General features: G+C 72.6%; 44 protein-coding genes and 3 pseudogenes (1 of these 47 cut by a window edge). 21 read left to right on the top strand and 26 right to left on the bottom strand.

What is annotated here, in order from left to right; all coding sequences use genetic code 11:
• The 3 genes in view from ACIHFD_RS53960 to ACIHFD_RS53950 are tightly spaced (at most 36 nt apart) and all read right to left on the bottom strand, a layout consistent with a single transcriptional unit that may run on beyond the window.
• Nucleotides 1-93: the start of a hypothetical protein gene (locus tag ACIHFD_RS53960; protein WP_397373540.1), read on the bottom strand. 126 nt of this gene lie to the left of the window's left edge; 93 of the gene's 219 nt are visible here — the first part of the coding sequence; the start codon lies at nt 91-93; the stop codon falls past the left edge of the window.
• A gap of 30 nt (nt 94-123) precedes the next feature.
• Entirely contained in the window at nt 124-2,286 is a 2,163-nt protein-coding gene (locus ACIHFD_RS53955) for a peptidase domain-containing ABC transporter (protein WP_397373539.1), read from the bottom strand.
• Nucleotides 2,287-2,322: 36 nt separating this feature from the next.
• On the bottom strand, nt 2,323-5,598 hold the full coding sequence (locus ACIHFD_RS53950; protein ID WP_397373538.1) for a type 2 lanthipeptide synthetase LanM family protein: 3,276 nt from the start codon (nt 5,596-5,598) through the stop codon (nt 2,323-2,325).
• Between the two features lie 244 nt (nt 5,599-5,842).
• Between ACIHFD_RS53950 and ACIHFD_RS53945 the strand changes: the two genes are divergently transcribed.
• The 3 genes and pseudogenes from ACIHFD_RS53945 to ACIHFD_RS53935 all read left to right on the top strand — a co-directional run.
• Nucleotides 5,843-6,022, top strand: coding sequence for a hypothetical protein (locus ACIHFD_RS53945; protein WP_363969476.1), 180 nt, complete (start codon nt 5,843-5,845; stop codon nt 6,020-6,022).
• 126 nt (nt 6,023-6,148) lie between these two features.
• On the top strand, nt 6,149-8,131 hold the full coding sequence (locus tag ACIHFD_RS53940; RefSeq protein WP_397373537.1) for a hypothetical protein: 1,983 nt from the start codon (nt 6,149-6,151) through the stop codon (nt 8,129-8,131).
• 68 nt (nt 8,132-8,199) lie between these two features.
• A pseudogene (locus ACIHFD_RS53935) lies at nt 8,200-8,436 on the top strand (AAA family ATPase); the annotation flags it as partial.
• Nucleotides 8,437-8,743: 307 nt separating this feature from the next.
• On the opposite strand, the gene ACIHFD_RS53930 reads toward ACIHFD_RS53935, so the two are convergent.
• Nucleotides 8,744-10,240 (bottom strand): hypothetical protein, encoded by a 1,497-nt coding sequence (locus ACIHFD_RS53930; RefSeq protein WP_397373536.1) that lies wholly within the window; start codon nt 10,238-10,240, stop codon nt 8,744-8,746.
• Between the two features lie 244 nt (nt 10,241-10,484).
• On the opposite strand from ACIHFD_RS53930, the gene ACIHFD_RS53925 reads away from it, so the two are divergent.
• Nucleotides 10,485-11,117, top strand: coding sequence for a hypothetical protein (locus tag ACIHFD_RS53925; RefSeq protein ID WP_397373535.1), 633 nt, complete (start codon nt 10,485-10,487; stop codon nt 11,115-11,117).
• On the opposite strand, the gene ACIHFD_RS53920 is transcribed toward ACIHFD_RS53925, so the two are convergent.
• Nucleotides 11,075-13,555 carry a caspase family protein gene (locus ACIHFD_RS53920; protein WP_397373534.1) on the bottom strand — a complete coding sequence of 827 codons (2,481 nt, stop codon included), beginning with the start codon at nt 13,553-13,555 and terminating at the stop codon, nt 11,075-11,077. The two genes, ACIHFD_RS53925 and ACIHFD_RS53920, sit on opposite strands and share 43 nt — an antisense overlap.
• Nucleotides 13,556-14,309: 754 nt before the next feature.
• Nucleotides 14,310-14,432: a hypothetical protein gene (locus tag ACIHFD_RS53915; RefSeq protein ID WP_397373533.1), complete on the bottom strand. Its 123-nt coding sequence runs from the start codon at nt 14,430-14,432 to the stop codon at nt 14,310-14,312.
• Between the two features lie 280 nt (nt 14,433-14,712).
• Between ACIHFD_RS53915 and ACIHFD_RS53910 the strand changes: the two genes are divergently transcribed.
• Both ACIHFD_RS53910 and ACIHFD_RS53905 read left to right on the top strand, forming a co-directional pair.
• Nucleotides 14,713-15,849, top strand: coding sequence for an amidohydrolase family protein (locus ACIHFD_RS53910; protein ID WP_397373532.1), 1,137 nt, complete (start codon nt 14,713-14,715; stop codon nt 15,847-15,849).
• A pseudogene (locus ACIHFD_RS53905) lies at nt 15,846-15,890 on the top strand (hypothetical protein); the annotation flags it as partial. The gene ACIHFD_RS53910 and the pseudogene ACIHFD_RS53905, both read left to right, overlap by 4 nt.
• Nucleotides 15,891-16,263: 373 nt before the next feature.
• Here the strand turns inward: ACIHFD_RS53905 and ACIHFD_RS53900 are convergent.
• Nucleotides 16,264-16,743 carry a hypothetical protein gene (locus ACIHFD_RS53900; protein WP_397373531.1) on the bottom strand — a complete coding sequence of 160 codons (480 nt, stop codon included), beginning with the start codon at nt 16,741-16,743 and terminating at the stop codon, nt 16,264-16,266.
• Nucleotides 16,744-16,828: 85 nt separating this feature from the next.
• On the opposite strand from ACIHFD_RS53900, the gene ACIHFD_RS53895 reads away from it, so the two are divergent.
• Both ACIHFD_RS53895 and ACIHFD_RS53890 read left to right on the top strand, forming a co-directional pair.
• Nucleotides 16,829-19,861 (top strand): CARDB domain-containing protein, encoded by a 3,033-nt coding sequence (locus ACIHFD_RS53895; RefSeq protein WP_397373530.1) that lies wholly within the window; start codon nt 16,829-16,831, stop codon nt 19,859-19,861.
• Between the two features lie 4 nt (nt 19,862-19,865).
• Nucleotides 19,866-20,468: a nitroreductase family protein gene (locus ACIHFD_RS53890; protein ID WP_397373529.1), complete on the top strand. Its 603-nt coding sequence runs from the start codon at nt 19,866-19,868 to the stop codon at nt 20,466-20,468.
• A gap of 24 nt (nt 20,469-20,492) precedes the next feature.
• On the opposite strand, the gene ACIHFD_RS53885 is transcribed toward ACIHFD_RS53890, so the two are convergent.
• Nucleotides 20,493-21,209, bottom strand: coding sequence for a hypothetical protein (locus ACIHFD_RS53885; RefSeq protein ID WP_397373528.1), 717 nt, complete (start codon nt 21,207-21,209; stop codon nt 20,493-20,495).
• 147 nt (nt 21,210-21,356) lie between these two features.
• Nucleotides 21,357-21,812, bottom strand: a complete 456-nt coding sequence (locus tag ACIHFD_RS53880) for a MarR family winged helix-turn-helix transcriptional regulator (RefSeq protein WP_397373527.1) — start codon at nt 21,810-21,812, stop codon at nt 21,357-21,359.
• A 111-nt stretch (nt 21,813-21,923) separates the two neighbouring features.
• Here ACIHFD_RS53880 and ACIHFD_RS53875 point away from each other — a divergent pair, with 111 nt between their 5' ends.
• Nucleotides 21,924-22,778 (top strand): SDR family oxidoreductase, encoded by an 855-nt coding sequence (locus tag ACIHFD_RS53875; protein ID WP_397373526.1) that lies wholly within the window; start codon nt 21,924-21,926, stop codon nt 22,776-22,778.
• 180 nt (nt 22,779-22,958) lie between these two features.
• On the opposite strand, the gene ACIHFD_RS53870 is transcribed toward ACIHFD_RS53875, so the two are convergent.
• The 4 genes from ACIHFD_RS53870 to ACIHFD_RS53855 all read right to left on the bottom strand — a co-directional run bounded on the left by ACIHFD_RS53870 (nt 22,959) and on the right by ACIHFD_RS53855 (nt 25,220).
• Nucleotides 22,959-23,345 (bottom strand): VOC family protein, encoded by a 387-nt coding sequence (locus ACIHFD_RS53870; protein ID WP_397373525.1) that lies wholly within the window; start codon nt 23,343-23,345, stop codon nt 22,959-22,961.
• Complete coding sequence (locus tag ACIHFD_RS53865; protein WP_397373524.1) at nt 23,342-23,629, bottom strand: ArsR/SmtB family transcription factor; 288 nt, start codon at nt 23,627-23,629, stop codon at nt 23,342-23,344. The genes ACIHFD_RS53870 and ACIHFD_RS53865 overlap by 4 nt, the downstream gene beginning before the upstream one ends.
• 98 nt (nt 23,630-23,727) lie before the next feature.
• Nucleotides 23,728-24,684 (bottom strand): TIGR04222 domain-containing membrane protein, encoded by a 957-nt coding sequence (locus ACIHFD_RS53860; protein ID WP_397373523.1) that lies wholly within the window; start codon nt 24,682-24,684, stop codon nt 23,728-23,730.
• A 155-nt stretch (nt 24,685-24,839) separates the two neighbouring features.
• On the bottom strand, nt 24,840-25,220 hold the full coding sequence (locus ACIHFD_RS53855) for a peptidase inhibitor family I36 protein (protein WP_397373522.1): 381 nt from the start codon (nt 25,218-25,220) through the stop codon (nt 24,840-24,842).
• A gap of 162 nt (nt 25,221-25,382) precedes the next feature.
• Between ACIHFD_RS53855 and ACIHFD_RS53850 the strand changes: the two genes are divergently transcribed.
• From ACIHFD_RS53850 to ACIHFD_RS53830, 5 genes are all read left to right on the top strand, one after another.
• Complete coding sequence (locus ACIHFD_RS53850; protein WP_397373521.1) at nt 25,383-25,973, top strand: DUF6282 family protein; 591 nt, start codon at nt 25,383-25,385, stop codon at nt 25,971-25,973.
• Nucleotides 25,970-26,290, top strand: a complete 321-nt coding sequence (locus ACIHFD_RS53845; protein ID WP_397373520.1) for a hypothetical protein — start codon at nt 25,970-25,972, stop codon at nt 26,288-26,290. The genes ACIHFD_RS53850 and ACIHFD_RS53845 overlap by 4 nt, the downstream gene beginning before the upstream one ends.
• Before the next feature lie 117 nt (nt 26,291-26,407).
• Nucleotides 26,408-26,914 (top strand): hypothetical protein, encoded by a 507-nt coding sequence (locus ACIHFD_RS53840; protein WP_397373519.1) that lies wholly within the window; start codon nt 26,408-26,410, stop codon nt 26,912-26,914.
• Between the two features lie 51 nt (nt 26,915-26,965).
• A complete protein-coding gene (locus ACIHFD_RS53835; RefSeq protein ID WP_397373518.1) occupies nt 26,966-28,435 on the top strand; it encodes a hypothetical protein in 1,470 nt (489 codons plus the stop codon).
• A gap of 56 nt (nt 28,436-28,491) precedes the next feature.
• A complete protein-coding gene (locus ACIHFD_RS53830) occupies nt 28,492-28,776 on the top strand; it encodes a protealysin inhibitor emfourin (protein ID WP_397373517.1) in 285 nt (94 codons plus the stop codon).
• Here the strand turns inward: ACIHFD_RS53830 and ACIHFD_RS53825 are convergent.
• On the bottom strand, nt 28,704-31,058 hold the full coding sequence (locus ACIHFD_RS53825; RefSeq protein ID WP_397373516.1) for a LuxR C-terminal-related transcriptional regulator: 2,355 nt from the start codon (nt 31,056-31,058) through the stop codon (nt 28,704-28,706). The two genes, ACIHFD_RS53830 and ACIHFD_RS53825, sit on opposite strands and share 73 nt — an antisense overlap.
• A gap of 135 nt (nt 31,059-31,193) precedes the next feature.
• Between ACIHFD_RS53825 and ACIHFD_RS53820 the strand changes: the two genes are divergently transcribed.
• From ACIHFD_RS53820 to ACIHFD_RS53810, 3 genes are read left to right on the top strand one after another with little or no spacing between them, the layout of a single operon-like run.
• Nucleotides 31,194-32,183: an NAD(P)-dependent alcohol dehydrogenase gene (locus tag ACIHFD_RS53820; RefSeq protein ID WP_397373515.1), complete on the top strand. Its 990-nt coding sequence runs from the start codon at nt 31,194-31,196 to the stop codon at nt 32,181-32,183.
• Nucleotides 32,184-32,218: 35 nt separating this feature from the next.
• The gene (locus ACIHFD_RS53815) at nt 32,219-32,806 is read left to right on the top strand and encodes a TetR/AcrR family transcriptional regulator (RefSeq protein ID WP_397373514.1); all 588 of its coding nucleotides are present in this window, start codon (nt 32,219-32,221) and stop codon (nt 32,804-32,806) included.
• Nucleotides 32,803-34,608: an alpha/beta fold hydrolase gene (locus ACIHFD_RS53810; RefSeq protein ID WP_397373513.1), complete on the top strand. Its 1,806-nt coding sequence runs from the start codon at nt 32,803-32,805 to the stop codon at nt 34,606-34,608. Before ACIHFD_RS53815 ends, ACIHFD_RS53810 begins: the two co-directional genes overlap by 4 nt.
• Before the next feature lie 37 nt (nt 34,609-34,645).
• On the opposite strand, the gene ACIHFD_RS53805 is transcribed toward ACIHFD_RS53810, so the two are convergent.
• The 6 genes and pseudogenes from ACIHFD_RS53805 to ACIHFD_RS53780 all read right to left on the bottom strand — a co-directional run.
• Nucleotides 34,646-36,589, bottom strand: a complete 1,944-nt coding sequence (locus ACIHFD_RS53805; protein WP_397373512.1) for an SWIM zinc finger family protein — start codon at nt 36,587-36,589, stop codon at nt 34,646-34,648.
• Nucleotides 36,586-40,140: a DUF5682 family protein gene (locus ACIHFD_RS53800; RefSeq protein ID WP_397373511.1), complete on the bottom strand. Its 3,555-nt coding sequence runs from the start codon at nt 40,138-40,140 to the stop codon at nt 36,586-36,588. The genes ACIHFD_RS53805 and ACIHFD_RS53800 overlap by 4 nt, the downstream gene beginning before the upstream one ends.
• Nucleotides 40,137-41,267, bottom strand: a complete 1,131-nt coding sequence (locus tag ACIHFD_RS53795; RefSeq protein ID WP_350732152.1) for an AAA family ATPase — start codon at nt 41,265-41,267, stop codon at nt 40,137-40,139. The genes ACIHFD_RS53800 and ACIHFD_RS53795 overlap by 4 nt, the downstream gene beginning before the upstream one ends.
• Before the next feature lie 73 nt (nt 41,268-41,340).
• Entirely contained in the window at nt 41,341-46,161 is a 4,821-nt protein-coding gene (locus ACIHFD_RS53790) for a DNA-binding protein (protein WP_397373510.1), read from the bottom strand.
• Nucleotides 46,158-46,754, bottom strand: coding sequence for a DUF4132 domain-containing protein (locus tag ACIHFD_RS53785; protein WP_397373508.1), 597 nt, complete (start codon nt 46,752-46,754; stop codon nt 46,158-46,160). Before ACIHFD_RS53785 ends, ACIHFD_RS53790 begins: the two co-directional genes overlap by 4 nt.
• Nucleotides 46,755-46,786: 32 nt before the next feature.
• Nucleotides 46,787-46,888, bottom strand: a pseudogene (locus tag ACIHFD_RS53780) (hypothetical protein); the annotation flags it as partial.
• A gap of 344 nt (nt 46,889-47,232) precedes the next feature.
• Here ACIHFD_RS53780 and ACIHFD_RS53775 point away from each other — a divergent pair.
• Entirely contained in the window at nt 47,233-48,090 is an 858-nt protein-coding gene (locus tag ACIHFD_RS53775; RefSeq protein ID WP_397373507.1) for a hypothetical protein, read from the top strand.
• A 19-nt stretch (nt 48,091-48,109) separates the two neighbouring features.
• Nucleotides 48,110-48,946, top strand: a complete 837-nt coding sequence (locus tag ACIHFD_RS53770) for an NAD(P)H-binding protein (protein WP_397373506.1) — start codon at nt 48,110-48,112, stop codon at nt 48,944-48,946.
• Here the strand turns inward: ACIHFD_RS53770 and ACIHFD_RS53765 are convergent.
• The 4 genes from ACIHFD_RS53765 to ACIHFD_RS53750 all read right to left on the bottom strand — a co-directional run bounded on the left by ACIHFD_RS53765 (nt 48,943) and on the right by ACIHFD_RS53750 (nt 53,125).
• Nucleotides 48,943-50,574: a thiamine pyrophosphate-binding protein gene (locus ACIHFD_RS53765; protein WP_397373505.1), complete on the bottom strand. Its 1,632-nt coding sequence runs from the start codon at nt 50,572-50,574 to the stop codon at nt 48,943-48,945. The two genes, ACIHFD_RS53770 and ACIHFD_RS53765, sit on opposite strands and share 4 nt — an antisense overlap.
• Nucleotides 50,575-50,590: 16 nt before the next feature.
• Nucleotides 50,591-51,352: an amino acid ABC transporter ATP-binding protein gene (locus ACIHFD_RS53760; RefSeq protein WP_397373504.1), complete on the bottom strand. Its 762-nt coding sequence runs from the start codon at nt 51,350-51,352 to the stop codon at nt 50,591-50,593.
• Complete coding sequence (locus ACIHFD_RS53755; protein ID WP_397373503.1) at nt 51,349-52,167, bottom strand: amino acid ABC transporter permease; 819 nt, start codon at nt 52,165-52,167, stop codon at nt 51,349-51,351. Before ACIHFD_RS53755 ends, ACIHFD_RS53760 begins: the two co-directional genes overlap by 4 nt.
• 64 nt (nt 52,168-52,231) lie before the next feature.
• Nucleotides 52,232-53,125: an ABC transporter substrate-binding protein gene (locus tag ACIHFD_RS53750; protein ID WP_397373502.1), complete on the bottom strand. Its 894-nt coding sequence runs from the start codon at nt 53,123-53,125 to the stop codon at nt 52,232-52,234.
• 106 nt (nt 53,126-53,231) lie between these two features.
• Here ACIHFD_RS53750 and ACIHFD_RS53745 point away from each other — a divergent pair, with 106 nt between their 5' ends.
• A complete protein-coding gene (locus tag ACIHFD_RS53745; protein WP_397373501.1) occupies nt 53,232-54,686 on the top strand; it encodes a PucR family transcriptional regulator in 1,455 nt (484 codons plus the stop codon).
• Nucleotides 54,687-54,748: 62 nt separating this feature from the next.
• Here the strand turns inward: ACIHFD_RS53745 and ACIHFD_RS53740 are convergent, their stop codons facing one another.
• On the bottom strand, nt 54,749-54,949 hold the full coding sequence (locus ACIHFD_RS53740; protein ID WP_363969406.1) for a 4Fe-4S domain-containing protein: 201 nt from the start codon (nt 54,947-54,949) through the stop codon (nt 54,749-54,751).
• A gap of 13 nt (nt 54,950-54,962) precedes the next feature.
• Nucleotides 54,963-56,177 (bottom strand): cytochrome P450, encoded by a 1,215-nt coding sequence (locus ACIHFD_RS53735; protein ID WP_397373500.1) that lies wholly within the window; start codon nt 56,175-56,177, stop codon nt 54,963-54,965.
• An 86-nt stretch (nt 56,178-56,263) separates the two neighbouring features.
• Here ACIHFD_RS53735 and ACIHFD_RS53730 point away from each other — a divergent pair, with 86 nt between their 5' ends.
• On the top strand, nt 56,264-56,812 hold the full coding sequence (locus ACIHFD_RS53730; RefSeq protein ID WP_350732174.1) for a helix-turn-helix domain-containing protein: 549 nt from the start codon (nt 56,264-56,266) through the stop codon (nt 56,810-56,812).
• Nucleotides 56,813-56,941 lie beyond the last annotated feature (129 nt).

Genomic DNA, 56,941 nt, shown 5'->3' with positions numbered 1-56,941 from the left:
GGCGCCCAGGTTGATCTCACCCGCGGGGTGGGCTTCGTCGCGCCCGCGGAGCTCGGGGGTTTTCCAGGATCTGATCTGGTCGTCGGCCGACATTTCTGTCTCCTTCCATGAAGATGGGTGATTTCAGGCGCTCAGCGGATCGGGCACCGGCGGAGCGCCGAACAGGTCGCGGTAGGGTCCTGGGCTGCTCACCAGCCTTTCGTGGGTTCCGCGGCCGACGATGCGGCCCTGATCGATGACGAGGACTTCGTGGGCGTCGCGGATCGCGCTCAGCCGGTGCGAGACGACGATCCGGGTGACCCGCAGCTCCGACAGGGCGGCGTCGACCCGGCGTTCGGTCTGGGGGTCGAGGTGGCTGGTGGCCTCGTCGAGGATGAGCAGGCGCGGCCGGTGCACGATGGCCCTGGCGAGCGCGACCCGCTGCCGTTGCCCGGCCGAGAGCGCGGCGCCGCCCTCGCCGACGTTGGTGTCGTAGCCCATGGGCAGGCGTTCGACGTCGTGGTGCAGCCCCGCGACGAGCGCGGCGGTCACCACGTCGTCGTCCGTGGCGTCGGGGCTGCCGAGCGTGATGTTGTCGCGGATCGAGCCGTTGAACAGCGACAGCTCCTGCAGCACCGCGCCGCATTCGCGCCGCAGCGCCGCCACGTCCAGCTCCTGGACGGGTACGCCGTCGTGCCGTATCTCGCCCGTCTCCGGCCGCAGCAGCCCGAGCACCAGCAGGGCGAGCGTGCTCTTGCCCGACCCGGTACGCCCGACGACGCCGAGCTTCGCCCCCGCGGGCACCTCGAACGACATCTCCCGCAGCACGGGCGGCGAGTCGGGCGCGTACCGGAAGGCGACGCCCTCGGCCCGGATCGCGACCGGCCGCCCGGCGGGCAGCAGCCGGGCGCCGCTCGGCTCGGGGGCGGCGTCGAGCACGTCATAGATGCGCTCGAACTGGCCGCGCAGCATGGAGTACAGCTGCACCGTCCCCACGAACGCCTGCAACGGCGCCAGCACCGACATCGCCAGGGCGTTCACCGCCAGCATGGTGCCCAGCGACATGCGCCCGCCGAGCACCAGCCACGCGCCGCACCACAGCAGCGCGAGCGGCGCGAACACGGCCACCGCTCCCTGCGCAGCCTCGAACCAGGAGCTGGCGCGTCCCCGCCGCAGCATGGCCGTCTGGTACGTCCCGAACAGCTCCCGCCAGCGCGCCTGTGCCCGCGACTCCACGCCGTTGGCCTTGAGCGGCAGCATCGCCTGCAACGTCTCGACGAGATACCCCTGCTCGCCCGCGCGGGCGCCCAGCTCCGCCTGGGACAGGGTCCGCAGCCGCCGGTACGAGGCCACCATCAGCCCCGCCTGCCCGGCCGCCAGCGCGCCGACCATGAGCGCGTACCAGGGGACGAGGAGGACGAGCGCGATCCCGTACGCGGACAGCAGGACCATGTCGAGCGCGAGCGTGACGCTCTGCTGCGTGACCGCCTCCCTGGTGGTGGCGATGCTGCCGACGCGCAGGAGCAGGTCGCCCCGGCTGCGCTGGAGGAAGAACCCGATCGGCAGCCGCAGCAGGTGGCCGACGAAACGGCCGGTCAGCCGCTCGTCGGCGCGGGCCCGGAGGGCGAGCAGGAGGCGGGCGCGCAGGAAGGTGAGCGTGCCGTGCAGCGCCGCCGTGCCGAACACCGCCCAGCCGAGCACCGGCAGCAGGTCGCCGCGCCCGGCGGGGACCAGCTCGTCTACCACGGACTTGGTGGCGAGCGGCAGCGCCAGCGCCAGCAGCTGGATGGCCGCCGCCAACGCCAGCACCCCGGCCAGGCGACGCCGGCCGCCCGGCACCGCCGCGAAGTCGCGCAGGTAGCGGACCGGCGTCGACCGCCACGGCGACGCGCGCCTCCTGACGAACCCGGGACCGGGCGCGCACTCGATCACCACGCCGCCGTACCGCCGCGCGAACTCCTCCCGCGGCATGGTCCGGCGGCCGTTGCCCGGGTCGACGATCCGCACGCCGCCCCTGCCCGGCCCCTCGACGACGACGAAGTGGTGGGCGGAGAAGTAGGCGATGAACGGCGCCCGCGGCGGCTCGCCGAGCGGATCCGCCACCCGTTCCGCCGTGGCCGTCAGCCCGTACTCGCGGGCCGCCGCGACCAGCCGGGCGACGGACACGCCGTCTCTGCCCGGGCCCAGCAGGTCACGGCACTCGGCGACCGAGGCGTGCCTGCCGTGGTGGCTCAGCAGCATGGCCAGGACGGCGGCCCCGCACTCGCTCGTGGTCAGTTGCAGGCGGACGGGGACGCGGCGCCGCATCACGGCAGCCCCTTTCTTTAACGGGTACGTGGCGCTTCAGGCGGCCGGCGGGGCCAGGACCAGGACGGACGGCACCTCGGCGGGGGCGGCCAGCCGCAGGAGACCGTGCCCGATCCCCGCCAGACCGGACATCAGACCCGGCGTCGTCACGCCGCCCGGGGTGCCGCAGAGCGGGCCGTCGGCGAGCTGGGCGAGCAGGACGCCGGCCCGCAGGCGCAGGGTGTCCGTCAGGTCGTGCCTGCCCGCGGCGACGGCGTGGGTGAGGAGCTCCAGGTTCCCGGCCTCGCCGTGGCACAGGCTGTGGCCGACGATGCCGGGCGGGGTGCTCACGTACGAGCGCAGTGCCACGTCCAGGTCGGCGGCGAGGTCATCGGCCGCTTCGGTGCTCAGGCCGGGACGGCGGAGGAGGTCGGCGCGGGCCAGGCCGATGCCGGGCGCGCCGTGGCACCACCCCTGCATGGACGGGGGCAGGCCGGAGGGGTTCGCCGAGGCGTCGGGTAGGTCCCGGAAGTCGGGCCAGTTGCCGATGCGGGCGTCGAATCGGGAACGCTCATAGGCGAAGGCGGCCAGGCCGGTCTCCGCGTACCGTGCCTCGCCGGTCCGGGCGGCGAAGCGGAGCAGCGCCCAGCCGATCCCCGCGGCCCCGTGGGAGAACCCGGTCAAGGGCGCCGAGGCGGGGATGTGACCGTGCCACGCCACCCCGCCGTCCTGCGGCCGCGCCGTCTCGACGAGCCGGTCGGCGCAGGTGCGGGCCACGTCCAGCGCGTTCGGCAGCCCGGTCGCCTCGTGGACGGCGAGCATCGCGGCCAGGCAGCCGGCCGCGCCGCCCACGACGTCGAGTCCCTCGTCCGTGGCGGCGGCGCCGGTCGTCGCGGCGATCAGGGGTTCGACGTGGTCGAGCAGGTCGGGCGCGCCGAGGTCGCGGGCCAGGTGCGTCAGCGCGTACGCCAGCCCGACGGCGCTGTTGAACGGCCCGCACGGGAACGCCGTGACATTCCCGGCGATGCCGTCCACGAAGCCGGGGACCCAGGCCAGAGCCCGCATGGCGAGGTCGGCGTGGCGGGTCTCGCCGGTGATCCTGGCGAGCTGGCCGAGGAAGAGGGCGACACCGGGGGTGCCGCCGTACAGGTCGCTCTTGAGCGTGCCGACCGTCCAGCGGGTCTCGCCCACGAGCTCCATGCCGAGCCAGTTGGCGGCGGAGGCGTCGCGATGGGCGCGTTCGGCGAGTTCGTCCCCGAGCGCCGTGGCCATGGCCACGAGCCGGTCCGCGAGCCCGTCCGCCGGCGGGGTGGGGGCGGCGGGAGCCGCAGGGGCGGTGGAGGTCCATACGCGGTCGCGGTCGCGGCGGCTGGCCAGGGAAGCGCGGATGATCCACTGCTGCTCGGCCAGATCCCGGGGGCCCATGGCGCGGATCTTGGCGGCGGCGTCCGAGGAGGGCACGTCCATGAGCGCGCCGGCCAGCGGCTCGTCCCGGCTGGTCCACAGGTCGGGCGTGCCGGGGCGGCCGGAGAAGAGGGGGATGTCGCCGTTCCAGACGTCGGCGATCTCGGCGGGGACCAGCCGGCGGCGGACCGGGTCGTCGGCGCAGGCGGCCCACAGCGCGTCGAGCACGTGGTCGCGGTCCAGGGCGTCACGCATGACATCCGGGTGGGTCGACTCCAGCAGCAGGGTGCCGTACAGCTGCGTGGGCCGCATCACCACGCGGATCTCGTCCCCCTGGAAGGCCGCCAGGACGCCGCCGGGTGCGAGCAGCTCGTCGCGGTGGGCGGCGATGACCTCGTACGCACCGGTGAAACCGGACAGGAAGTCCTCGACGTGGTCGGCCGGATCGGCGACGGCGTCACCGACGCCCGGTCGGTTGCTGCTGCCGGGGAAGGCCGCCCGCTCCCGGATCAGCCGCATCTCGTCGGTCCCCGCGGCGGACCAGCCGGCCGACTCGAACGGCAGCGTGCTGCCCGCGTCCCCGCCCATGCCTCCCATGTCGAGGGCGCCGCCGTCCTTGCTCCACACGACGGCCGGCAGCAGCCCCACCCGGGCGACCGAGGTGTCCAGCGCCCGTTCGGCCGGGTCGTCGTCGGTACGCCCGCGGGCGCCGCCCCTGGGGATCGCCGGGTGGAACAGCGCCTCCAGGTCGACCAGCACCGGCTGGTCACCGGCGGCGATGAGGTTCTCGAAGTGGAAGTCCACGCCGTCGAGCGCGTACAGCAGGGCCAGCAGGGCGCCCTGCCGCCGGTAGAAGGCACGTACGCCGGCCTCGTCCGCGCAGGGCCCGTGCTCGGCGTACTCCACCCAGCCGTGGCCCGGCCGTTCCAGCACGGTCAGCACGCGCAGGCCGAGGCCGGGCATCCGGTCGTCGAGCCAGCCGAGCGCCCGGTTGAAGTGCGCGTGCACGGCCAGCGACCGCGGCTTGTAGACCACCCGCGCCCCGCTCTCGAACCGCAGCAGCCCGACCGACCGCCCGCCCCGGTGCCCGTCGCCCACGCCCATGACCACCTCGGCCAGCGGCCCCGGCTCGGTCCCGCCGAACAGCTCCGCCACGATCGCGGACCGGTCGGCGGCCAGCCGCCGCAGCAGCTCCAGGTAGGTCTCCACGGCGTGGTCGGCGCATTGGGCCATCAGCCGTGCCAGCACGACGTACTCGGACAGCAGCCCCGCCAGCCCTTCCCGGCCGGCCAGCCGCGCCGTGAAGGACCGGAAACGCTCTTCGGCGCTGTCCCCGTGCAGCTCGCCGCGTACCCGGGCCACGTTCAGCTCCAGGACGAGCACGCGCGAGGCGAGCGAGACGAGCTGCCTGCCGAGCTGGTCCGCGAACCCGCGCCGCAGAGCCGCCACCTTCCCGAGCCCGTCCGGCGCACCGGACACCATCCGGTCGATGGCGTCCCGGACGAACGGGGCGACGATCCGCGCGAACCCCGCGTCCCACGTGAACGTCGCCTCGTCGAGCTCCGGCGGCGCGACCTGGGCGCCGCCGCCCAGGGAGGCCGCCACGAGCGCGGCTTCGACGGTGCCGGCCCAGGCCGGCCGGGGTGCGCGCGACGCCAGCTCCTCGGGCGGCTCGGCCAGCAGCGCGAGCAGCACGCCGGCGTCGATGCCGAGGTCGGCGAGCCTGGCCTCGAACCGGCCGTCCTCGTCCATGCGGTGGGCGGCCCGCCAGCGCGCGAGCCGCCGCTCGGCCAGGTCGCTCTCGCGGGGAGCGGGCCGGGTGGTGAGCGCCAGCCGCTCGGCGAGCGTGAGCGCCCCGGCCCACCAGTGCGGTGCCGGTTCCGCGTCCGTGTCTGTACGTTGTGCCGGCGTCGCGGCGATGTGTGACAAAGGTGGCATCCTCGCTGCTCGCGGGGACCACGCGCTTCGGCGGGCCCCTGGCCGTTGGCTGTCAGCAGGATGAGACGGCACCCGGCCGCCGCGGCATCCGGTGAACGCCGTGAGCCGCCTGCCCCCGTCGCCCGCGGGATACGTGAAACCACTGAGGCGCCGGATTTACGGGTCCGCGGCCATTCACCCAGGGGCCGATCTTGCCCACAATGGGCGCCGGAACCGACACGACCGAGGAGGACCGATGAACGACAACGGCAAGACCGGCATCCGGCGACTGCGGCGCATCGTCGTGGGCGCGGTGGCGCTGGCCGCCTGCGCCATGCTCGCGATCGCGGGACCCGCCGCGGCCGACAGCGATGGCGGCTTCGGCGGTTTCGGCGGCGGCAGCGGCGGCGGAGGCGGCGCCACCGGCAGCTGGTGACCCGCCCCCGGCACCGGATCAGCCGGGCAGAGTGACCGGCTCGGCAGAGGTCTTCGCTGTTGCGAAGTCGGTGATGACCTTGGAGCATCTCCTTACCGACGCGTACGACGTTCTGGGAGTGCCCCTGTGATCACCGATGATCTCTCCGAGCCGGAACTCGTCCTCTGGGAGGCGTTTCCCGTAGCGCGTCCGGTAGATCTTCCCGGCGTCCCCGTCCGGGCCGCGGTCATCGCGAAGCTGCTGTTCGGCGCCCAGGAACGCCTGCCGGGACAGACGCCCGGCCTGCGGCTGTCCGGAGCCCGGATCGCCGGCCGGCTGGACCTGTCCGACGCCGAGGTGCAGCACCCTCTGATCCTGGCCGGCTGTGAGTTCGAGGAGGCGCCCGTCCTCACCGGAGCCCGCACCGGCCTGGTCGACCTCGCGGCTTCCCGGTTACCCGGACTGCGGGCCGCGGATGCCGTGATCGGTGGGGGCCTGCGCCTGGAGGGGTGCCTGATGGACGGCCCGATCCAGCTCGGTGGAGCGCACGTGTCCGGGACGATGGATCTCAGCGACACGGCGATCCACGCGGATCCGGCCGTCCACGCCGACGGCCTGACCGTCAACCGGGACCTTCTGTGCGCGAACGCCGTCATCGACGGTGAGATGCGCCTCGCGGGCGCCAGGATCGGCGGGACGATGACGCTCGACGGCGCTCGGGTCGGGCGGCCGGGCGGCCGCGGCCTCACCGCCGAGGGGATCGTCGTCGACGGCGGGTTGTCGGGTCGGCACGGCTTCCTCTCGTACGGCGAGCTGAGCGTGCAGGATGCCCGGGTGGGACGCCGATGCGAGTTCAGCGGTGCCCGGCTGTCCAACCCCGGCGGCGTCGCCCTGAACGCGGAGAGGCTCACCGTCGAGGGCAGGCTGCTCTTCGATGAGGGCTTCGCCGCCGAAGGCGAAGTCCTCCTGCGCGGAGCCCAGGTGGCCGGGCAGCTCTTCTTCCGCCATGCGACTCTGGCCAATCCGGGCGGACGCGCGCTGAACGCACCGCTGATGGAGCTCGGCGGCGGACTGCGGGCCACACCCGGCTTCGTGGCGACCGGAGCGGTCTTCCTGGACTCGACGCAGGTCCGCGGATCGCTCAACGTCGACGGCGGGAGGCTCTCCAACCCGGGCGCGACGGCGCTCTCACTGCGGCGGCTGGAGGTCACCGGCAGGCTCAGCTGCAGCGAGGGCTTCAGCGCCGAAGGCGAGATCGTGCTCATCAACGCCAAGGTCGAGGGCACCTTGGAGTTTCACGGCGCCGTCCTCAGCAATCCCGGCGGGCGCGCTCTGTCCCTGTGGGAAGTGACCGCGGGCGGTGGCGTCGACTGCTGCGAGGGCTTCACGGCCACCGGAGCCCTCTCGATCAGGAACTCCCGGATCGCTTCCACGCTGTGCTTCGCCGAGACCACCCTCGACGGCGACCTTCACCTGCGTGGCGTCGAAGCGGCGTCGCTGAAGATCGGCCCGGAGACCCTGCTGCTGCGCACCGTCGACCTTCGCCACACCCGGGTCGGCCTGCTCGACGACGTTCCTGACCGGTGGCCCGCTCAACTCCTGATGAACGGCTTCACCTACGAAAGCCTGGAGACGCCCCTGCCCGTCCGGGAGCGCCTTGACTGGCTGGCCAAGGAGGCCTACCAGCCGCAACCGTACGAGCAGCTGGCCGCCGTCTACCGCCGGCATGGTCACGACGAGGCCGCTCGGGACGTGCTGCTGGCCAAACAGCGCCGCCGCCGGACGGGGCAGCGGCTCGGGGCGCGGCTCTGGGGTTACCTGCAGGACTGGACCGTCGGGTACGGCTACCGCCCGTTCCGCGCCGCGCTCTGGCTCGCCGCCCTTCTCCTCATAGGCACGGTCGCTTTCGCCGTCCACCAGCCACCGGCCGTCAAACCCGGTGAGGCACCCCCCTTCAACCCCTTCCTCTACACCCTGGACCTGCTCCTCCCGATCATCACCTTCGGACAGGAGAGCGCGTTCGGCCCGCGTGACCTGCAACAGTGGCTCGCCGCCGCGCTGATCGCCGCGGGGTGGATCCTCACGACGACCATCCTGGCGGGCCTCACCCGCGGGCTCTCCCGCCAATAGCCATCGCCGGCTCCTGGAGCTCCGGACGATCTGGCATGACATCCGGCCTGACAGGGAGATGATCGTCCATGGCAGACCGGTGCTCCAGGCAGGTGATCGGCCGAGGTAGGGGTGCCTTGTTACATGGACGAGCCGCCGAGAAGGCGGAGATCGACCGGCTGCTCCAAGCCCTCCGGCAAGGCGGCAGCGGCGCGCTGGTCATCGCAGGCGACGTGGGCATCGGCAAGTCGGCCCTCGCGGAGTACGCGGCCGAGCAGGCGCGCGGCATGGAGCTGCTGCGCACCACCGGGGTCGAGTCCGAGGCGGAGTCGCCTTTCGCCGGGCGCACCTGGGCGCGTTCTGCGCCCCCACTCCGACGACCTCGCCCTTTGTCTTCACGACATGCGCAAGTCCGGAGAAGAGGGCGGCGCACTGGTGGCCCGGTGGGAGGGTGCTGTGGACCAGTATGAGATCAGCGTGCAGCGGGTCGAGGCCTGACCCGTCACCTGCCGCCACCTGGCCTCAGAGACTCCCGTCACCGTCGGCTGCGCTCCGGCGCCACCTATGGTGACGGGAGGTGTGGCCACAGCACGCCCCGGCTGGTGCGCGAGATGACGGTTCGGTTCACCCGCTTCAGGGTCGAGGCGCAGCGGGTTTGGGAGGATGCGACTGCTCGCGGGCGAGGAACGCACCGAGGGCGGCGGCGAGGAGGGTAAGGCCGGCGACGACGGCCACGATCGCTGGCCAGGGGGTCTCGAACGGCACCCGTACCGGTGCCTCCCACGTGGTGCGCACCGTTAGGGGCCACAGCAGCAACATCCCGGCGGGACATCCGGCGACCGCGCCAAGGAGCGTGCCGTACAGGGCGCTCAGACCCGCGCGGAAGGCGCAGAACCACCGGAAGGTCGCGGCCGATCCGTTACCGGCCCGCCTCAGGACCCGGGCCTGGCGCGCGTTTGCGGCCCGGCCAAAGCCGGTGGCCAGCGCGCACGCGAAGGCGACGAGGAGCGCCGCCGCGACGACGGGCAGCCACCCGGTCGAAGCCTCGAAGCCCCGCTCGACGTAAGTTTCCGCGACCGCGTCGTCCAGCCGGTCGTCGAGGCGCCGCTGTTCCTGCACTGTGATGCGCCGGAGGGCGGGGTCGACGATCAACTCGTCCGGTTGGAGCTGGTAGCCGAGGTCCCGGACGATCTTCGAGGGGACGAAGATCGTCTGCATGTGCGGGTCGGCGGTCCTGGCAATGACCGCCCGGACGGTCTTGGCCGTCGTCGTCTCGTCGTCCTCGTTGATCTCGTAGGAGAGTTCGACCGAGTCGACCTTCACGTCGGCTGACGTGATCACCACGGCCGTGCTCTCGTCGTATGGCGTCGACTGATCACCCGTGAGGTACCGCAGCAGCTTCTCATCACCGATGGCCTGATCCCAGTAGACGGCCTCCTCCGGTATTTCGACATTCTCCGCCCTCGCGCGGAAGTACCAGGACTCAGCGGAAAGGCGCTCGCTCTGCGCGATCGGCACCCCGGGCAATTCCCGTTCGATCGCCGCTCGTACGGTGCCCGCATCCGCCGCCGAGAAAGGTACTCCGAATAAGGTGCTCGACCGGACCAATAAGGTGCCCGGCCGGGCCCGGGGAGAGTATTCGGCCCTGCTCTGCGTCGTTTCGCCGACCGCGATGACCGTCAGCGCGATGCCGAAAGCACTCGTCATCATCGCCAGCGTGATCGCGAGCACCGCGCGACCACGACGGTGGGCCAGGTCGCGGGCCGCCAGGCGGAAGGGCAGCGGCAGCCGTTCCGCGTACGGACCGGTGATCTCCAGCAGCCACGAAGGCAGCGGCCCGAGACCGGCGACAAGCAGACCCGCGCCTATGAGGGTGATCAGCAGCATCCCGAGGGATTCGATGGCGCCGTAGCGCGAATCCTCACGCCCCAGCCACGCGCCGAGCCCCATCAACCAGACGCCGGCGAACGACACGAACAATCCCACGACGACGAATCGCCGGCTCATGAACTCGTGGCGGTTGGGCGGGGCGGAAAGCACCGCGGCAGGGATGGCCCCGGCCGCGGGAAGACCCGCGAACAGGGCGAAGAACACGGCCAGGAATGCGTACCGCGCAAGATCGAAAGGCATGGCGGAATAGTAGTGAGCCGCAGCGGCGACGCAGCGTGTCCCGGCGTTCGACCGAGCCCATGATGCCGGTAGAGATCGACATCGGTGCTGGGGGCTTGGCCTGATCAGCTGCTGCGTCCAGATGCCGGGCGTGGTCGTGCTCCGCGGTGATCGCCCCTCACGGTGTGGGTCAAGCCGCCGAGGCGGTCTTGAACAGGTACTCGGCATGTGAGTAGGACAGTCGTCCGCGCCTGGTGATGGGCAGATGTCAGCGGTCGGGGGTGCACAAGGGCCAGAGGCGGCGCGCGCCGGTTGGCCGGCAATTCAGGGTGAGCTGCGGACGCCCTCGCAGGCCTGGCCCAAGGCGCCGTCGCGTTGGGCCTCTATGGTCTGCGCGGATTTCTACGGCTCCCGCGCGGACTTTCCTCACCTTCGCGAAGCCCTGGCCAAGCGCCAGGTCATCGTCAGCGCGATGACCGACGACGAGGTACGGCAGGCCGTGACCTTGCCCACCGAGGAGAGCGGCCTGTCGCTCGCGACAGGCCTGGTCGGCATCATCCTGCGCGACCTTTGCGGCGCGACCGGCCAGGGCAAGGGCGCCTACCGGGCCGAGTTGCTGTCGCGGTTGGCGCGCACGCTGCGGGTGATGTGGCTGAACCGCGAGGGCGATACCTCGACCGTCGCCGGTTACCACGCCTCCCGTGGCATCGACGACGCGATCGCCTCCACCACGAGGACGAGTTCGCGAGCCTGCGGACGGAGTTCCCGCGGAAGGGGCGCGGCTGCTGTTCCTCGGCCTCGTCAGGATCGGAGACAACACCGAGGTCAGGCGCCACCTCGACGCCGAACAAGCGCTCAAGGACGGCGGCTCGAGTGCAGGCCTCTGCCGGGCAGGTAGACCGCTGCCGCAGAGCAGGCCGCGGCGACGAAAAGCACTGTCACGAAAACCGGCCAGGTCTCGACCATCGCCAGGTTGTGCCCAAGTCCCACGATGACGGTGAGCTGGACCGCCGCGAGCAGTTCCGGCCGGTCATCGAGCGCCTGGGCGGCCATGAGCAGCAGCACCAGCAGGGCGGGCGTGTAAGCCGGAATCTGCGGGTAGCTCGAGCCGCCGTTCAGCAGGTAGACGCCGCACACGTCCGCGACGACCAGCAGCGTGGCCGCCATGCCCAGGACCAGTGCCGGCCGCGCCCCGCCTGCTCGCCAGTGCAGAACCATCCGCGTCACAAAGAACCCGAGCAAAAGCACGACGGCCGAGAACACCACCCGCCAAGGGATCTCCTCCCCGGGATCGTCCATCATGTCGTGGGGGAACCACTGGTTGATGATGATCATGACCAGTGCGAGCGCTCCGCCGAAGGCTCCTGCGGCTCTCCACCACCAGCGGCCGGGCTGGGCCATGGCCGTCTCCGTGAACGCGACCAGCAGGATCAGCAGGCCGGATACCATGGGGACCAGTTCGGCTGCACTGAAAGCCGCGTAGACGTGGGCAGATACGCCCAGGTGCAGCGCGGCCAGACCGGCGGACGCGCCGAGGCTCACGGTGCGCCATCGGCCCTCCGGCAGCAGACCGACCCCAAATGCCGCGGCGATCAAGAGCCACAACCAGACGATGTAGTCAGCGACGACCCCACTGCTGAACATGGCGGAGAACGGGGGCGTGCGCTCCGGACCGAGCAACAGCAGCAGCCCTGACAACAGCGCCAATCCGCGCGATGCCAGGAGCAGCCACACCCGCCCGCCCGGCGTGTCGGAATCCCTGTCCGGCGACGCGTCCACGTCCGCCGATGCGGCGTTCCTCGCACCAGGTTTCCCGGTCCAGGAGCCGGGAGCCCGCGCAGCCGCGCGAACCTGGTCGGCTTCCACGTCGCCGCCGGGCACCTGCTCGGCCTCCGGCACGGTGGGGAGCGGCGCCGCGCGGCCGACGTCCGCGACTGTCCCACGGCCGGCATCATCCGGCAGGTTCTCAGGCGGGACGGCGGGGTGGCCGAGGGCGCGTGACGCCGCTGCCGAGACGGATCGGCTGTCGTCGTGCGCGAGCTCTTCCAGGGCCAGCCGTGCCGCGAGCGCGAGCCCGGCGTGGCGGCTGTGTCGTAGCCGCTCCAAGTCGCCGATCGTACCCTCCCGGATCTTGGCGATCGGGTGGTCGATGGCCTCCTGCAGCTCGGTCGGCAACGGCGCGGGTCGATCCACGGGACGGCCGCGCCGTGCGATGATCAAGTCGCCCTGTACGTCGAACGTCCACTTCCCGGGCGTCTGCTTGGGGGTGACGGCCCGTACCTTGTCGTAGACGAAGTCGTACAGCTCGTGTATGCCCACATAGCCGTCCTGGTCCTGGTCGGCCTCGCCGGTCTCGAGCCCTTCGACCAGCGCTCTGGTGAACACCGAAGGCGAGGTCGTCTCCTGAGCGTCGGCGAGGTCGGTCCCGTCGAAGGCGTACTCCAGGGCATTGGAGGCCGTGATGACCACCCGCCCGCGCCCGCCGAACTGCTCCTCGACGTGCACGTCCGTTCCCGCTCTCGGCAGCGCGCCCCGCGCGAAGGCGCCGGCGTAGCAGCAGTCGAGCAACAGGACGATGCGCCGGCAGCGGCTGCGGCCCATCCGCCGGTTGACGAACTCCGCCGACACCGCGGTGGCGCCGAGCCTGTTGAGCTTGGTGCTGGGCGTGGCGAAATACAGTTCGCCGTTGTCGTCCTTGACCCCGTGGCCGGAGAAGTGCAGCAACAGCAGGTCGTCGGGGCGACAGTCGGCGAAGAACTCCTCCACGGCTTCGTTGACGACGGTGGTGGATTCGTTGAGCATCGTGCGTACGTCGAACCCGCCGATGGCCTCGTCGCCCAGCACCCTCGCCAAGGCCTCGGCGTCAAGTGCGGGCGCCCGCAGCCGCCGCAGCCCGGGATCTCCGAACTCGTCGCTGGCCACGATCAACGCGAGGCGGCGGCCGGACTGGCCGGGTGCGTCCGGCTGCTTGCGGCGGCGCAACCATACGTCGGTGAGCTCGCGTTGCTCCCTGGACGGGATGCCGGTCAGCTCCAGCACGTCGCCGTCGATCTCCAGCTTGACCGAACGGTGCTGATGGCGGTTGAGCCAGGCGGTCACAGCGTTCACGATCGAGGCCAGCAGTTCCGTGCCGGCCAGCGCGATGACCAGGCCTCCGAGCGTGAACGACAGGACCGCCCTGGTGCCTTCAGCGGCCTCCCCCGCCTCGGCGGCGCTGGCCACCACGTCCAGTTCGAGGAGCTCGCTCCTCAGCCTGGCCGTGGCCTCGTCCAGCTCTTGGGCATCCGCGGCTGCGTCGATCACTCGTAGCCGCAACCGCACCGTCTCACTCACCATGGGCCGCCTCCGGGCAAACGCAGGACACCACGAAGACGGCATGTCGCCAGGTACTGAGCCGTCACATACCGATATCGCCGACGATCACACTGTCGCTACCTGGAAGCTCCGGAGCTTTTCGGAAAATCCGACCGCGGTACCGGCAGTTGTGCCTGCAGGTCGAACACGCCGAACGGGCTACCGGCAAGACGTCACCGATGCCGGTGAGTCCCTGCCGGAGGGGCACCATACCGACAGGGATCCCGCCTGCGCGTATGCTCGCGGAGCGCGGGACCACCCCGCCGCCGCGCCGGCGCTGTGCCGCAACTGCCACGGCCTGGTCCCCTATGGCCATAACCGCGCCGCGCTCAACTCGGTCTTCGCCGCAGCGGCGAAGGAAGCACATCAGCGGATCCAGACGCATGAATCGCGCTCGGGGCATCTCGGGTTGAGCCGAGGGGCCCACGGGAGGGCGGGCTGGCGAGCCGGGTAGGTGATGAGGGGCTTTCCCGTCGCGGGCCCGAACGGCGTTGAGCAGGCTGGAGATTGCGGCGACCGCGACCGCGCAGTCCACGCGCGCATGCCATGACTGTGACCTCCTGGGGTCAGGTGCCGCGGCGGGCGTCGAGGTGGGGGGTGCGGTCGGGCCGTGGTGGCAGGTGGCCTGGAACGCAGGATGAATCAGGCGGCGACCGAGGCCCTGGCGCTGTCCGCGGACGGCCGCGCGCGGCGTGGCGGTGCCGTCCCAACCCGAGAAGACGTTCTGCTTGACCTGTCACGTGCCGGCCGGGCAGTAGCCGGCGGTAGCTGTCCTCCAGGGCGCGACGCCGACGCGGGCGCGCTCGGCGGTGGCCGCCAGCCCGGTGGCCAACAGCGCCGCTGCGAGGAAGGCTCTCATGTCTCGACTGTGCTTTGCACCGCGCGGCGCCGCATGAGCAAGGCATGCTCAAAAGGAGGATGGTCGCCGCTACGCTGTGCGACCGTGAAACCGCTCGGCTACCAGTCGGTCGCCACCACGGGCGACTGCGGTGAGTGGTGTAGATCACTTCAGCCGGCTGGGAAAGGAAGCGGCAGCCGAGCTAGCGATCCGGGGCGGTCGACCCCGGCGCCGGGGGCGCGGGCGAAGTTGAGTAGGGCATACTCAGGCGATCGCGGCGCGAGGGCGCGACGGTGGAGCCATGCTCGCCTTACGCGCCCGCCGTCTCTTCGACGGTCAGGAAATGCGCCACGACCAGGTGGTGATCGTCGAGGACGGCCGCGTCACCGGCATCACCACCGAGGTGCCGGCCACGGTCGACCTGGGTGATGCCACGCTGCTGCCCGGACTCATCGACTGCCACGTCCACCTGGCCTTCGACGCGAGCCGCGACGTCGTGGCGATGCTGGAACCGCCGGGGCTCGCCGACCGGATGCGGCAGGCCGCGCGGCAGCACCTCGCGGCCGGGGTGACGACCGTACGCGACCTGGGGGACCGGGACTACCTGGCGCTCGGGCTCGACCTCGGGCTCGACGGGCCGGAGATCCTCTCCGCCGGGCCGCCGATCACCACTCCCAGGGGGCACTGCTGGTTCCTGGGCGGTGAGGCGGCGGGGGAGCACGGGGTGCGCGAGGCCGTACGGGAACGGGCGGCGCGCGGCGTCCACGTGATCAAGATGATGGTGACGGGCGGCGAGATGACGCCCGGTACGCACTCCCACCTGCTCCAGTACGGCCTCGCCGAGCTGAGGGCGGCGGCCGACGAGGCCCACGCGCACGGCCTGCCGATCACCGGGCACGTTCACTGCGCGGAGGGGATCGCGCATGTCCTGGACGCCGGGTTCGACTCGATCGAGCACTGCTCGTTCTTCACCGAGGACTCCTACGCGGTGGACCACGCGATGATCGCCCGGCTGGCCGCCGCCGACGTCGTGGTGTCCCTCACAGCGGGGGTGGCGCCCGGGCCGGCGCCGCTGCCGCCGCGCATCCAGCAGCGGATGGCGGGCATGAGGGAGGCGCTGCGGGCCGTTCAGGCCGCCGGGGTGGACTTCGTCATCGGGACGGACGCGGGCATCGGGCCGCCCAAGCCCCACGGAGTGCTGCCGTACGGGGCGGAGATGCTGGTCGAGCACGGGTACGCGCCCCTGGACGTACTGCGGGCGATCACATCGGGTGCGGCCCGCGTCTGCCGGGTGGGGGAGCGCAAGGGCAGGATCGCGCCCGGGTTCGACGCCGATCTGCTGGCTGTGGCGGGTGACCCGCTCTCCGACATCACCGCGCTGCGGCGCCCGCTGGCCGTGTACCGGATGGGGCGCCGCGCCGCCTCGCTGTCCGGCTGAACTGCGACGCCTCGACCGCCACCTCCCTGAGCGACCGGCTGGAGAGGCACGGCCTGGTCCGGCGGGCGCCGCCCCCCGGCGATCGCCGCGCGAAGATCCTTCAGCTCACGCCCCGGGGATGCGAGCTACGTGAGCGCGTCGTGCAGTACACCGGACAGCGATCGCCGTTCGCCCGGCTCGATCACGACAGCCGCCACGCCTGCACGCGCTGCTCGGCGAGGCGGCGGGGGGTGTGGCCGGCCACCGCCGACCCGGCGCCGGAGCCGGGCGGAGGCTTCGTCACCGCGCCCGCCCGGCCACGCCTTCAGGGCCGGCCACCGACGCCGCCCCCGCCCGGGTCGTCCACGACCGCACCGCCGCCCTGCCGGGTGTCCGATCTCAGCGCTGTGTGCGGTGACCCTGCGGAAGAGCCGCTCAGTTGAAGCAGTCCTGCTTCTTCAGGGCCATGCCGAACTCCGTGACCTTGCCGTGCAGGACGGTGAAGGAGTAGTAGGCCTTCGTGTTGCCCGGCACCGTGGTCACCCAGAAGCCGTGCGTGTCCTGCTTGAGGTGCGGGTAGACCTTCTTCAGCTGCGACTTGGCCGTCCCGGCCGCCACGCCTTCGGGAGTCTTGGCGGCCTTGGGCGCGAAGAAGGCGGCCACACCCAGCTTCGGCGAGATGTACAGGCCGACGTTGTCCTTGCCGGTCGGATACTTCTTCAGGTCCCAGCCCGAGCAGCCGTCGGTGCCGCCGTCGATCTTCTTGGTGATCCCGGCCGCTTTGGCCTGCTTGAGCGACATGCCGAGCTTCAGCCCGCCGAAACCGTTCGGACCGACAACCGGCTTGGTCTGGGCGAGGGCGGGGGTGGCGGCGAGCGTCAGGGTGGCGGCCACGGTGATCATGAGCTTCATCATGGTTGGTATGACGACCGCGAAGCGCCCAAGGTTCTGAGTAGACCTTACTCATGTGCGTCCCGCGAGGTCACTTCATCCTGGCAGCATGCGCTTACTCACAGTGTTATCCCTGATCGCGCTCAGCCTGGTGGTGGTCAGCACACCCGCCGCTCAGGCCAGTACGGGCGTCACGCTCCGGCTCACGATCAACAAGATCCACCAGATCGAGAGTCCCGACAACGGCACGGGCAACTACTTCCCCGAGATCCGCATCGGGAACGGCGACCTGCAGCGCAGGAGCGCGGTGGAGGACGACGACTTCGATCCCAGCACGTTCGACCCGCCGTGGATCTTCACCCAGGACGTACAGGTCCCGGACGACACCACCAAGGTGCCGATCCTCATCCGCCTCTGGGACGAGGACGGCGGCCTCAACGGTGGCGACGACAAGCTGGACATCAGCCCGCAGAACCAGGACGACGACCTCGAGCTCCAGTACGACATCGGCACCGACACCTGGACCGACCCCGGTGACCTGCTCACGCCGGGTCAGACCTACGTGGAGGGCGACGGCGACCCCAACTTCCCCAATGCGCACGACGGCAAGCGGGCGGGCATCGGCTTCAGGATCGAGCGGACCAGCGGCCCGCTGCCCGACATCGACGGCGACGGCATCCCCGACGTCATCGAGCGCTTCGGCATCCGCAACCCCGACGACTCGATGAGGTTCGACCTGAAGCAGCTGGGCGCCAACCCCTGCCGCAAAACGGTCATCGTGTGGATCGACTGGATGACCGGCGACTCCCAGCACACCCACCGGCCCAAGGACGCCGCGCTCCAGGAGCTCAGGCGCGCCTTCGAGGACGGCCCGGCCCAGGCCACCCAGCCCTGCCCCTACGGCGGCGTCCCACTGGACGACGGGGTGGACTTCATCCCCATCGTCGGCACGGGCATTCCGGAACAGGCCGTGATGACGGAGAAGGACACCGCCTTCGCCAACGCCAGGACGGCCGACCTGCCAGGGCAGCTGGCGCCGTACGCGCACTACACGATCTTCGCCCACGACCTCACCGCCGGCAGCATGGTCTCCGGCCGGTGCTGCGACCCCGGCCGCGGCAATCGCGACTTCATCGTCACGCTCGGCGAGTGGCGCACGTGGTGCGTCGACGGGGGCCCGAACGGCAAGCTGGACTCCACCGTGGTGGGAGACGACTTCCTCAAGGGCAGCCAGATCGGCGTCGGCCCCGACCACGTCTGCAACAGCAAGGTCAAGAAGGGTTCCGACGACATCCAGTTGATGAAGCCAGGCAGCGGTCCGGACGTCGTCTTCTCCGGTACGGCCCGCGACCAGGCCGGCACGCTGATGCACGAGCTGGGACACGCGCTCGGGCTCGCCCACGGCGGCGACACCCGGACCAACTACAAGCCCAACTACCTCAGCATCATGAACTACGCCTACGAGCCGGCCGGAATCCCGACGGGCCTGGACCCGGCGCCCCGCCGCCTGGACTACAGCCGGGGCAGGATGCCCCGGCTCGACCGTGATCACCTCGACGAGAGCAAGGCCATCGGCCCCGGCGACGACTACGCGCGCTGGAAGATCCCCAGCAAGTCGGAGCAGTACGGCCCGGTCGACCCGGCCGTCGACTGGCTGGACTGGAACGTGAACGGGACGGAGGACCCGCCCACGATCGCGGCCGACATCAACTCCGAGGACGACGTGTGCGTCCTGGCGGGTACCAACAACACGATCGACTCCGCCAGGATGGGCGACGACGTCCAGTTCAGCGACGCGATCATCCAGGGGTCCGACAACACGTGCCAGTCGACGCCGCTGGCGGGCAGCGACGACAGGGGCCGCGACCCGATCCTCACCGACTACGACGACTGGGGACACCTGAAGCTCGACGTCTCCAAGCCCGGCGCCGGCGTGGAGTCCGGCCGTGAGATCGACTTCGTGACCGCGGCCAAGATCGAGGCCGGCTTCCAGGACTTCTACACGCCCGACCTGGCCACCACCAAGACCGTCGACAAGGAGTCGGCCGAGCCCGGCGACACCCTCACCTACACGGTCAAGGTGGACAACGTCGGCAAGGGCGGGGCGGAGTCCGTCAAGCTCACCGACACGCTGCCCGACGGCACCGCCGTCGCCCGCGACCTGCCCGACCTGGCCGCCGGGGCGAGCCGCAGCGAGACCTTCACCTATGCGATCCCGTGCGCGACCGACGACGCCGCCACGGTCACCAACTCCGCCACCGTCGTGGGCAAGAACGTGGCAGGAGGCGCGGAGGAGGACACTTCCGACAACACCGGCAAGGCCTCGACCACGGTCAAGGCGCCGAAGCTCACCCTGACGGCGAGCGCGACGCCCACCGCCGGCGCGGCCGAGGCCGTGACGACCACGCTGACGGTGAAGAACACCGGAGGCGCGAGCGCCACCGGAGCCAAGCTCACCTACAAGCTGCCGCCCGAGGTGTACTACAGCACGGCCCTCGACAAGGGCGCGGGCCCCAAGCCTGACGCGGTCGCCGGCGGCACGCTGACCTGGAACCTGGGCACGCTGGCGGCCGGTTCGACCACGACCGTGGCCTTCAGCAGCCGTTCCAGCCTGCTCGTGGTGGGCGGGACCGTCCTGACCGGGCAGTCGCAGGTCTCCTACGGCAACGCCAAGGGCTGCTCCTACACCCCGGCCACGGCGACCTCCACCAGCACCGTGACCGAGACCGCGCCGAGCAGGGACCCGCGCCCGCAGGGCATCTGGCTGGCCTTCCCCTCGATGCGGACATCGGAGCTGCTGGCCAGGGTCCAGGCCACCGACACCCGCTTCGACGGGATCGACGGCTCGACGCCCGACGGCCAGCTGTCCCAGCACGAGGTGGCGGCCGCGTTCACGCTGCCGCTGCTGCCGCCGCGCAACCTCCGCGCCGAGCTGCTGACCACGTACTTCAACCTGGGCAGCAGGCGGATCAACGCGGCGACGGCCGTCCGCACGATCACGATCGAGCGGCTGCACCTGCGCACGGTCGGCGAGGCCGCCAAGCACGCGCAGCAGACCCTCGCCGATCCCGACCTCATCGGCGTCACGGACGCGATGGTGGCCCTCGTCGAGATCAACACGGGGATCGCCGAGCGATACTGACCCTATGGAGTTTCATGAGGTGGTACGGCGGCGCCGCATGGTCCGGAACTACGACCCGGACCGTGCGGTGCCCGCCGCCGTGGTCGACCGGATCCTCGGCAACGCGCTGCACGCACCCTCCGCCGGGTTCAGCCAGGGCTGGGCGTTCCTGGTGCTGGAGGATCCGGCCGACCGCGAGCGGTTCTGGGAGGCGTCCACCGACGACTCCGAGTGGGGGACGGGGCTGCGGCGGGCGCCGCTGCTGATCGTCGCCCTGTCGCACAAGCAGGCCTACCTCGACCGGTACGCCGAGGGCGACAAGGGCTGGGAGGACAGGGACGAGGCCCGCTGGCCGGTGCCGTACTGGGACATCGACACCGGGTTCGCCTCGCTGCTGATGCTGCTGACCGCCGTCGACGAGGGGCTGGGCGCCTGCTTCTTCGGGATCCCGCCGGGCGAGCGGACGAAGGCGTTCAAGGAGGCCTTCGGGGTGCCCGAGGCGTACACGCCGATCGGGGTGATCAGCATGGGATACCGGGCGCAGGACAAGCGCTCGCCCTCGCTGAAGCGCGGCAGGAGGCCGCTGGAGGAGGTCGTGCACCGCGGCTCGTGGAGCGATCGACACTAGGATTCGGGTCGGTACGTCAACGGTTCATGAGTCTGCCCGCCGGGCGGCGAGTTCGTCCTTGGCCGCCGCCTCGATGCTGGTCATGCGAGCCTGAACGTCCTCGAACTGTTCGTTCAGGTACTGGCGCAGCTGCACCAGCGTGGTGCTGACGTCGGGGGCCGGGTGGACCTGCACCGTCGGGCGGCGGCGGCCGACGCCGCGGAAGGCGAACACCGACAGCACGCCCCAGTACAGGACGGCGATGCCAGCGGCGAGCAACCGCCCATTGGCCGGGCTGGCGCTGTAGACCATCGCGACCGTGCCGGCGCCGTACAGGACCCAGGCCAGGCGGGCTCCCCAGGACCGCAGCAGCCAGCAGAGCAGCCACAGGCCAGGACCGGTCAGCGCCCAAGCCGACCAGATCGCTTCGGCTCCGGAGGGCAGGCCGGCGGCGTGGGCGGTGACGTAGTCATGGACCGGCTTGGTGACGACCTCGGTGAGGTGCCAGTCGGCCACCCGTTCCAGCGCCCACGTCAGGCCGGTGGCAAGGCCATGGGCCACGCCGTTGACCAGGCCGCCCAGCACCATGACGGCCAGCCACAACAGCGTGACCGAGACGAGGGCCACGACCGAGACGCACACCACGATGACCGCGTACTTCGCGATCTCCGCCTCGCGGGGGTTGTCGGCGAACCGCTCGCTCGCCCACCTCTGGAGGCTTTGATACCGGTCAGCGATCCCATCGGCCACTTTCGCCAGCATGCGAGGCTCCTTCGCCGGGACGGGGGGTTCCAGGTACCCCTCGATGTTCTCCCGAATGTGCAGGCGCCGCCACTCAGGGTGACCGCTTTGGCCTTTATGGCCGAGGCGTAAGCGGTTCGGCCGGTGCGTCGCCTCGCCGGCCCAGGGTCAGGTGGTGGCCGGGCCGTGGTGCTCGATGGGGGCCTCCAGCAGGGCGTTCGCCGATCGGTGGATCTTCCTGAGTGCGCTGAGGAGATGTTCGCGTTCGGTCTCGGTGAGGTCGGCGGTGACCTTTTCCTCGAGCAGCCGCCGTTCCTTCTCGATGGGTGCCTGCAGGGCGCGTCCGGCGTCGGTGAGCCACAGCCGGACCAGGCGGTTGTCCCGGTCGTCGCGGCGTCGGGTGAGCAGGCCCGCCGCGGCCATCCGGTTGGCCGCCTTGACCACGTTGGGGGTGGTGACGTTCAGCGCGGCGGCGACCTCGCCCGGGGTGCGGCCGTCCTGTTGCCACAGCACCGCGAGGAGGTGATCTTGCCCCAGGTGCAGCCCGTGGCGTCGCACGGCCGCCTCGGCCGCCGCCCGCAGCGCCTTCGACGTCTTGCTGTGCACGTCCAGGAATTCAGGCACGTCGAGGACCTCCGGTGATGTCGCGAGCGCGGCATGGGGCGATTGACAGCAGATCGTGTACCGGTTAACGTTCCCCTCGATCATTAACCGGTACACGATTTAGGGGTTCTCATGATACTGGTCACCGGTGCCACCGGAAACGTCGGCCGCGAGCTCGTCCGCGAGCTGGACGAGGCCGGCGTGCCGTTCCGCGTCCTGGTCCGCGACCCGGCCCGCGCCGCCGCCTTGCCCGAGCGGGTCGAACGGGTCGTGGCGGATCTGAGCGACCCGGCGACGCTGCCGCCCGCCTTCGCCGGAGCGGACCGGCTGTTCCTGCTCACCCCGGGCATCGGCCTCGACCACACCCGGCACGCCGTCGCCGCCGCCCGGTCCGCCGGGGTGCGCCACATCGTGCACCTGTCCTCGTTCAACGTGCTCGGCGACCCCATGCCCGCCATGGGCCGCTGGCACCACGAACGCGAGCAGGCCATCCGGGCGTCCGGCATCCCGGCCACCTTCCTGCGGCCCGGCGGCTTCATGACCAACGCCTTCGACTGGCTGCCCGCCATCCGTGAGGCGGGCTATGTCCTCGATCCGGTCGGCCCCGGCCGGTACGCGCCGATCGACCCCGCCGACATCGCCGCCGTCGCGGCCCTGGCCCTGACCGGTGACGGCCACCGAGGCCGGGAGTACGTCCTCACCGGTGAGGAGCTGTTCACCATCACGGAGCAGGTCAAGATCCTCGCTGCGGCGGCCGGCCGGGAGATCGCGATCCGGGCGGTGGCCACGGCGGAGGAGGCCGTCGCCTCCCGATTCCCCAACGGGGCACCTCCGGCGCTGGCCGAGGCCATCATCGAGGGGTTCCACCTCATGCGCGCCGACACCGCCGGCTTCCGCACCGACACCGTGGAACGCCTGCTTCGGCGCAAGCCCCGCACCTTCGCCGCCTGGTGCGCACGTAACGCCGACGCGTTCAGAACCCCCTGACCCGCGTCTCGCCCCCTGCCGGCTCGGCGGACACGTCCACTTCGGTGGTCGTCATGCCGTCATCGTGGCCCATCTCAAGCCCTTGGCCCAGTTCGGCGGTCGCCGCACGAGATCCGTGCCTGGCGATCATCCTCGGCCACCGCCCCTCGCACCGGCAGCCCCGATCATGGCAAAGCGCCGCTAGGCTGGGGTCACGATCTGGATCAGGTTCCCGCAGGTGTCGTCGAAGACCGCCATGGTCACCGGCCCCGCCGCCAGCGGCTCCTGCGTGAACGTCACCCCCAGCCCGCGCAGCCGCTCGTACTCCGCCTGCACGTCCGGGACCTGGAACGAGGCGGCCGGAATGCCGTCGGCGACCAGCGCCTTCTTGTGCGGCCCGACTGCGGGGTGCCCGTCCGGTTCCAGCAGCAGCTCCGTGCCCTCGGGGTTCTCCGGCGAGACGACCGTCAGCCACTGGGCTCCGCCCAGCGGGATGTCATGCTTCTTGATGAAGCCGAGCACGTCGGTGTAGAAGGCGAGGGCCTTCTGCTGGTCGTCCACGAACACGCTGGTGATGTAGATCTTCATGGTGCCTGTCCTTTCCTGGTGATCGGCCACCGTTCGAAGATGGCGGCCAGGGGAGTGGTGTCGAGGTGGTGGAATTTGTACCGCCCCTGCTTGCGCGTGGTGATCAGCCCGGCCTCCTCCAGCACCGCCAGATGCTGGGACACGGCCTGCCTGGTCAGGCTCAGCTGATGTCGGCTCGTCAGGCGGACACAGATCTCGAACAGGGTCTGGCCGTCGTGTTCGGTCAGTTCGTCGAGGATGGTCCGCCGGGTGGGGTCGGCCAGGGCCTTGAAGACGTCGCCCATGCGGTGATGATAGGCAAGCCGTCACTTGCCTGTCAACGCGGAGATGTCGCGCTCCGTTCAGGACAACGCCCACCATCGCCTTGAGTAGGTCGGGCAGGTCAGCTGCCGCCGCCCCCGCAACCGCCGCCCCCGCAGCCGGACCCGCCACCGCAGCCTGAGGAGCCGCTGCCGCAGCCCGAGGACGAGGACCCGGTGCCGCAGCTCGACCCGCTGGAGGTCGATCCGCCGCAACCACCGGAATAGGTGCCGCTGCTGCCGCCGGACGTCGACCGCGGCCTGCGTCGAGATGCGGTCCGGGGGATGTAGGTGTCCAGCGCCCTGCTCAGGTCCGTGTCGCGCAGTGCCCAGTGACCGTACAGCGCGACGTACACCGGTCCGTTTCCCGAGCCCGCGGGGTGCGCCTTGCGTACCCGGCCCAGCTCCGTCGCGCCGTCGGCCGTGAGCCTGCCCCGCCTGAACTTCCTGTCGCCGGCGAGCACGCCCACCGCGCCGATCCCGGTGGCCAGCAGGACGAGTACGGTGACCAGCGGTAACGGCGTCGGGCCTGCGGCGAGCACGACCGCCCCTGCGACGACCCCGGCGACCGCCAGGACGGAGATCACCCGCAGCCCGCGGGCCAGCCGCGTGAGCCGTGCGAGACGGGCATCGGCCACGATCAGGCCCAGCTCGGCGACACGGTGCTCCAGCTCCCTCATGGCGGGGCCACCGCCCACGGCCCGGCCCACCAGGAACCTTGACGGGCCGTCGTTCGCCGCGACGGCGGCCAGAGTCTCCCGCTCGACAGGCTCGTCCGTGGCGGATCTCTTGGAGACGGTGTAGAAGCGCGGCCCCCGTGACACGCGCAGCTCTCCGCTTTCGGCCAGGAGCGTGATGGCCGTGTCGACCACTTTCCCGGATCCGCCCGCCAGATAGGCGAGTTCGTAATGATCGAGGTCGCGCGCGCGGGATCCGGCCGCGGCCGCCCGGGTGGCGGCGTGCTCACGTTTGATCGCGAAGGCGATGGTGACGGCGATCGCCGCCAGGGCCACCGAGAGAATCAGCAGGACAAGGTCCATTACGGCCTCCCTCCGTGCAGCCGATGAGGCTGGTTATCTGAGAGACGCGTAAGGACCTGGAAGAGGTTTCGTTTTGCTCATTTAGTTTCCCGGCGCGCGCGGGCCCCTTCGCGCCGCGTGCGCCGGGGCCCGCGTGTCCGGGTCGGCTCAGGGGCTCAGCAGCGGGGCGCCACGGCGTCGATCTTGCCGCCGAAGTCGTCCTTGTAAACCCTGCGGTAGTCGCCGTCCCGGACGACGCGTGTCTCCTTGCGGTCGGGGACGTGGATCCAGTTGATGAAACATCCGTCGGCGTGCGCCATGAAGGAGCCCACGTTGTCGTGCAGGGCCGGGGGAACGTCCACGTAGCCGTTCCCCGGGTTCCAGCACCACGACGAGCCGGTGTAGTCCCGCCCGCTGTACAGGCAGATGTCTCCGGCCCGGGCCGAGCCGGAGACGGATGGGGCCGCCGCCGTGGCGGGGGCGGCGCAAGCCAGGATGGCGAGGGCGACGGTGCCGGTAATCGATGCGATGCGCATGCCGCGTGTGCTCGACTTCATTACGGTTTCTCCTCGTGTCGGTGCAGCCTGGAGGGCTCCCAGGCCAGCTCCATCACAGGGTGTAACAGATCCGATACGCAGCGCGTCTCCCTGGCGGATACAAGATCCGGGCCTGCGGTCGGCAAGAAGTGGCGGCCGCGTCATAGCGGGACGTCGAGCTCGGTGCCGTCGCGCTATTCCCGTGAGCTCGTCGCGGGCGCCTACGACATCCACATCCACGTGGCACCCGATGTGATGCGCAGGCGGATAGACGACCTCACCCTGGCGGGGCGCTTCGCGGAGGTGGGGCTGGCCGGGTTCGTGCTCAAGTCGCACTACGTCCCCACGACGGAGCGGGCCGCGGTGGTGCGGGCGGCGGTGCCCGGGTTCGGCGCGGTCGGCGCGATCACCCTGAACGCGTCCGTGGGCGGCATGAACCCCGTCGCCGTCGAGATCGCCGCCCGCGGTGGCGCGCAGGTCGTGTGGCTGCCCACCGTCGACAGCGCCAACCAGCGGGCCTGTACGGCCGGCGACCCCGAGGGGGCTACGCCGCCCATGTGGGCCCGGTTGCAGGCCGAGCTGCGGGAGGCGGGGATGGCGGCCGATCCGGTCGACGTCGTGGGGCCCGGCGGAGCCGTGCTGGAGCGGACCCGGCAGGTGCTGCGGGTGATCGCCGGGCACGACCTGACGCTCGCCACCGGCCACCTCAGCGCGGACGAGATCGACGCGGTGGTGGACGCGGCCCCGCGGAGGAGGGCGTCCGCCGCATCGTGATCACCCATCCGGAGTTCACCTCCCAGCGGGTCGCGATCGACCGGCAGCGGGCGCTCGCGGCCAAGGGTGCCCTGCTCGAACGCTGCTTCACCACGCCGCACTCCGGCAAGGTCACCTGGAAGGCGTGGTACGAGCACATCGACGCCGTGGGGCCGGAGCACTCGGTGCTCTCCAGCGACCTCGGCCAGCCGTTCAACCCGCCCGTGGAGGGCGGTCTCGCCCTGCTGGCCGACCGGCTGCTCGCCGAGGGCTTCACCGAGGAGGACGTCCGGACCATGGCCGTCGGCAACTCCCGTCGGCTGGCGGGTGCGGAATGAGCGGCCCGGTCGGTGAGCGCGGCATGAGCCCGGCCAGTGGGCGCGGGATGAGCCCGGGCGGCGGGCGCGGAACGGGTGGTCCGGTGATCAAGGTGAGCGGGCTGGCCGGCCGGACGGGTGGACGCGCTCGCCTTCTTCCAGCCGATCGCCCAGCAGGCGGCCGCCGCCGGCATCGGCACCCGCTTCATCTCGCCCGCCGCCGGTGACGTGCCCGGCCTGGAACGGACCGCGCACGGCGTCGTGTTCACCACCCAGCGGATCATCGACAAGAAGCCCAAGGAGGTGGCCGCCTTCCAGGCCGCGCTCCTACGCGCCCAGCGCTTCATCCACGGGGCCGACCCCGCCGAGATCACGCGGCTGCTGACCGTCTACCTCAAGGGCATCGACCCGAAGGCGCTGACCGAGCTGCCGGGTCTCATGCGTACGGAGATGCCGGAGAGCATCGGCTTCACGCGAGCCTCCTTCGACACGGCCATCGCCTTCCACCGCGCGACCGGCCTGGTCAAGCACCTCCCCACGTACGAGAAGATCGTGCCACCCCACTGCGGACGCCCTAGCAGAATGTCCGATCGAACCTTTTATTTCCCATGTGCACCTGATTATCCAAGTCCGGGCACGACTTGATAGGCGCGTCCAAATTGTCGCCGCGCCCGAGTTACGGGGAGTGGAGATCAGATGATCATTCAGGAAGTGCGGGAGAAGAGCGTCCCTGAGGGCCGCCCGGTCACCGGGACGGCCGTGGCCGACACGACGAAGCTGCTGCTGCAGCCGCCGTTCACGATCGAACCGGCGCCCATTCAGCGTGCGGCCCCGGCTCCGGTCCCCATCCCGGTCCCGCCGATCGTCGGGCCCCGGATCCTCATCTACAAGCAGGACCCCACCGTAGCCGAACTGGGCGTCAGGCCGATCTTCATCCCCAACCCGGTGCTCAACGGGCCCACCGACGCCCGGGTCATCACCCAGCTGCCCGGCACCACGCCCGTGGCGCGCAGCGTCAACGGCGACTTCATCTTCGTCCCCAACTCGCCGGAGTTCGACTGCTCGCACACGTACGCGGTCGTCCGGGAGACGCTGACGATGTACGAGCGCCACAACGGCGGCACGCCCATCCCGTTCGCCTGGAACACCGGCGGGAACCTCGACCGGCTCACCGTCTTCCCGCACGCCGCGGTCGGGGCCAACGCCTTCTACAGCAGGACGGCCAAGGCGCTGAAGTTCCTCTTCTTCACCCCGACCGGCACCACGCAGCAGGTCTTCACCTGTCGCTCGCTGGACATCGTGGCGCACGAGACCGGCCACGCGATCCTCGACGGGCTCAAGCCGGGCTGGCTCGCCGCGGACAACCCGCCGCAGACCGGCGGCCTGCACGAGTCGTTCGGCGACCTGACCGCGGTCTTCCTGACGCTGGCGCAGCCGGACCAGGCCGAGGCGCTCGTCGCGCTCACCAAGGCCAACCTGCACGCCAAGTCGTTCCTGTCGGCCCTGGCCGAGCAGTTCGGGCAGGCGCTCGGCCGGCCGTTCGGCCTGCGCAACGCCGACAACGACCTCAAGCTGAGCGAGGTCAGCAACGAGGTGCACGCGATCTCGCAGGTGTTCACCGGCGGCATCTACGACGTGCTGGCCGACATCTACGCGTTCGAACGCACCAGGCAGGGCGCGCTCAAGAGCCCCACCGTGATCCTCATGGAGGTCGCGAACCAGCTGTGCGAGCTGCTGTTCAAGGCCATCGTGAAGGCGCCCGCGACCAAGGCCACCTACACGGACGTCGTCAACCAGATGCTGCAGATCTCGGCCGCCCAGGGCGATCCCAACATCTACCGGACCTTCATCCGCAACCGGTTCGCCTTCCGCGAGGTGGTGACGTCGCCCACGCCGTTCTCCGAGATGCTCTCCGGCGAGATGGACTTCAGGAACGCCGACTACACCGGCGACGGCAAGACCGCGAAGGACATCACCAACGTCAAGCCCGCCGACGCGTCGTCGGCCAGCCTGCGCGCGGTGCAGGACCGTTCGAGCTGCTGCGGCACCATGCAGCTGCCGGAGTTCCAGGTGATCGGCGCCGACAAGCTGACGACCAAGGGCCAGCTGCACGACGACGACATCCTCGCCTCGGAACTGAGCGCGCTGAAGAAGGCGTTCAAGTAACCACGAGCCCGGCGAACACCTCGCCGTATCGTGCGGTGCGGCAGGGGGAGTCAGACATGCGTGTGAAGATCGAGAGAACCGGCGGCTTCGCCGGCATCGAGGAGGCCGTCGGTGAGTACGACACCGACGACCTCCCCGAGCCTCAGGCCGCCAGGGTGTACGAGGCGCTGTCCGCCATCGACGCCGCCACGGCCGAGGGCGGGTCTGAGGAGGTGGGCGCCGACCTGATGACCTACCGGATCACCGTCGGCAACGGCGCGGGACGGGTCTACACGGTCTCCGACGACCCTTCGTCGAAGGTGGCCGACCCGCTGGCCGTGCTGCTGCGCCCGTCCGCCTGACCGGACGCCGCCATCCAGGCCGCGATCTGCGCCCGCGAGTTGACGCCGAGCTTGTTCAGGATGTTGCGGACGTGGCTGTCGACGGTGTGCTCAGAGATGAACAGGCGGGCCGCGATCCGCTTGTTGCTCAGCCCGTCGGCGACCAGCCGGGCGACCTCCGCCTCCCGCTTCCCGAGCGGCCCCGCGTCGGCGGGGGCGGTCCGGGCGGCGGGAGCCGGCTCGCCGAGCGCCAGCCTGATCGCGGCGTCGCGGCTCAGGCGTGCGCCGGCCTCGTACTCGGCCCTGAACCCGGGCTCGCCGAGCGCCGCCGTCGCCGACTCCTCGGCCCGGGCGACCAGCCGGGTCAGGTACGGCTGGAGGCTCGCGCCGGCGCCCGTGCGCACCGTCTGCGCCGCTCCGAGCAGCCGCGCCGCGACCTGCGCCTGTCCGGAGGCCGCGGCGTGGCAGCCCAGGGCGTCGAGCAGGCAGTACTGCGCCACCCGGTCGTCGATCCGGTGGGCGATCGGCAGGGCCTCCGCGAGCAGCGGCTTCGACTCGTCGAGCGCGCCGGCCATCAGCATGGCCGAGCCGAGGTTCAGCAGCATCATGCCGAGGCTGTAGAGGTCGCCGATCTCCCGGCTGATCCGCACGCCCTGCGACGCCGCGGCCCTGACGTCGTCGAGGTCGCCGTCGGCCAGGCCGTTCAGCGCTCGCGACTGCAGCGCCATGAGCGTGGCCGGGAGGTCGTCGAGGGCCGCCGCGACGGAGTGGGCCTCCTCGGACAGGCGCCTGGTGGACAGGCGATCGCCGGCCATGTTCGCGGCGATCGCGGCGAGGGAGAGCGACTGCGACAGCAGGCTGCGCAGGTCCGCCTCACGAGCGGCCGCCACCGCCCGTTCGAGCGCCGGGCGGGCGGCGGCCGGATCCGACTGCAGCACGGCCAGGAAGCCGCGCATGAAGTACCCATGAGCCCGCGTCGGCGGGTCGCCGAGGCCGGAGGCGAGCAGTTCGTCCAGCCATCGGACGCCCTCGCTCGTGGCTCGCGTCATCCAGTACCAGCCGAGGAAGTAGACGAGGGCGACCCCTTCCTGGGCCGGGCAGCGCCTGAGGACCGACCGGATGTTGTCGATCTCCAGGTCCATCCACGCGAGCCACTCGACGAGCCGAACCCGGGCCTCGGCCGCGGACCGGCGGCACCTCGACCGGTAGTAGCCGGAGCAGCGCCGTTCGACGGCCTCCTCCTCGCCGGCCGCGCGCAGCTTGAGCCCGGCGTACTCGCGCATCGTCTCGTGCAGCCGGTAGCAGGCCAGGCTGCCGGCGTCCTCCTTCATCACCAGGGACTTGTCGACGAGCGACGACAGCAGGTCCAGCGCCCGCTCCACCGGCACGTCGTCCCATGCGCAGACCGACTCGACGTCCTCGAGGGTGAACCTGCCGGAGAACACGGACAGCCGCCTCAGCAGCGCCTGCTCGCCCGCCGCCAGCAGGTCGTGGCTCCAGTCGATGGCGGTACGCAGGGTCTGATGGCGGGGCAGCGCGGCCCGTACCCCGCCGGTGAGCAGGCCGAACCGGTCGGACAGCCGGTCGAGGATCTGCTCGGCGGTGAGGACCCGTGTCCTGACGGCCGCCAGCTCGATCGCCAGCGGCAGGCCGTCGAGCCGGTGACACAGCTCGGCCACGGCCGCCTGGTTCGCGGCGGTCAGCTCGAAGACGCCCGAACCGGCCGCGGCCCGTTCCACGAAGAGCGTGACCGCCTCGTTCTGCCGGACCCGCGCGAGGGGCCCGGCCACGGGCAGCTGGAGCGGCGGCACCGGCACCACGTGCTCACCCGGCGCCGACAACGGCTCCCGGCTGGTGGCCAGCACGCTCACGCCCGGCGCGGCTTTCATGATCTCCGTCACGAGCCGGGAGGCCGCTTCGAGCAGATGCTCGCAGTTGTCCAGCACGATCAGCAGCCGCTTGTCGCGCAGGTGGGCCGGCAGCCGGGCCAGGGGATCGGCCGCCGCCTGGTCCCGCAGGTCCAGGGTCGCCAGCACGGTGTCGCCGACCCGCGCCGGATCCCGGACCTCGGCCAGCTCGACCAGCCACGCGCCGCCGGGGAACCCGCGTCCGAGGTCGGACGCCATCCGCACCGCGAGGCGGGTCTTGCCCACGCCGCCCGGCCCGACGAGGCTGACCAGCCGGGCCTCGGTGAGCTTCTTCCTGACTTCTGCCAGCTCGTGGCGGCGGCCGATGAAGCTGGTCGCTTCGGCCGGCAGGTTGCCCGAGCGGCGCGGCGGTCTGGCCATCGTTGATCTGGACACTACTCCCGGCGGCGGATCGATTGGCCCCCTAAATCACGAATTTCCGTGATATCGGAGCTCGGAGGCGGCTGCCTACGCTGACCAGCGACGCGGCCGCGCGGCGCGTCCTGCCGGCAACTCGTCCAAGGGGGCACCATGAAGGCAATCCGCTATGACCGGTACGGCTCGCCCGACGTCCTCGAGCTCCACGACGTCGACCCACCCACCGTGGGCGACGACGACGTCCTGGTCAGCGTGAAGGCGGCCGCCGTCAACCCGCTCGACTACCACTTCATGAGGGGCACGCCGTACGTGGTCCGCTCGATGAGCGGCCTGTCACGGCCCAAGCCCATCGGCATGGGCGCCGACCTGGCGGGGTGCGTCGAAGCGGTGGGCAGGAACGTCACCAGGCTCCGGCCGGGGGACGAGGTGTTCGGCGGCCGGGCGAAGCCGGAGGCGCGCAGCGCGGCGTTCGCCGAGTACGCCTGCTTCCACCAGGACGCGATGCTCCTGAAGAAGCCGGTCAACCTGACCTTCGAGGAGGCCGCCGCCATACCGGTGGCCGCGCTCAGCGCCCTGCAGGCGCTGCGGGACAAGGCGCGCGTCCGGGCCGGGCAGCGGGTCCTCGTCAACGGCGCCGGGGGAGGCGTGGGCACGTTCGCGGTCCAGCTCGCCAAGGCGTACGGGGCCGAGGTCACCGGCGTGTGCGGCACCGGGAACGTGGAGATGGTCCGCTCGATCGGCGCCGACCACGTCGTGGACTACACCCGGGACGACGTCACCCGGGCCGGGCGGAGCTACGACGTGATGATCGACATGGTCGGAAACCACTCGCTGTCCGAGATCAGGCGCGTGCTGGCCCCGAAGGGGGTGCTGGTGGCCGTCGGAGGGCCGGTCAAGGGGCTGTGGCTGGGGCCCTTCACCGGTCCGCTCAAGCTGATGGCGCTCTCCGTGGTCGTGAGCCAGCGGCTGGCGCCCATACTGTCGCGGACGAGCAGCGAGGATCTCGAACTCCTGCGGGACTTCGCCGAAGCCGGGAAGATCACGCCGGTCATCGACCGGACGTATCCGCTCAAGGAGCTGCCCGAAGCCGTCCGCTACCTCGAGAAGGGTCACGCCCGGGGGAAGGTCGTCATCACCATATAGTTGGAAAAATAGGTAGACCGGTCTATATTTTCCGCATGATAGGAACCAAAGGCGCGCAAACCAGCGCCCGGCTGGTGGAATCGATGCTCGAGCTGATCCAGGCCCGCGGCTACAGCGGCACGGGCCTCAACACCGTGGTCGAGCACGCCCGCGCTCCCAAGGGATCGCTGTACTTCCACTTCCCCGAGGGGAAGGAGGCGCTCGGCGAGAAGGCCGTCGCGCTCGCGGCCGAGCGCTTCCGCGCCCTCGTGGTCGAGTCGGCGCTGGAGCCGGGGAGCCCGGGCGACGTGGTCCGGCGCGTGATCGACGTGCTGGCCGGCATGCTCACCGACAGCGACTTCCAGCTCGGCTGCCCGGTCTCGGTGGTCACGCTGGAGATGGGCGCGCAGAGCGAGCGGCTGCGGGAGGCCTGCGCGGACGCGTTCGACTCCTGGATCGACCCCATGGCCGAGTACCTCGTAGCCCAGGGCCGCCCGGCCGCCGCCGCGCGGACGCTGGCGACGGCCGTGGTCAGCACGGTCGAGGGGGCGATGATCATGTCACGCGCCCGGCGGTCGGTGGAGCCGCTGCGCTGCGCCGCCGACGTCATCGCCGCGCTCCTGGCCGGGGAGACGCTGTCATGAGCCGGCACGCCCTGGTGTTCGGGGCGACGGGGCTCATCGGACGCCACCTGATCCTCGCTCTTGGCCAGGCCGGCGTACGGGTGAGCGCGGCCACCCGGAGCCCCGAGTCGTACCGGCGGCTCGTCCGCTGGCTGGAGGAGCACGGGCACGACGAGGCCCCGGCCGATCTCCGCGTCGACTTCGAGACGCCGTCGCTGATCAGCGGCGACGCGGCGGACGTCACCGAGATCTACAACTGCGCCGGCGCCTACCGGTTCGGGATGCCGGCGGAGGAGGCCCGCCGCGCCAACGTCGACAGCGTTCGCGCCGTCGTCGCCTTCGCGGCGGGGCTGCCCCGGCTGCGCCGCCTCGTGCACGTCTCCGGCTACCGGGTGGGCGGGCAGGACCCCGAGCCCTGGAGCGACGAGCGACGGCGGGAGACGTACGAGGCGCTGGGAGCGTACGAGGCGTCCAAGGTCGAGTCGGACGCCGTGCTCCAGGCCACCGCGGACCGGCTCGGCGTCCCCTGGTCCGTCGTCAACCCCTCCAGCGTGATCGGCGACAGCGTCACCGGCGAGTCGGACCAGCAGCTGGGCCTCGCGTCGAGCGTGAAGGAGATCTGGCAGGGCAGCATGGCGGCGCTGCCGGGAGACGCCACGACGTTCGTGCCGGTGGTCACGGTCGACCATCTGGCCCGGTTCATGACCCTGCTCCCGCTGGACGAGGCCGCCGAGCGGAGCGCGTACTGGGTGCTCGACGACGACACGCCCGCGTTGCCCGATCTGCTCGCCCGCGTCGCGGAGCACTACCAGGTCAGAGCGCCGCGTACGCGGATCCCGGTGTCCCTCCTGAAGCGCCTGCCCCGATGGCTCACCAAGGCCGACCCGGAGACGCTGACGTTCCTCTCGGACGACCGCTACCCCACAGGTCCGGCGGACGCCTTCGCCGCCCGGCACGGCCTCGCCAGGCCGGACGTCACCACGTCCGTCCTGCGCTGGGCCGACCACCTGGCGGCCCACCGGTTCGGAGCCGTCTCCGCAGGTCGGCGGCGGTTCACCGCGCCCGGCGGGGTCCGCACCTTCGAACTCGGCGAACCGGACGCGCCCACCGTGGTCCTGCCGGGCCTGCCGGTGAACGCCGACACCTGGGCCCCGGTCGCCGCGGCGCTGGACCACGCCCGCGTCGTGGACCTGCCCGGGCTGGGGCTGAGCGCGGGACGGCCCGGGGACTGGCCGCGCTGGCTGACCGCCCTCGTGGACGAGACCGGCGCCCGTCACCTGGTGGGTCACTCCGTGGGGGCGGCGGCCGCCCTGGAGGCGGCACTCGCGCGTCCCGATCTGGTGGACCGGCTCACGTTCGTGTCGCCGTTCTTCCTCCAGGCGCGCGCCGGTCTGGCCGCGCGGTCGGCGTTCCTGAGCCGCCGGTATCTGGGCCGGGTACGCCCTGAGGCGCTGGCCCAGCGGCTCACCGGGGACGTGGCGTACGCGAAGGCGCTGGAGTCCAGCGTCGCCGACCTGCGCCGGGGCCGCGTGGCCGCCGACGTCGCCCGGCTCCTGGCCGGCGTCGGCCGGGAGGACCGGCGCGCGGACCTTCGGGCCAAGCTACGGCGGTACGCGGGGAGCGTGCACGTCATCGTGGGAGCCGGCGACCCGCTCACCGCCGGGGGACGCATGCTGCTGGACACGCTCCCCCGGGCCACGGTGACGGTCGTCCCCGGCGCCGGCCATCACCCCCAGCTGACACACCCGGACGAGCTCGCCCGCGCCATCCGGATCCCCTCGGCGGAGGTGCGGGAGCCCAGCTCTCCCGCCGTGCCGTCTTAGGGGCCGCCACGTTCGACCCGGGTGACGGTCGGGTTGGTCAGAGGGCCTCCTCGGGCTGCCAGGAGGCGTGGATCATGGCCCGTTCCGTGGCGGCGAGGTGGGTGGCGGCGGCCACCCACGCCCACGCGTACCGGTCCGGCCCCGTGTCCGTCAACCGCCCGAACACGTCACGGCTGCGGCGGTCCGCCTCGGAGGTCAGCCCCGTGACCAGGTCGGCGGCGGCCTGGAACCCGGCGTTGCGCAGCTGGGCGTACGACTCGCCGTTGCGGGCCGACTCGGCCACCGCCCGCCTCCCGCCGGACACGGCCAGCTCGACCAGCCTGCGCACCCGCCAGAGCGGCGCGCCGGCCACCGGGTCCACCTCCTCGCCGTCCGGGGGCGGCGGGCAGGCGTCCTGGGGTGGGAGGTGGGCTCCCTGGAGCCGGTCGTACCCGAGGTCGGCGTGCCCCTGCCATTCGGGGGGCAGGCGCAGCGTCGCCTCGGTGCCGGGGACCGGACCGACCGCCAGCGGGAGCAGCGTCGCCACCCGGTCCGGCTCCACCCGGCCCACCACCCGTACGAGCAGGCCCGGACGGGAGGCGAGGCGCCGCAGGTTGTCGACGTGGGCCAGCTCGGGATGGTGACTGGCCGGGACGAGCCGGATCAGCGGACCGTGGCCCCGCACGTCACCCCCGGAATCGGGCAGCACCGCGCGGGCCAGTACGTGGTCGCCTGCCGCGCCGACGATGACCAGGTCGCAGCCGACCGGTTCGCGGGCCTGTTCCGCCGTGTCCGACTCGCTCCAGGCGTGACCGGAGAGCCGGGCGCCCGCTGCTTCCGCCAGCGGCCGGGCGAACAGGGCCGCCATCGGCCCCTCCGTCCACGGCATGCCGGAGACGGGGGTGGCCCGTACGCCCTTGCCCGCCCCGAGGCGCCCATCCGGGGAGACGGTGGCACCGACGATCAGCAGCCCGGCACGGGAGAGCTGGGAGTGGTTCAGCATGGCGGGGCCGATGGCGACGGGCGCGGTGGCGGCTCCACGGGCACGGGCCGATCCGCCCGGCTTGACGTCGGCCACCGAATACCAGCGGCCGTCCTCCGCGACCACGTGCGTCACCACGCCGCCGTACCCGGTGGCGCTGATCACCGGCTCCCTGAACACCCCGTACACCTTCAGGCTCCCGCCCGGCTGGTAGTTGCGCCGTACGGTGCCGGCCAGCGCCGGGTCGGGGTCCGCCCCGGCCAGCCGGCCCGCGGTGAGCAGCAGCTCGCGCAGGGCGGAGACCAGGTCGGCGAGGCGGTGGCCGTCGTGGCGGGCGCGGGCGCCACGCAGCCCCCGCACCACCCGCAGCGCGGCGGCCTCCGCTCCCGGCAACCCCGCGAGGCGGGCGGTGTGCGCGGCCCTCAGCAACTCGGCCTGGGGCACCGCGCCGGCGGCGGGCACCCCGGCGGCCAGCACGGCGGCGGCAGCGGCCCACAGCCCGGTCGCGGCGGCCACCTGGTCCGCCGTGGGCCCCGTCGCCTCGTCTGCCCCCTCAGCCGCACTGTCAGGTGTGCCGCTGACCTCCGGCTCCGCGGCTCCGTCGGGTGCGGGTTCGGCGTCGGAGGAGTCGCGGGAGGTGGTCTCCTCTCCGCCGGCGAGCGCGTCCCCGATCGGGCAGGCACTCAGTACGGCCGCACGATGCAGACAGCGCGGCGCCAGCAGGCAACTGCACGACGCCTGGTCACCGTCGGCGATCACCCCGGACGGCCCCGGCGAGAGCGTGACGACCGCGTCCTCGCCGCAGGCGATCCGCACGCCCTCGCCGCCGGCCGTGACGGGCAGGGCGGCGTACTGTTCGATCGCCGCGTCCAGCTTCTTGCGCAGCCGCGAGGTCAGGCTCTCGACGGCGGCGGCCACCACCTCCGGGGTCACCGGCGGCAGCGGCCCGCCGCCACCGGGAGAGCCGGACGGGACCGTCTCCGGAGCGGGTTCGGGAGTGGTTGATGTGGAGGGGTTCACCGGTGTTCTCCGCGGAGGCGGTCGCCCACCCATCGGGCGAGGGCGAGCGGGCTGAGCGCGGCCACGGGCATCCCGGCCGCGACGAGTTGCTGGGCGACGGGGATCGAGTAGCGGGGTACGCCGTCGTCGTCCAGGGCGGCGCATCCCATCAGGTGCACGCCGGAGCCGGCCAGCGCGCGCACCTCGGCGAGCAGGCCGCCGATCGGGTAGCCCTCCTCGAAGTCGCTGACCACCACGACGAGCGTGCGGCTCGGGACCGTGACCAGCGTACGGGCCTGGGCGAGCCCGGCGGCGATGTGCGTGCCGCCGCCGACCCGTACCTCCAGCAGGAGGGACAGCGGGTCGCTGACCCGGTCGGTCAGGTCGATCACCTGCGTGGAGAACGACAGGAAGTGCGTGGACAGCGTCGGCACCCCCGCCAGCACGGCGGCCGTCAGCGCCGACCAGATCACCGACGCCTCCATGGAGCCGGAGACGTCCACCACCAGGATCAGCCGCCAGTCGGCCTCCCGGCGCGAACGCGTGCTGAACACCGGCCGCTCCGGCACCACCACGAGCCGGCCGTCGTCCAGGCGGCGCGTGTGCGCCAGGTTGGCGCGCAGGGTGCGCGGCAGGTCCAGCTTGCCGCCGGGGCGGCGGGTCGGGCGCGGTGTGGCGACCCCGGTCATGGCGGGCCGCAGGCGGGTGGCGAGCTCGCGGGTCAGCTCGTCCACCAGGCGGCGTACGAGCGGGCGCAGCTTGGCCACCTGCTGCTCCGGCAGGCCGCCCGCCAGGGACAGCACGGAGGTCAGCAGGTCCACGGACGGCCGGACGGAGGCGGGGTCGAGTTCGGTCAGCACGTCGTGGCGTCCGGCGTCGGCGGCGCGGGCCAGGACCTCCTCGCGTACCTCGGTGCCGAACAGCGCCTCCAGCTCCTCCGACCACTCGCGTGCCGTGGGGAACGGCGCCTCCTTGCCGCCCCCGTCCCCCGGGGCGGGCCCGAAGTCGTTGGCGCCTTCGCCACGGCCCGACCCGTACAGCTCGTCCAGGGCGCGGGCGTACGAGCGGGCGTTTGGGGGCAGGTTTTCTGACTCCCGGCCGAGCAGCAACCGCCACCGGTCCGCGGGCCTCAGCCTGCGGTGGATGTCGGTCACGGGAACGGCGACCGCCTCCGGCTCCTCCGAGGTCCCGGCCTGCGGTTCATCCGCCGGTGCCGGGGTGCTCTCGATGGGGATGGGGAGCCCGAGCGCGCGCAGAGCCTCCAGCCCGGCCGCGTCGGCGGCGGTCCAGAGGGCCAGCAGCGCCGGTGGAGCGTGCAGGGCCACGTCGAGCCGGTCGCCGAGCCGTTCGGACACCACCCCCAGCAGCCGGGCGCGCCCGGCCGGGCTGAGCGTGTCGAACCCGCCGCGCAACGCCGGCAGCCGGTCCAGGAACTCCTTGTCCGTGAGCCCGTCCACGCGGTTCATGAGCGGGTCGAGAGCCGCCGGGGCCGACTGGAGCAGCGGCCCGGCGGCCGTGAGCACGCCGGTCAGCAGCCGGGCCAGCCGCAGGCGGCCGTCGGGGCCGGTGGCGGTGTCGATCCAGCCGGCCGCCCGGTCTCCGAGCGAGGCCGGGCCGTCCAGGTCCAGCAGCACGCGGGCGGCCAGCGCCGCCCCCTGCATGAGGGGCGAGGCCGTACGCGCGAGCACCGCCAGAGCGTCGTCCATCCGCAGGCCCAGGCGCTCCTCGCCGGCCCGGGAGGCGAGGGCGACCAGGGCGACCGCGTCCTCCGGTTGATCGCTGCCCGCAAGCCCCGGCAGGGCGCGTACCGCCGCCTCCAGGAGGGTGCCGGACAGCTCTCCGGCCTGCTCGCGGCCCTCCGGCGTGGTGCCGGGCAGGTGCCGGCGGCGCAGGGCCTCCAGCAGGTCGAGGGCCTGGAGCAGCTCGGCGAGGCTCGCGGTGGCGGGCAGCGTGACGGCGGCGTCGGCGAGGCGGTCGGCCACCAGGTCGGGCAGGTCGCAGCCGGCCGCGGCGCGCAGGCCGCCGAGGATGAGGGCGCAGGTCGGGCCGCCGTCCGCCGACTCGCGGCGGTACGTCTCCCGCAGCGTCCCGGCCGCGGCCTGGGCGAGGGTCACACCGCGCACGCCCGCCAGGTCCAGCAGGGCCGGGACCGCGGGGGTCCAGGCCAGCCGCCACCTGGTGGTGAGCGCGGCTCCGTCGCCCGTGCCCATCACCTCGATCGGCTCGCCGTAGTTGACGCCGCAGACGAGGAGGCGCTGGAGAGCGACCTCGCGGCGGGCGTCGAGGTCGGAGCGGAGCGGATCGAGACGTACCTCACGAGGTTCGGGGTTGTCGGGACACGGGAGGCGCAGAGCGGCGAGATCGGCCTCCACGGCGGGCCCGAGCCCGGAACGCGGCGTGCCGGGCGCGGTCCTGCCCCGCTGGGTGCCGACGAACACGGTGTCCAGCGCCCGCGCCAGAGCACGTCCCCGGCCGAGCGGCTCGCCCTGGCCGAGCACGGTCGTCACCGCCTCCAGCAGCTCGCCGCGCCCGGGGGCGGGCAGGCCGCGCAGGCCGGCCAGGTCGCAGGCGAGCCGCAGCGTCTCGACGGCCTCGCCGGTGCCCGCGGTGTGCCCGGCCGAGCGCAGCTCCCGGCACAGGTCCGTGATGGCGCGCGCGGCGCCGTCCCGGACCTTCCCGGGATCGCCCCCGGCCGCGAACACGGCCTGCTGCCAGCGCGGGTCCCGGATGCCGGCCGGGTAGCCGGACCGGGAGTCGAGCAGGTCGAACGCGTACGGCACGAGCGAGGTCACGGGCACCGGCCCGGCCTCGTCAGCCGGCCCCACGGCGGGGCCGGTGGCCTCGTCGGAGGCCAGGCGGAGCGCGGGCGCGTGGAAGGCGCCGATCACCGCCGCGACCCGGCGGCCACCGGCCGCGGCGACCGCGAGGACGCGGCGCATGTGGTCCTCGCGGGCCAGGTCCATCGCGGGCACGCCGCCCGCGGTCTCCGCGTCGCGGCGCAGGGCCCAGCCGACGCCGAGGGCGGCGCGGCGGACGGCCTCGGGTTCGCAACCGGGGGCGAGGACCTCGACGGCGCGGTCCCACATGTCGTCGCCGTCACGCCCGCTGCCGGCCCTGGCCAGCCCCTCGGCGAAGGAGACACCACGCGGGCCCGCCTCCTCGGCGAGGGGAGCCGGCGCGGTGGCGTCCCAGCCGCGGTCGGACAGCGGGAGGTCGCAGCAGACCACCTCCGCCCCGCGCTTCCAGGCCCACCGGATGGCCACCAGCTCGGGCGAGAAGTCGGCGAACGGGTAGAACCCGAGCCCGCCGTCGACCCGGGCCCCCGCGAGCGCCACCGGGGCCTGCGTCCCCGGGTCGGCCAGGTGCGCGAGCCAGGGCTGGAAGTCCGCCGGCAGCTCGACGCAGACCACCTCGGGGTCGGCGGCGTCCAGCAGCGCGGGCAGCACCACGGCCAGGGCGGGGCTGTGGTGCCGCACCCCCAGCAGGTACGGCCGCGACGAGGCCGCCAGCTCGGCGACCGCCTCCCGGGGATTCAGATCCGGGGCGGGCGGATTGAGGCTCTGAGCGGTCAACGGAGGTTCTCCCGCAGGTCCCACAGGCGGCGCCACATCGCCGACCCGTCCTCCGCGCGCCTGCGCACCGGCCCGTCCCAGTAGCCCAGCAGCCGCCCGTGATCCGCGGGGTCGTCCTTGCGCACGACCCCCAGCAGGTGACCGGGCACCAGGTCCAGCACGTCGCCGGTGGGCAGGTACGCCGCCGCCACCCCCAGCGAGGCCGCCACCTGCACGGCCTCGGCCGTGGACATGACGGTGCCGGGGCGTTCGACGTCCCAGCCCTCGGTGGAGCGGCCGGAGCGCAGGTCGCGGAAGACGGTGACCAGCGCGTCGAGCACGGCGTCGTCCACCCCGAAGGTCGCGCCGGCGCGCTCGACGACGGCCGTGGCCTGGCGGCGTACCAGGGAGACCTCGGCGTCGGCGTCGGAGATGGGGCCGACGGTCTCGAAGTTGAAGCGCCGCTTGAGGGCGGCCGACATCTCCGAGACGCCGCGGTCGCGCAGGTTCGCCGTGGCGATGACGGTGAACCCGGACGCCGCCGCGACCTGCGCGTCCTCGGTCCCGGCCAGCTCGGGCACGCTGACCCGCCGGTCGGACAGGATCGACACGAGCGCGTCCTGGACCTCGGGCAGGCAGCGGGTGATCTCCTCCACCCGGGCGACGCGGCCGGAGCGCATGGCGGTCAGCACGGGCGAGTCGACGAGCGCCGTCCGGCTGGGGCCCTGGGCGAGGAGCAGGGCGTAGTTCCAGCCGTAGCGGAAGGCGTCCTCGGTCGTGCCGGCGGTGCCCTGGACGGTGAGCGCGCTGGTGCCGCACACGGCGGCGGCCAGCAGCTCCGAGAGCATCGACTTGGCGGTGCCGGGCTCGCCGACCAGGAGCAGGCCGCGCTCGCCGGCGAGGGTGACGACGCAGCGTTCGACGAGGGCCCGTTCGCCGACGAACTTGGGCGCGATCTTCATCCGGCCGTCCAGCGTCTCGTCGCCGCTGCCGCAGATGAAGGTGACGACCGCGCGCGGGGTCAGCGCCCAGCCGGGCGGGCGGGGGCCGGAGTCGTGGGCGGCGAGGAAGGCGAGTTCGGCGGCGTGGCGCTCTTCGGCGGGCAGCACCTGCCGGGCCGAGGGGGCGCGATCTTCGGTCAAGGTCATGAGAAGAGAAGTCCTCTGAGTCATCGGTGGATGGAATGGGCGCGCCCCGGAGAAGGGCGCGCCCCGAGCAGGGTCAGCGGCGGCGTCCGCGCTTCACCTTCAGCTCCTCGAAGCGCGGCGCGTCGCCGTCCCGCACCCGTCCCCAGGCCCTGGCGTACAGGTCGGCGGCGGGTTCGACGGGCACGAGCGGAATCCCGGTCGACTCCGTCACGTCGAACATCGCGAGCTTCCACTGCTCCAGCGGCAGCCGCGGCGCGCTCTGCGCCGTCCATCCGCCGGGCAGGAACAGCGACCGCCCCGCCCGCTCGCGGGTGGCCCGCACGACCAGGTCGGTGTCGGCCAGCTCGGCGTGGGCCGACTTGAGCCGGGCGGGCTTCCAGCCGGTCCAGCGCGCCGCGTTCCGGTCGGCCGGGTCGGGCATGGCCAGCAGCATCAGGTACGTGGTCGCGGCGTCCTCGCCCAGCCCGAACTCCTTGGCCACCTCGACGACCAGATGGGGCACGGACCGGCTGGGGTCCTGCGGCCACCACGTGCCGTCGGCCCCGCGTTCCCCGGCGAGCGGGTCCCCGGGGTCGGCCAGCAGGGCCTCGAAGCGCGGTCCGCGGACGGTCCGCAGCGCCTCCATGGCCGGGAACGACCCCTCCGAGCCGATGAGGGCCCGCAGGTAGGGGTCGTCGCCGGCCTCGTCCAGGAGCGACACGCGGACGGCGGGCGCGGGCCGGTCGTCGTGGGTGGCCATGAGGACGGCGCCGTACCTTTCGTACCCCTCGCCGGTCTCGGTGGGCGTGCCGGCCGCCTTGCGGAAGGCGGGCAGGTCGACGTACCGGCCGAGGTCGAGCAGCAGGCCGGGGGCGGCCAGCCGGTCGCGGACGGCGGCCAGCGCGCCGGGCAGCGCGGTCCTGATCGGGTCGCCCGCGGGCAGCCGGTGCGCGAGCCAGCGCGACATCACGATGGCCGTGTGCAGGGTGTCGGCCGTGAAGCCGGTGGCGTTGCCGTCGGCGGGGTGGGCGCGGTCGCCCCGGATGGCCCAGGCCAGGTCGCGGCCGAGCTCGGGCTCGCCGGCCGGGTCGATGAGGGCGCGCAGCGCGCGGCCGGTGTCCCAGCCGGTCCTGACCGTGCGGGACGCCTCGCCGAGCAGCCATTCGGGCACGGCCGTCTGGTGGCCGATCCTGTCGTTCCAGACGGCCGCCGCGGCGGCCACGTCGGGACCGTCGCTCCAGAGCCGGGCGGGCTCCTGAGGCAGCAGCGCGGCGACGACCGCCCGCCGGATCCCCGCGCCGATTTTGCGCAGCTCGTCGCGGGCGATGGCGGCGTCGGCCACCTTCACGCCGATCGTGGTGCGGGTCTCCTTGGCGAGGAAGGAGTGCTCGTACGAGTCGACGGACGGCAGGCCCGCCACGACCAGCCGGGACATCGTCAGGGAGACACCGGTGAGCCGGGAGAACTCCTCGGCCGCCTCCGGCCGCCAGGGCGCGGGCCCGCGTTCGGCCAGCTCGGCGCGGAACGCCTCCAGCCAGCCCTGCGGCCGATCCACGCCGACCGGGCCGGAGGAGCTCAGCGTGTACGGCTGCGGCACGTCGAACCGCCCGGACGGGTCGTGGAACAGCGCCGTCCACCGGGTCGCGGAGTCGTCGGGCGAGTCGTGGCCGAAGAGCACCAGGAACGCGCCGCCCTCCAGCGGCAGGCCCCCGAACCAGTTGCCCTCGCGCCACTCGCCGTCGGGCTTCTTCAGATACCGGTTGGGCAGGTGGACGGCGACGCGGCGCCACCGCGACGGGTCGGCCGCCGTGGGCAGCCCGGCCTCGGCCAGGGCCTGCAGCAGCCGCTCCTGTGTGACGCGGTGCTCCTCGGCGATGGTCGCCGATCCGGTGCGGTAGGCCACCGCGGCCAGATGGTCGAGCATCGGCTCCCAGTCCAGGCTGGAGTACGGCAGCTCCGGCCGGTCGAGGTGGATGTGACCCACCCCGGCCGGAGCGTCGTCCGCCAGCGCCTGGATCCTCCGGACCTGCTGGAAGGCCCCGTCGGTCTCGTGGCGCCAGTAGTAGGAGGTGGAGATGTCCAGCCCGCTGAGCGCCTCCTGGAGCTCGTAGTCCGTGGGGCCCACGGGGGCCTGCTCGCGGTGTCCGCCGGCCAGCGCTTCGGTGAGCCTGGCGGCGACGGCGTCCAGCGAGGCCTGCTGCGCGCCGGCGAACCGCACGATCCCGGCGATGCCCGCCACCAGCCCGTCGTGGCTGACCTGGGGCAGCAGCTCCCGGATCCGCGCCGGCAGGTCCTCCTCAGGGGCCGCGGCCAGCAGCCGCGAAGCGGTGTCCGGGCCGAGCTCGCGCAGGGCGGCCGACCCCTCGGGGTCCCTCGCCCGCAGGTGGTGCCAGTAGCGCAGCGGCGGCAGGATGATCGTGCCCTCGCCGAACGCGCCGGGAGCGGCGTCGGTCTTGGCGGTGGAGACGCGCACGCCGTCGGCATCGACCAGTTCGACCCGGTAGCTCCCCTTGAGGACGGCCACGGGCCGGTCGGTGCCGGGGAAGGTCAGGATGCGCGCCGGCTTGCCGCCGTCGGGCGGAAGGGTGATCGCGCGGCCGGACAGGTCCTCTCCGCGCAGCGAACCGTCGGGCAGCCGCGTCACCCGCCAGCCGAGCAGCCCGCCCACGGGCACGCTCCCCGGGGTCGCCTCCTCGGACGGGGCGGGCAGCAGCCAGCCCCCGTGCAACGTCGTGCCCGCGGGGATGTCGGTGAGGAAGGCGGGCATGCTCTTCCTGCCGTGCTCCCCGCTGACCGGGTCGTACTCGTGCCAGCCGAGGGTGTCGCGGTCGGACCCGTCCCAGGTCCACACCCAGTAGGAGGTGCCGTCGGTGATCACGGACCGTTCGAGGGGGACGGTGGTGTCGCCGGGGTGCACCACGCCGAGCCCGGTGGTGCGCCCGCCGCCGGGCAGCGCCAGGGTGACCGCGTCGTCGCCGCGGTACCAGTCCATGCGCGTGCCCCGGGTGCTGCCGCTCTGGCTCTCGACGGCGTGGACGCGGTCGGCGGAGGTGTGCCAGTAGCCGCGGTAGGCGTAGTCGGCGGTGCGGGACTGCCAGTAAACGAACAGGTCGCCGTCGACGTAGTGGTAGCCGATGTCGTTATACGTGTCGTTGGGCGGGATGCGCAGGTCGTGGGTGAGCACGGCGCCCTCGCGATCGAGCACGCGGACCTGCCGGGAGCCCGCCGCGATCAGGTACGGCCAGGCGTCGGCGACCACGATGTCGTCGACGTCCTTCCTCGGCACGAGGGTCGCGGCGGCCTCCTCCCAGGCCGGCCAGCCCAGCTCGTCGAAGATCCCGGTCCGCAGCGTACGGGCGAGCACGGGGGAGACGTCGGCCGCGGCGGCCTGGCGTACCTCGTCCTCGGCCAGGACCAGGGCCTCGCCCGGCAGCCAGGACAGCCGCCGCAGCGCCTCGGGCAGCTCGGGCAGCCCGGCGGACGTCGACCGCGCGCAGACCTTGCGCACCCACTCGGCCAGCATCGGCCGGCTGCCGTCGGAGGCGGCCAGCAGACGGACGGCGCGCAGCCCGTCGGAGTCGCCGGTGAACGTGTCGGCCGAGCGCTGGAAGGCCGCCGTGAACCGGCCGTCGGCGGCAAGCGCGGCCAGGTCGCGCTGCCCCTCGCCCTTCGCCCAGTGCTCCAGCCGCAGGTAGTCGCCCTCACCGGGGTCGGCCACGGGCAGGCCGAGCGCGAGGAACAGGTCGAGCAGATCGACGTCGTACGAGTCCGTCAGCCGGGTCGTGGTGCCGGCGAGCTCGGCGCGCAGCCGGTCGGCGGCCCGCTCGACGAGCGTGTAGAGGACCGGCAGCCGCGGCGGCAGGCCATAGGTGGCGTTGCGGGTGGTGAGGAAGCGCCGGAGCCAGCCCGACGCGCCGTCCTCCGGCGCCTGGCCCGAGACGAGCTCGTCGACGGCGCCCGCCGCCTCGAGGACGTCCAGCCACACACCGGGCACGTCGTTGTCGTGGCTCTGCGGCATGACGGCGAGCAGCGTCGCGCGCACCTCGGGCTCGCGCGCGCCCAGCGCCCCGATCGCCGCGCGATGGGCCTTCCACCAGCCGGTGGCGGCCCGCAGGGTGGCGGGCAGGGCGAGCAGCTCGCGCAGGTACGACTGCTCGGTCGCGTCGGCGTCCACGCCGGCCGCCCTGGCCAGGCGGCGCAGGTCGGTGGCCATCTGGGCGGAGGGGGGCATCCCGCCCGCAGTGCGCCGCACGCACAGCTGGGAGAAGCGGCGCAGCGCCTCGTCGGCGGGCACCCGGGCGGCCAGCTCCTTGGCGTAACCGGACAGCACCTTGACCGGCAGCGCCCCCGCCAGCGCGAACTCCAGGAACACCCAGTCGAGCCGGTCCTCGTCGACCTCCAGCCCGTGCTCGGCCTCCGCCTTGCGGGCGCTGGAGAACATCTGGGAGGCGTAGGTGGCGTTCTCCACGCCGATGAACACCCGCCCGGCCTGCTCGTAGAAGGTGGGCAGGAAGTGCGGAACGGACGCGCCGAGCCGGCGGGCCAGCTCGTGGTAGCCGTCGAGCGCGTTCTTGGGCTTGGACTTGGCCTGGCGGGAGATCCGCTCCAGCTCCGGGACGACGGCGAGGGCATGCTGCCCGTCGCCGGGGTAGTGCACCAGCACCCACTCGGGGAAGCCGAGCGAACGCCGTAACCCGAGCCCGACCACCGCCGGCTCCCCGTCGGGCGCCAGGCCCAGGAACCCGGCGGCCAGGTCCTCGGCCGCGCCCAGCTCGCCCGCGACCAGGCGCACGACCACGCGGTCGTCGAGCACGGGGTGACGGTAGCGGCGGGCGGTCATCGGCACGGCGCCCTCGACCGCGCTCTCGGTGTCCGGCGGCAGGATCGCCCCGGCCTTCAACAGCTGCTCGCTCATGCGTCCTTGCCCTCCTCGACCTTGCGCCCCGCGTACAGCGCCGCGGCCATCCGCATCCCCTCCGACCAGGCCACCGGGCCGACCTCACGCAGTGGCAGCGTCCTGCCGTCGAGGTCCTGCCAGGTCAGGCCGCCCGTGCTCACCTCGTCCTCCCAGTACGGCTCGCCGATCCAGACGCTCGCCTCGGTGATGGCCCCGGCGTCGCGGACCCGGCAGGTGGCGTAGCCGCCGGTGACCCGGTAGCCGAGCGTGGTGGCCCGCGCGGCCAGGCCGAAGCGGGAGTCGTACGTGCCGCCGGAGAATTCCGTCACGGTCGTCGCCCTGACGTCCAGGTCGGCGGGCTTGCGCCAGGTGGCGCGGTGGATCTGCTCGACCTTCTGGACCACGCCCAGCTCGGCGGCGAACTCCCGCAGGTCGTCGAGGTCGGGCAGCAGCACCGGGTGGGGCAGCGTCACCGTGCGCGGCGACAGCCGTACGGTCTCGCCGTCGAGGTTGACCACGCGCAGCTCGCCCGTCTCGGTGGCGTCGCGCAGGAAGCCCACCTCGTCGGGGTCGTCGCCGACCACGGCCAGGTCGCGCAGTGCCGACTCCACGCCTCGTCCGGCCACACCCGGGCCAGCAGCCCGGTCGGCACGGGCAGGGACGACACCATCCACAGGTCCGCCTGCGCCACGCACGCGGCGGCGTGGCGGTCGAGCCACTCGGCGAACCGGCGCAGCCGGTCCACCTCGGGGTGATCACGCAACGCCTTCGGCAGCGATTTCAGCTGCCGTCCCGCCGATCGGCCGGAGGTGGCTCGCGCCGCCACCCGGCCTTCTATCAGGGCAACCTCGTACCCGTCGCCCGCTGCCAGCCAACCCAACGGTCCCCGCCTTCCAGACGCCCGAATCCGGGCATGAAACCTCGAATGAGCAGGGGTTTCCGTGCCCCTGCCGCTGTTGTTGCGCCGAACCTAGCGGCCCTGACCGACAAATGCGTGGATCTCGCGAATTATCGGGCAAGCGGTCTTGTCACGGTGCGAGCCGTGCCCGACGATCGTCGCGACGGGCGAGCGCGCGGGGGTGACGGTTCGTGGGCGGCAGGTCTTCGATCGTGATCGGCGGGCTGGCGGCGGTCCTGTCCCTGACGTCGTGCAGCGGCGACGGGCCTGCGGAAACGACCCCCTCCACGACGAGCCCCCCGCCCTCCGGCACGCCGTCCCCCAGCGCGCCGGTCGCCTGGGCGCAGGGCCTCTGCCTCGACGTCCGGGTACCCAAACCGGACACCCAGGTCCCGGCGCCGGTCGACTGCACCCTGGCGACGGCCGGCGTGCGGATCATCCGGCTGGTGGCCCAGGGAGAGGGCGCCGCGAAGTGCCCGCCCGACTCCGACGGCTGGCTGGACGCCCCGGCGGGCTCCCAGACGGCCTGCCTGCGCAACCGCGTCGGCCCGCATCCCGGGGACCCCGGCAAGGGCGGCGGTGTCCTGAAGGCCGGCGACTGCACGCTCATCCAGGACGGCGACGTCCAGGAACGGGTCTGCTTCGACGCCCACGGCCCCGGCAGGATCCGCTCCTTCACCAGGACGAAGAAGGCGTGTGAGCGCAGGATCTGGTCGTACGCCTACAAGTGGAACGGCTCGTACGTCTGCGTCGGCCCTGGCGAGGACGCCACGGACGTCGGCCCCAGGTACGAGCCCGGCAGCTGCCTGACCGCGCCGAAGACCAAGAAGCGCAAGACCGTGTTCGGGACCGAGACGGCCATCGTCGGCGGCCTGAAGAAGACGCCGTGCAAGAGCGGGAAGGCGTGGGGGAAGGTGGTCGGGCACGTCAGCATCGAGTTCGAGTGCAAGCGCCCGGCCGACTACTCGGTGACGACCGACACCAGGAAGTACGGGCTGCTGCCCGGCCCCGACCCTTACCCGTCGGTCACCTGCATCCGGCGGTTGTGACTCCCGATAGGCTGGCGGCATGATCTTAGTGACCGGCGCCACCGGCAACGTCGGCTCCGAACTCGTCGCCGCGCTGGCCTCGGCCGGCCGGCCGGTCCGGGCGCTCGTCCGGGACCCGCGCCGCGCCGCCCTCCCGGCCGGCGCCGAGCCCGTGACCGGCGACCTCAACCGGCCGGAGAGCCTGGCCGGAGCGCTCGACGGCGCCCAGGGGCTGTTCCTCATGCCGGGCTACGCGGACATGCCCGGGCTGCTGGCCCTGGCCCGCGACGCCGGCGTGCGGCACGTCGTGCTCCTGTCCGGGGGCTCGGCCGCGCTGGAGGACCTCGGGAACGCCGTCTCCCGCTACATGACGCTCTCGGAGCGGGCCGTGCGCGAGTCGGGTCTGGCCTGGACCTTCCTGCGGCCCAGGTCGTTCATGTCCAACGCGCTGCGCTGGCTCCCGCAGCTCGAGGCCGGCGACGTGGTGCGGGTGCCGTTCGCCGACGTGCCGGTCGCGGCCGTCGACCCGTACGACATCGCGGCCGTCGCGGCCCGCGCGCTGCTGAGCGCCGAGCACGAGGGCCGGATCCACGAGCTGACCGGCTCCCGCGCGCTGCTGCCCGCCGACCAGGTCGCCGTTCTCGGCCAGGTGCTGGGCTGGGACCTGCGGTGCGAAGGGCTGACGAACAGCCAGGCGCGCGCCGAGATGGAGGCGGCCATGCCGGTCGAGTACGTCGACGCCTTCTTCCAGTTCTTCGTGGACGGCACGCTCGACGAGACGACGGTCCACCCGACCGTGGAGGACGTGCTCGGACGGCCGCCGCGCACGTTCGAGCAGTGGGCGCGGGACCACGCGGACGCCTTCCGCAAGAGCTAACCCGCCAGGTGGGTGGGGGCGAACATGCGCAGGGTCGCGGGCAGCACGACGACGCTCGGCCCCGGGGTCCGCAGCGCCCGCGCGAGGTCGTTCTCCAAGTCCTCCGGAGTGGTGCACCGGGCCGGGACGCCGAAGGCCGCCGCGAGGGCGGCGAAGTCCGGCCTGGCCAGCTCGGTCCCCGTGGCGGCGCCGAACGCGTCCGTCATGTACTCGCGCAGGATGCCGTAGCCGCCGTCGTCCACGATCAGCCAGGTCACGTCGAGCCGGTGCTGGTGCAGCGTGGCCAGCTCGGCCAGGCCGTACATGGCCCCTCCGTCGCCGCTGACCGCGAGCACCGGCCCGCCGGTGGCGGCGGCCGCGCCGAGCGCGGCGGGCAGCGCGTAGCCGAGCCCGCCCGCGCCCTGCGCCGACTCCATCGGCCGCGGCCAGGCGGACCAGGCCCAGTACGCCAGGATCGTCATGTCCCAGAAACTCAGAGCCTGTTCCGGTAGCGCGCGGTCGATGGCCGCGAGCAGCGACCGTTCGAGCGCGAGGTCCTGCGCGTCCAGCCGCGCGGCGACGCGCCCGAGCACGTCGCGCACCGCCGACCGGGCTGCTGCCCCGTCCCGGCCGGTACGCGCGCCCTTCACGGCCCGCGCCAGCTCCTCCAGCGTCACCCGGGCGTCCGCGTGCACGGCCAGCGCCGGATGGTTGGACTCGAGCTTGCCGAGATCGGCCTCGATCTGCACGACCCGGCCCCGCGGCCGCATCGTGTGGTAGTTGCTGGACAGTTCCCCCAGCCCCGAGCCCACGACCAGCAGCACGTCGGCCTCCTCCAGGAACGCCGTCAGGTGCCGGTCCTCCAGCCACGACTGGAGCGACAGCGGGTGCTCCCAGGGGAAGGCGCCCTTCGCGCCGAACGTGGTGGCGACCGGCGCGTCCAGCTCCTGGGCCAGCTCCAGCAGGGCCGCCTGGGCGCCGGCGCGCACCACCCCGCCGCCGGCCAGGATCACCGGATTGGCCGCCCGTACCAGCAGGTCCGCCGCCGCGGCGACGAGCTCGGCCCGCGGGGCGAGCGGTCTCGGCGCCACCCGGAGCTCGGTCACCGCCGGGATCCCGGTCTCGGCGAGCAGCACGTCCTGCGGGATCTCCACCAGGACCGGGCCCGCGGGCGCGGCCAGCGCGAGCTCCCACGCCTCGGCCAGCGCCGGCGCGATCTGCCCGGCCGTCCGCACCACGTGGGCCGACTTCACGACGTCCCTGAAGGCCGCGGCCTGGTCCGGCAGCTCGTGCAGGTAGCCCTTGCGCCGCCCGCCCAGCCCGTCCGCGGGGATCTGGCTGCTGACGACCAGCACGGGGACGGCGGCCGCGCGGGACTCCATGAGCGCGGGGAGGGTGCCCAGCGCGCCCGGGCCGGTGGAGACCAGGAAAGGCGTGACCGAGCCGGTCGCCCGGGCGTGGCCGTCGGCGGCGAAGGCGACGCTCAGCTCGGTACGGCACCCCACGTAGCGCAGGTCAGAGCGGCGCAGCGCGTCGAACAGGCCGAGCGCGTGCTGCCCCGGCTCGCCGAAGACCGTGGTGGCGCCGAGCGCGGCCAGCGACTCGACGACCAGGTCGCCGCCCGTCCGCACGGCTTGTCCCCGTGACATGGTCGGATCCTTTCCTCTACAGGACCTTGGCCAGGAAGGCCCTGGTCCGCTCGTGCCTGGGCCGGGCGATCAGCTCGGCGGCCGGTCCCGCCTCGACGACCAGCCCGTCGTCCATGAAGACGACGTGGTCGGCGACCTCGCGGGCGAATCCGATCTCGTGCGTCACCACGACCATCGTCATCCCCGCTCCGGCCAGGTCCTTCATCACGTCGAGGACCTCGCCGACGAGTTCGGGGTCGAGCGCGCTGGTCGGCTCGTCGAACAGCATCAGCTTGGGCTTCATGGCCAGGGCCCGGGCGATCGCCACGCGCTGCTGCTGGCCCCCGGACAGCTGAGCGGGGAGGTGCCCGGCCCGCTCCTCCAGGCCGACCCGGCGCAGCAGGTCGAGCGCCTCCTGCCGGACGGCCTCGCGGGGGCGGCCGAGCACGTACACGGGCGCCTCCATGACGTTCTCCAGCGCGGTGCGGTGCGGGAAGAGGTTGAAGCGCTGGAACACCATGCCGATGTCCCGCCGCTGGTCGGCCACCTCGCGCGGGCGCATCTCGTACTTCTTGCCGCCGGAGCGGCGGTAGCCGACCAGGTGGCCGTCGACCCAGATCTCCCCGGCGTCGAGCCGTTCGAGGTGGTTGACGCAGCGCAGGAAGGTCGACTTGCCCGAGCCCGACGGGCCGAGCAGGCACACCACCTGGCTGGCGTGGACCGTCAGGTCGATGCCCTTGAGCACCTCGACCTTCCCGAAGCTCTTGCGCACGCCCCGCGCGCTGAGCAGTTCGTTCACGATCGGCCTCCGAACCGTCGTTCGAGCCGTGACTGGGCCAAGGTCAGCAGCGTGGTCAGGACGAGGTACCAGAGGCTGGCGACGATCAGCAGCGGGATCTGCTGGAAGTTGCGGCCGTAGATCAGCTGGGCGCTGGTCAGCAGGTCCGGGAGGCCGATGACCAGCACGAGGGAGGTGAGCTTGAGCATCGAGATCGTCTCGTTGGCGGTCGGCGGCACGATCACCCGGGCCGCCTGGGGCAGGATGACGCGCCGGTAGACCAGCGCCGGCCGCATGCCCAGCGCCTCGGCGGCCTCCCGCTGCCCGTGGTCGACCGAGCCGATGCCCGCTCTGACGATCTCGGCCATGTACGCCGCCTCGTTCAGCCCGAGGCCGAGGATGGCCGCGGTGAACGGCGTGATCAGCGCGTTGACCGGCGCGGAGAAGAACTCGGGGCCGAAGGGGACGCCCAGGCTGATCCGCGGCATCACGGCGCCCAGGAAGAACCAGAACAGCAGCTGGACCAGGATGGGCGTGCCGCGGAAGAGCCAGACGTAGGCGGCGGCGACCCAGCGCAGCAGCGGATTGTCCGACAGCCGCATGATCGCCAGCGCGGTGCCGAGCACGGCGCCCGCCAGCATGGCCAGCGCCGTCAGCTCGACCGTGAGCAGCAGCCCGCGCATGATCGACCGCTCGAAGAGGTAGCCGGCCACCAGGTCGGGCCGGAGCGCCGGGGTGGTCACCACGAAGTTGACCGCCATCGCGGCCAGCACGGCGAGCACCGCGGCGGCCACCCACCGGCCGGGCCGCCGCAGCGGCACGATCGGCTCGGTCATGAGCCCTCCTTCGTCGGTCTCATGACCAAGGTGCTGTGCTCATTGATGACCTCGACAAGCTCGGTCATGAGCCCGCGTTGATCGCGGCGTCCTTGAACGCCTGCGCCTGCAGGTTCCACTTGGCCAGGAGCTGGTCGTAGGTCCCGTTCGCGATGAGCTTCTTCAGCGCGGCCTGAACGGCGTCACGCAACTGCGGCTTGCTCTTCGGGACCGGGATGCCGACGGGGAGCGGGTCGATCGCGCTCACCGCGACCTCGAACTGCTGCGGAGCCTGCTTCACGCTGTAGGCCAGGGTCAGGTCGAGCGCGGCGACCATGTCGGCCCGCCCGGACTGCAGGGCCTGTACGGCGCTCGCCTGGTCGGGGAAGGGGACCTTCTCCACGGCCGGTTTTCCGGCCTCGGCGCACTTCTTCGTGACGTCGTCCACGAGCAGGTCGCCGGTCGCGGCCTTCTCGACCGCGACCTTCCTGCCGCACATGTCGAGGGTCTCCTTGACGCCCTGCGGGTTGCCCTTGGCCACCATGAGCGCCGACCCGGACTTGAGGTAGTCGACGAAGTCCACCTGCTCCTGGCGTTCCTTCTTGTCGAGCATGCTGGTCAGGCCGAGGTCGTAGCGGCCCGCGTTGAGGCCGCCGATGATGCCGTCGAAGCTGACGTTCTCGAAGGCGAACTCCACACCCAGCACCTCGCCGAGCGCCTTGCCGAGGTCGGCGTCGAACCCGAGCACGGTCTTGTTGTCGGTGTCGAAGAACTCCATGGGCGGGAAGGAGACGCCGGAGGCCACCCGTATCTTGCCGGCCTGCCGGATGTCGGCCGGGAGCAGTTGGGCGGCCGCCTCGTCCTTCGCGCCTGCCGCGATCTCGGTCTTGGGGGCAGCCGCCGGGGTGGTCTCCTCGGGCGCGGCGCAGCCGGTGAGGGCCAATCCGGTGAAGAGGGTGATGGCAAGTGCTCTTCTCATGTGGTGCCGTGCCTTCCCGAACAGGGGCGAATGACTACCGAGTGTGAAGGCCGTACCTCCAACCTTCAATCGGGGCAGCACTCAAGACCCGCCATATCCTTTGTGGGTGACCACAAAGGTGTCCGTGGAGGACCTGCTGCGCTCTCCAGCACTCCAGCTACGGCTCCTGGCCGGTGAGGCAGGGCTGGGGCGGTCGGTGTCGTGGGCGCACGTCAGCGAGCTCGACGACCCCACGCCGTGGCTGCTCGGCGCGGAGGTCATCATGACGACGGGGATCGCGATCCCGCGCCAGGCCGCCAGACAGCGCGCCTACCTGGAGCGGCTCGACGACGCGGGCGTGTCCGCGCTCGCCCTGTCGGCGCAGCTGCACGTGCCGCCGCTGCACGACGCGTTCATCCAGGCCGCCGAGGAGCGGGGGATGCCCGTGCTCGAGGTGCCGCTGGCCGTGCCGTTCATCGCGATCGCCCAGGAGGTGGCCGCGGCCGTGCAGGAGGACGCCAGGCAGCGCCTCGGCGCGCAGCTGCAGGTGTTCGGGGCGCTGCGCTGGCTGGCGGCCGAGGATCTCGACAGCGCGACGCTGTTCAAGCGGCTGGAGCGGCTGTCCGGATACGAGGTCTATCTGTGCACCCCGCAGGGGCGGCCGCTGCTGCCGGGGGTGCCGGTGCCCGACGTCGCGGTGCTGCCTTCCGAGCCGGAGGCGCCGCCCACCATCCCGGGCGGTTTCGTCCTGCCCGTGCCCGCGCCGGGAGGTCCGGCGGGCTTCCTCGTCGCCTTCGAGCGCCAGGGGGCCAGGCCCGCCGGGCTGGCCGTGGTGCAGCACATCGCCACGGTGGCCGCTCTGCAGGTGGCCATGGCCCGCAACGAGCGCGAGACGCTACGCCGTCAGGGCGCCGAGACCCTGTCCGAGCTGCTCCAGGACGTCCTCGACCCGGCCGCGGCGCGGCGGCGCCTGGTCAGGATGGGCATCGCCGTGGAGGTGGAGCTGGCCCTCCTCGTGATCAGGAACGTGCCCGACGAGGCCATCCACCGGGCGCTCGACGACGCGCCGCACCTGATGCTGCGCCGGGGCGACGACCGCTACGTGCTCGGCTCACCCGCCCTCGGCCCGGCGATCGCCGCGCTGCCGGGCGTCGCGGCGGGCATGAGCAGGCCGTTCCCACCGGGGGAGTCCATGCAGATCCCCAAGCGGGAGGCGGTGTGGGCGGCCTCCTCGGCGTCCGAGTCGGGACGCGGGCTGATCCACTACGGCGACGACACCACCGGCCGGTGGCTGCCCGACGACCCGTGGGCGCTCACCGCGCTGGTCGAGAACGTGCTCGGCAAGGCGCTCGCCTACGACTCCGCGCACGGGTCCCAGCTCCTGACGTCCGTGCGGACCTGGATGGAGCGTGACCGGCGCACCGAGGACGCCGCGACCGCGCTGCACATCCATCCCAACACCCTGGCCTACCGCCTGCGCAGGTTCGCCGAGCTGACGGGCCGCGACCTGACGTCCACCGCCGCGTTCGCGGAGGTCTGGCTGGCCCTGCGGGCGGGTCGCCAGCTCGGTCTCATGGACTGACGCCACGACACCTGGGGATGCCCGGCCCCGGGTGGCCGAGGCCGGGCGGGCGCGGTCAGGGCTCAGGCGTCCTCGTCCACCTGGATGGCGGCCGCCGGGCAGACGGCGGCGGCCTCACGTACGGCGGCGTGCCGGTCCGCGGCGGGCTCGGCCTCCAGCAGGATGACGATGCCGTCGTCCTCGTTCTGGTCGAACACCTCCGGCGCGATCAGCACGCACTGGCCCGCGCCGCAGCACTTGGCCTCGTCCACGATGATCTTCATCTGAGTCTCCTCCTCACCAGCGGACCGGGACCTGGCGCAGGCCGCCGACCACGAGGCCCTCCACCCGGTGCAGCTCCTCCACCGGCACGGCCAGCTCCAGGGTGGGCAGCTTGCGCAGCAGCACCTCGAGGACGACCTGCAGCTCGGTGCGGGCCAGCGACTGGCCGAGGCAGGAGTGGGAGCCGGAGCCGAAGGCCAGGTGCGGGTTCGGGGTGCGGGTCAGGTCCATCTCGGCGGCCGCGTCGAAGACGCTCTCGTCGCGGTTGGCGGCGGCCATGCTGCAGATCACGGTGGTGCCTCGGGGCAGCACCGTGCCGCTGACCTCGGTCTCCTCCTTCAGGTAGCGGGGCAGGCCGAAGCCGGAGTTGGCGTCGAAGCGCAGCACCTCCTCCACCGCCGTACGCACCAGCGACGGGTCGGCCAGCAGCCGCTCCCAGCGGGTGCGGTCGGACAGCAGCATCCCCACCATCTTGCCGATCATGTTGGCGGTGGTCTCGTGCCCGGCCACGAGCAGCCCCATCCCGGTGGCCAGCAGCTCGACGTCCGTCAGGCCCTCGCCCTCGGCGGCGCTCGCCTCGATCAGCTCGCTGAGCAGGTCGTCGCCCGGCGTCACCCGCTTGGCGGCCACGTGCTCGGACATGTACTGGATGAACTCGGCCTGCGAGGCGTCGGTCTCCGCCTGGGTGAACTTGGTCAGGTTGAGCAGGCTGTCCGACCAGTGGGCGAAGCGGTCCCGGTCGGAGGCGGGCACGCCGAGCAGGTCGCAGATCACGTACACGGGCAGGGGGAAGCCCAGGGACGCCTTGAGGTCGCCGGGAGCGCCGTGCTCGACCATCTCGTCGATGAGCTGCTCGGCGATCTGCGCCATGGCGGGCCGCAGGGCGGCCATGCGCTTGGCGGTGAAGTACTTGCCGACCAGGCGCCGCCACCGCTGGTGCGGCTCCCCGCTGTCCGGGATGATCGCCGCCATCTCGCTGCTGAACAGCCCGCCGTCGTCGTTGGCCGACAGCCGGGCCGCGTCGGGCGCGTTCAGCAGGCGGGTGAAGCGGGGGTCGGCCAGCACCTGCTTGACGTCCTCGTACCGGGTGAGCAGCGTGGCCTCGTCGCCGCTGGGCAGCGTGACCCGCGCGACCGGGCACTTCCCCCGCAGGTCCGCCCACTCGGCGGGCGGCTCCAGCGCCGCCTCGCTCGGGATCGGATAGCTCAGGACCTGCTCGCTCTGCGTCATGCGGTATCTCCTCAAAAGGGTACGGAACTGGCGATGTTGCGCTCCAGGAATACCGGACGATGTCGTCCGGTTGCTACCGTACTCCTATGCCCAACACGCGTCGACCCAACAGAGGCCCCAGCGCCGCCGCCGAGAACCGCGCGGCGCTGATCGAGGCGGCCCGCGAGCTGTTCGCCACGGACGGCTTCGACGCGCCGCTCACCTCGATCGCGCGGGCGGCCGGGGTCGGCCAGGGCAGCCTCTACCGGCACTTCCCCGACCGCGTCAGCCTCGCGCTGGCCGTGTTCGACGACGGCATCAAGGCGCTGGAGGCGCTGGCCACCGACCCCGCGGCCACGCTCGACGACGTGCTGGCGCTGACGACCGATCAGGCGATCGCCTCGACCGCGTTCATCGCGATGGTCAGCGCCACGGATCCGCGCATCATGAGCCTGCGTTACCAGGTGGAGGCGCTGCTGGAGGGGCCGCTGGCCAGGGCGCGGGAGGCCGGCCGCGTGCGCGAGCACGTCACCGCCGAGGATCTGGTGACGGCGTTGGGCATGATCGCGGGGCTGCTCGCCAAGATACCGGCGGACCTGCGGCGCGAGACCGCCGACAGGGCGTGGCTGCTGCTCCGCAAGGGCCTGGAGCCCTGATCCCCGGAGCGGGGGGGGGGGGGGGGGCCCCCCCCCCCCCCCCCCGGGGGGGGGCCCCCGCGCGGGGGGGGGGGCGGCGGGGGCGGGCCCCCCCCCGGCGGCGCCCCCCACCAGAAGGGACAGCACCCC

It is taken from the genome of Nonomuraea sp. NPDC051941, from assembly GCF_044593615.1.
Note: the sequence above shows the minus strand (reverse complement) of the source record. Positions and strands in the feature narration are given on the sequence as shown.

Excerpts from the sequence above, each read along its gene's own strand:
- ACIHFD_RS53955 (WP_397373539.1), bottom strand. The coding sequence starts at position 2,286 with ATGCGGCGCCGCGTCCCCGTCCGCCTGCAACTGACCACGAGCGAGTGC.
- ACIHFD_RS53945 (WP_363969476.1), top strand. The coding sequence starts at position 5,843 with ATGAACGACAACGGCAAGACCGGCATCCGGCGACTGCGGCGCATCGTC.
- ACIHFD_RS53930 (WP_397373536.1), bottom strand. The coding sequence starts at position 10,240 with ATGCCTTTCGATCTTGCGCGGTACGCATTCCTGGCCGTGTTCTTCGCC.
- ACIHFD_RS53925 (WP_397373535.1), top strand. The coding sequence starts at position 10,485 with ATGTCAGCGGTCGGGGGTGCACAAGGGCCAGAGGCGGCGCGCGCCGGT.
- ACIHFD_RS53920 (WP_397373534.1), bottom strand. The coding sequence starts at position 13,555 with ATGGTGAGTGAGACGGTGCGGTTGCGGCTACGAGTGATCGACGCAGCC.
- ACIHFD_RS53915 (WP_397373533.1), bottom strand. The coding sequence starts at position 14,432 with ATGAGAGCCTTCCTCGCAGCGGCGCTGTTGGCCACCGGGCTGGCGGCC.
- ACIHFD_RS53910 (WP_397373532.1), top strand. The coding sequence starts at position 14,713 with ATGCTCGCCTTACGCGCCCGCCGTCTCTTCGACGGTCAGGAAATGCGC.
- ACIHFD_RS53900 (WP_397373531.1), bottom strand. The coding sequence starts at position 16,743 with ATGATGAAGCTCATGATCACCGTGGCCGCCACCCTGACGCTCGCCGCC.
- ACIHFD_RS53895 (WP_397373530.1), top strand. The coding sequence starts at position 16,829 with ATGCGCTTACTCACAGTGTTATCCCTGATCGCGCTCAGCCTGGTGGTG.
- ACIHFD_RS53890 (WP_397373529.1), top strand. The coding sequence starts at position 19,866 with ATGGAGTTTCATGAGGTGGTACGGCGGCGCCGCATGGTCCGGAACTAC.
- ACIHFD_RS53885 (WP_397373528.1), bottom strand. The coding sequence starts at position 21,209 with ATGCTGGCGAAAGTGGCCGATGGGATCGCTGACCGGTATCAAAGCCTC.
- ACIHFD_RS53875 (WP_397373526.1), top strand. The coding sequence starts at position 21,924 with ATGATACTGGTCACCGGTGCCACCGGAAACGTCGGCCGCGAGCTCGTC.
- ACIHFD_RS53870 (WP_397373525.1), bottom strand. The coding sequence starts at position 23,345 with ATGAAGATCTACATCACCAGCGTGTTCGTGGACGACCAGCAGAAGGCC.
- ACIHFD_RS53865 (WP_397373524.1), bottom strand. The coding sequence starts at position 23,629 with ATGGGCGACGTCTTCAAGGCCCTGGCCGACCCCACCCGGCGGACCATC.
- ACIHFD_RS53860 (WP_397373523.1), bottom strand. The coding sequence starts at position 24,684 with ATGGACCTTGTCCTGCTGATTCTCTCGGTGGCCCTGGCGGCGATCGCC.
- ACIHFD_RS53855 (WP_397373522.1), bottom strand. The coding sequence starts at position 25,220 with ATGAAGTCGAGCACACGCGGCATGCGCATCGCATCGATTACCGGCACC.
- ACIHFD_RS53835 (WP_397373518.1), top strand. The coding sequence starts at position 26,966 with ATGATCATTCAGGAAGTGCGGGAGAAGAGCGTCCCTGAGGGCCGCCCG.
- ACIHFD_RS53830 (WP_397373517.1), top strand. The coding sequence starts at position 28,492 with ATGCGTGTGAAGATCGAGAGAACCGGCGGCTTCGCCGGCATCGAGGAG.
- ACIHFD_RS53820 (WP_397373515.1), top strand. The coding sequence starts at position 31,194 with ATGAAGGCAATCCGCTATGACCGGTACGGCTCGCCCGACGTCCTCGAG.
- ACIHFD_RS53815 (WP_397373514.1), top strand. The coding sequence starts at position 32,219 with ATGATAGGAACCAAAGGCGCGCAAACCAGCGCCCGGCTGGTGGAATCG.
- ACIHFD_RS53810 (WP_397373513.1), top strand. The coding sequence starts at position 32,803 with ATGAGCCGGCACGCCCTGGTGTTCGGGGCGACGGGGCTCATCGGACGC.
- ACIHFD_RS53795 (WP_350732152.1), bottom strand. The coding sequence starts at position 41,267 with ATGACCTTGACCGAAGATCGCGCCCCCTCGGCCCGGCAGGTGCTGCCC.
- ACIHFD_RS53790 (WP_397373510.1), bottom strand. The coding sequence starts at position 46,161 with ATGAGCGAGCAGCTGTTGAAGGCCGGGGCGATCCTGCCGCCGGACACC.
- ACIHFD_RS53770 (WP_397373506.1), top strand. The coding sequence starts at position 48,110 with ATGATCTTAGTGACCGGCGCCACCGGCAACGTCGGCTCCGAACTCGTC.
- ACIHFD_RS53765 (WP_397373505.1), bottom strand. The coding sequence starts at position 50,574 with ATGTCACGGGGACAAGCCGTGCGGACGGGCGGCGACCTGGTCGTCGAG.
- ACIHFD_RS53755 (WP_397373503.1), bottom strand. The coding sequence starts at position 52,167 with ATGACCGAGCCGATCGTGCCGCTGCGGCGGCCCGGCCGGTGGGTGGCC.
- ACIHFD_RS53750 (WP_397373502.1), bottom strand. The coding sequence starts at position 53,125 with ATGAGAAGAGCACTTGCCATCACCCTCTTCACCGGATTGGCCCTCACC.
- ACIHFD_RS53740 (WP_363969406.1), bottom strand. The coding sequence starts at position 54,949 with ATGAAGATCATCGTGGACGAGGCCAAGTGCTGCGGCGCGGGCCAGTGC.
- ACIHFD_RS53735 (WP_397373500.1), bottom strand. The coding sequence starts at position 56,177 with ATGACGCAGAGCGAGCAGGTCCTGAGCTATCCGATCCCGAGCGAGGCG.
- ACIHFD_RS53730 (WP_350732174.1), top strand. The coding sequence starts at position 56,264 with ATGCCCAACACGCGTCGACCCAACAGAGGCCCCAGCGCCGCCGCCGAG.